Genomic DNA, 55,221 nt, shown 5'->3' on the forward strand with positions numbered 1-55,221 from the left:
TTCCGGCATGCACGTCCTCCACCACCCCCGGGGGCAGCTCGCCCAGGGCGCCGTTCCGGGCGAGCAGCAGTACCGGGAAAAGGCGATTCGCCGTCCCGTACCGGTGGTTGACCGTGCTCGTCGACATGCCGAATGCAACTGCCATCGTCCGCTGACTCCCCGTGCGGTCTGGTGATTCGGTGTGCGGGTTCCGCGATGCTGGTGCGACATTTCCCGATGCCGCACCGGAACACCGGACCGTCGCGGGGGATCTCCCCGGCGGTCCCGGGAGAGGAGTCCGGAACGTGTCCGGAGCCGGTCCAGCCAGGAACGATGGAGCCAGGACCGCCCGCGCCGCACCGGATCGTGGGACAGCGGGCAGTACGTGGCCGGTCACAGTCAGTCTAGGGCGGTCCGATGGTCATTCCATAGGCCCCGGGTCGCCGATTTCCGGCGCCCGGTGCGCTTTGGGTCCACAGGAATGGATTTTCCGCGAGTCCGCGAGCGAAGAGGAAAAAGCACGAAAAACGGGGGAGTGCGGCACGGACAAGACGGGCAGCGCGGTCCGGTTCCCGCCCGTGCGTGGCCCCCGGGCGGCCGGGTGACAGGGCTCCGCGCGGGCCCGCCATGGGGGATCGGAAGACGTCCGCCGCACGTGGGCTCAAGGCGGACTCGAGACCGTGTCGAGCGGCCGTTCCGTTGCCCGCTCCCGCTCCCGCTCCCGCTTCCGCCCCCGCCCCCGTCCCGCACCCGCGGTCACGCGCCGATCCCGGTGCGGTGCGCGGGCGGAACGCTACGCGACGGACCGCCGGTGCCGGACCGGGTTCCCCGGCTCGGCACCATGCGGGACGGTGCGGAGCAGTCTGGGGCAAGACATGCGGAACCGCTCCTCCCGGCGGGGGACCCTAGCGAACTCTGGCGTGTGCCACGGGAAATTGCCAGAACTCCCCTCGACCGAAGGAACGTTGTGTAACGTCTCGATCACCCGAGCGGCCCTGCGGTGCGGCTCAACCGGGCCTATCCGCAAGGGGGTTGCGTGTCCGGCATCGACGAGTGCCTGCTCGAGGCCATGCGGCTGCCCGGCGCACGGGGCGCCGCCCTGGTCGAGTGGGTCAGCGGGCTGGCGCTCGGGGTCGTCGGGGAGGCGCCCGGCGGTGACCACGAGGTGATGGCCGCCGAGGCCGCCGAGTTCGCCCGCGGCGCCGCGGAGATGCCGGTGTTCACCGGCCCCGGGGGGCCCGCCGCCGAACAGGAACCCGCCGATGCCAAGGCGCTGCCCGTCGAGGACGTCATCGTCGTCGCCCGCACCGGTTACCACCTGCTGCGCTTCCTCGAAGCCCCGTACGAGGGCGGGGTGTTCCTCCACCTGTGGCTGGACCGCGGCCAGGCGAACCTCGCCCTGTCACTGATGCGCATGCGCGACCTGGCGGAACGGCTGGTCCTCGAATGAGCCCACACGTGCCCTCGATGCTGGTGCGGCTCGCCGAACGCGGCGCCACCGGAGCCCTGATACGCGACACCGGGGCGCTATACCTGGCCGACGGCGCCGTCGTCCACGCCGAGTCGCCGGCCGCTCCCGGCATCGACGTGCTGCTCACCGCGGACGGGCGGCTGCCGAGCGAGCAGTGGCGCGAGGCGATGGACGCCGCGGGCCCGCACTGCCGCATCGCCCGCTATCTGCTCGACCACGGACGCCTGTCCGGCGCCGAGCTGGAGATCCGCCACCTGAGCGCCCTGTACGACGCCGCGTACTTCGTCCTGGCGCCGGACGGCGGCCCGTCCCGGTTCCGGCACGGAGCCGTGCACTGGTTCGGGCGGGTCCGGCCGGTCGGCGTGGCGGACGTGGAGCGGGAGTCCCGGCGGCGCCGCCGCTATCTGACCGACCTGTGGCCGCACGCCCATCTGGACGCGGTTCCGCCCGTCCGCCGTCGACACGCCGCCCGGCTGCCCCCGGTTCCCCGGCGCCAGCAGGACGTCCTCGACCTCGCCGACGGGCGCCACACGCCCGCGCTGATCGCCGCGAAGCTGGGCCGGCCCGCGTTCCACACCCTGGTCGACATCCGCCGCCTGGCCGCCTCGGGGCACCTGGAGACGCGCACGTCGCCGCCACCGGGCCCGGGCCACGCCGAGGCCGCCGGTCCCGGTGCCGTCGCGGCCGGCGCCCCGCGCGGCGCCGCCGTCCGCCGTCTCCCGTTCCCCTTCCCGGACACCGCGGAAGACGTCGACGTGGTCGTGCTGCGCCGGCTCCGCGACGCATTGGAGGCCCACCTGTGACTCCCCCTGCCGCCGCCACCGCGGCACCCCCCGCGCCGTGATGCGGCGGGGGCTCCGACAACGCGCCGAGAGGAGGAAACTGATGGCGCACGAAGGTGAAGTGCGCGACGAACTGGCCCGGCTGCGGGCCCGCACCGCCGACGTGACCGCGGTCGTCGCCGCGAGCGTGGACGGCCTGGTCCTGGCCGCCGACCCGCCGGTGGAGGACGCGGAAGGAATCGCCGCGCTGACGGCCGCCGCGCTGGGCGTCGGGCTGCGGCTCGCCGACACCACCGGCCGCGGCGCGTTCCGCGAACTGCTCGTCCACGGCGAGAGCGGATACGTCGCCACGTACGCCGCGGGAATCGGCTGCGTCCTGACCGTCCTGGCCGGCCCCCGCGTCAACGTCGGGCGCCTGCACATGGAGGCACGGCGCGCAGGCGCCCGTGTGGCCGAACTTCTCGACGGCGCCGCCGTACGACTGGAGGACAGCTGACGCCATGACCACCCCCCGCTCGCCGAGGGCGCGCGGCACCGCCGCGCACGCGCGGGCCCCCCACCCCGCGCAACCGACCGACCGATCCGACCCGCCGGGCACTCCGGCACCAGCCCAGCAAGGGAGCAAGCGCACCATGGCCAACACCGAAACCGCCCTGAAGGACGCGATGACCTCGATCGAAGGAGTCATCGGCGTCGCACTCGTCGACTACACCAGCGGCATGGCCCTGGGCACCATCGGCGGAGGCAAGGACCTCGACCTCAACGTCGCGGCGGCCGGCAACACCGACGTCGTCCGCGCCAAGGTCCGCACCATGGAGATGCTCGGCCTCAAGGACGAGATCGAGGACATCCTCATCACCCTGGGCACCCAGTACCACCTGATCCGGCTGCTCAGCGGCCGCGGCAAGTCCGGCCTGTTCCTCTACCTCGCCCTCGACAAGAACCGGGCGAACCTGGCGATGGCCCGCCACCAGCTCCGCAGCATCGAGGCCGACCTGGAGGTCTGACCGGCCGGCCGGCGCGCGCCCCCAGCGCGCCGGCCGGCATTCGCGGCGCGGTGCGTCACCACCGCGGGTGACGGGGGATGATCGGCGGGGCGGGCCAGGTGCGCCCGCCAGGACGGAGGCCCTCGTGGTCAGCAGCGGCACCAGCGACGGCAGCGGCGCCACCGGCACCCACCAGGGCGACGGCCCGCCCGGGCCGGGGGCCCGCAACGCGCTGACCGACGTCGCCGGCCTGCGGGTCGGCCATGCCCAGCGCACGGGCGACGGGTGGCTGACCGGCGTCACCGTCGTGCTGGCTCCCGAGGGCGGCGCGGTGACCGCCGTGGACGTGCGCGGCGGCGGCCCTGGCACCCGGGAGACCGACGCCCTCGACCCGCGCAACCTCGTCCAGGAGGTCGAGGCCGTCGTGCTGACCGGTGGCAGCGCCTTCGGACTGGACGCCGCCTCCGGAGTGATGGGCTGGCTGGAGGAGCAGGGCCGCGGGTTCCGGGTCGGTCCGCCGGGACGGGTCGTGCCCGTCGTTCCCGCCGCGGCGCTCTTCGACCTCGGGCGGGGCGGGAGTTGGGGCGCGCGGCCCGACGCCGCGATGGGACGGGCCGCCGTGGCGGCCGCCGCACGCACCGCCGAGGGTGCGGACGTCCCCCAGGGGTGTGTCGGCGCGGGCACCGGAGCGGTCGCGGGTGGCCTCAAGGGTGGTGTGGGTACGGCCAGTTGGGTGCTGACGTCGGGCACGGTGGTGGCCGCCCTGGCCGCGGTGAACGCCGCCGGCTCGGTCGCCGATCCGGAGACGGGCGCGCTGTGGGGCGCCCGCCCCGCGTGGGCCCGGGAGTTCGGCACCGGCGGCGCCGGCCGGCCGCCCGCCGTGCTCGCGCGGGCCCGCGAACGCCTCGCCGCCGTGGCGGCCCGGCCGCTCAACACCACACTCGCGGTGGTCGCCACCGACGCCGCGCTGACCAGGGCCCAGGCGCAGAAGCTCGCCGGCACCGCCCACGACGGCCTGGCCCGCGCCGTGCGGCCCGTGCACCTGATGTCCGACGGCGACACCGTGTTCGCGATGGCCACCGGGACCCGCCCGCTGCTCCCGGCGGACGGGCCCGCTCCCGCCGACCCGGCGTTCGGCACGCACCTGGCCGCGGGCGCGCTCAACGAGATCCTCGCCGCCGGTGCCGACGTCCTCACCCGGGCGGTGCTGCACGCGGTGCTGGCTGCCGACGGCGTCGTGGGCCCGGGCGGCACGTTCCCCTCGTACCGGGAGGTGTACGAGCTCAACCGGCCGGGAAACGGCTGACGCCGGGGAGCGGCACGTCGGACCGCCGCACGACGGCCATGTGCGTGGTGCCCGGCAGCACCGCCGACCCGGCCCGCGGCATGAGCCCGTGGTGGACCGGCAGGCACGGAACTCACCGGCACCCCGCGAGCTCGGTCACGCGCCGGGCGTTCGCGGTGCCCCGCCCCCCATGTGCAAGCCTCTGCTTGCACATGCGCGGATGACGTGCAAGCCTGGACTTGCGCATGGAGGACGTCCACGCGCGCAGGGACGAGAGCAGGACCGCCGAGGAGGCGACCGTCATGGAAGACCGCATCGTTCAGGACATCACCATCGACGCCGGCCTGGAACGCGTCTGGGACCTGGTGACCGAGCCCGGCTGGTGGGTGCCCACGGACCACGAGGTGGTGCCGGACCGCACGCCGGGCCACCAGACCGTGCGGGAGAGCGCCAAGTACGGCCGCTTCCCCGTGGAGGTCGTCAAGCTCGACCCGCGCACCTACGCCGCGTTCCGCTGGGCCAGCCAGTTCCCCGGTGAGGAGCTCGCCCCAGGGCGGACCACCCTCGTCGAGTTCGCCGTCGAGGAGCTGCCCGCGGGAGTGCGCGTCACGGTGACCGAGAGCGGGTTCGCGTCGGTCGAGGCCTCCGACGAGGTCAGGACGCAGGGCTTCAACGCCAACACCGAGGGCTGGAAGCTGGAGCTGGGCTCGCTGCGGACCCGGGCGGAGACGGCATGAGCCCTGCGGGTGCCCCCGCGGCCCCGCCGGAGATCGACGGCGTCTTCGCCGCGCTCGCCGACCCCACCCGCCGTCTGCTGCTCGATCTGCTCGCCGTCCGCCGCCCGTCGAGCGCGACGACGCTGGCCGCGGAGGTCACCGTCTCCCGGCAGGCCGTGGTGCAGCACCTCGCGGTGCTGGAGCGCGCCCGACTCGTCGCCGCGCGGCGGGCGGGACGCGAGGTGCTCTTCAGCGTGCGCCCCGAACCGCTGCTGGCCACCGCCTCCTGGATGACGCACCTCGCCGAGACGTGGGACGAGCGCTTGCGGCTGCTCAAGCAGCGGGCCGAGGCCGCCGAGCGGGCCGAGAACCCCGGCGCCGGTCGCGGCGGGGACGAAGCCGCGGTGCGAGGCACAGGGCGCCACGCGGACGGCGGCGACGTCCGGCCGGGGCAGGGCCCCGGCTAGGGCGTGTCCGCGGAGTCCCGCCCGGCCGGCGTGGCTTGGCACGCGGCAGGGCACCCCGCACCGCCGCGTGCGGGGTGCCCTGCCTCCTGCGCTGCGGCCCGGGGGTCTACAGCGGCTCGGGCAGCGCGGCGCGCGGCACGCCGCCGTGCACCTGGTCGAGGAGCGCGCCGTAGGCCGCGACCATCCGCGTCCGGCTGAACTGCTCGCGGGCGGCCTCGAGCGCCGGTGCGAACAGCGGCGCCCGCACCACCGCCTCGGTCCAGGCCGCGGCGATGGCCTCCGGGTCGAACGGGGTCAGCAGCCCCCGGCCCGCCACCAGTTGCGCGCAGTCGCCGACGTCGGTGGCCACCGGGATCGCGCCGCACATCATGCCCTCGATCAGGCACAGCGGCGCCGCCTCGCCGGACGACGACGTCAGCGACACCACGTCGCTCGCCGCGTACAGCGCCTCCATGTCGCCGCGCACCCCGAGCATCCGCATGCGGTCGGCCAGCCACGGCTCGCCACCGAGCGCCGACGCGATCTCCTCACGCAGCCCCGGGTTGTCCGCCGTCATCCCGGCTCCGCACATCACCACGTACCCGGCCGGGTCGCGGCGCAGGAACTCCCGGGCCGAGGCGAGGAACAGCGGCACGTTCTTCATGGCGGCCCAGCGCGCCGCGAACGTCACGACCGGTGCCCGCGCGGGGATGCCCAGGGCCGCCCGCACGCTCGCGCGGCGGGAGGCGTCCGGCCGGAACCGCAGCAGGTCCACGCCGTTCGGGATGACGTGCAGCAGCTCGGCGGGCACGCCGGCGGCCGCGTACGCGAGCCGGGTGGACTCCGCGCAGCACACGCAGGCCTGCACTCGGCCGGCGGCGACCGCGGCGAGCAGCGCGTCGAGCGCCGGGCCCTGGTTCTCGGGGTCCGAGCGGTGCAGGCACACCACGACCGGGCGCAGCGGCAGGCCCGCCTGGTTGAGCAGCGCCAGCGGCTGCTCCTTGAGCGACAGGACGACGTCGGCCGCCGCGGTGGCCCGCGCGGTCGCCGCCAGCTCGTCCGCGGTGAAGACCGGCGGCGCGTCCGCCGCGTCCGGGGAGCCGGCGGTGCCCGTCTCGCGGCGCAGCGCCGCCACCTGGACGCCGCCGGCGGTCAGCGACCGGTAGCAGGCGTCCTCCTCCATGGGCTGCCGCGTGGCCTCCCGGTACATCTCGCCTTCGATGCTCAGCACCGAATGACGCTGCGCCCCGCCGTGCAGCCCCAGCAGCACATCACTGTGCAGAATGCGGGCTCCGCCGGAAAAGAAACCCTCGTAGATCGACAGCACACGCAGTTCGCTCATGACGCGCACCCATCGGGACGTCCCGCGCTGACGGGAAAATGGACCGGATCCCCCTTGACCAGCGGGTTAGCCGCGATGGGACCAGGTAAAACTTGACGGCATGTGAATTCCGCATTTCCGGCCGGGGTGGGGCGCGTTTCCGTGCGGCTCTGCCCAGGTGGCGACGCTGCGCGGGCGTCCCGCGGCCCGTGCCGGAGACCCCGATCCTTTGCCGAACGAGGACGCGGGGCTTGCCCGTGGAAGGGAGGGCCCGGCCCCGGCGCGGCGGCCGGGGTCCCTCCGGAGGCTGCACCTGACCGGGGGTTTTCGGGTGACCGGCCGCCGGGTCGCGGCGTTGGAGCGGTCGGGCGCGTGTGCAGGGTGGGCGGGGCCGGCGCGGACCGGCGACCGCCGACCCGGCCGTCCCGCCCCTGTCCCGTCCAGCCCCGAACCCCGCCGACAAGGAGACCCCGCCATGACCGACGCCCCGGCCGATGCGGTCCTCGAGGCCGCCGCGCCCCCCGCCGCGGCCGTGTCCGCCGTGCCGGAGCGGGTGTCCCGCGTGCCCCGGACGCTGCCGACCCGTTCGGAGGCCAGGGCCTGGTTCGGGGTCGGCTTCGGCGCCGCGCTCGGCGCCACTCTGGCGTGGCTGCTCGTCCACCTGGTGCTGCGGCTGAGCGAACTGCTGACCCTGCTGCTGCTCGCCGCCTTCATCGCGGTCAGCCTGGAGCCGGTGGTGGCGTGGCTGGGGCGCCGCGGGATGCGCCGAGGCTGGGCCGTGCTGACCGTGGCCCTGGGGCTCGCCGGGCTGCTGGGCGGCTTCGTCGCGCTGGTCATCCCGCCGGTCAGCCGGGCCGTCACGTCCCTGACGGGCGCGGTGCCCCGCTGGCGCCGGCAGCTGCACGACCACCAGTCCCTCCTGGGACGGCTGGAGGACCGGTACCACGTCATCGAGCGTGTGCAGACCCAACTCGGCAGCGGCGGCGGCGCGTCCGAGGTCGCCGGCGGGGTGCTGGGAGCGGGCCGCATGGTCGTCAGCGCCCTGACCTCGCTCGTGGTCGTCGTGACGGTGACCTTGTACGTGATGGCCGCGCTGCCCGCGATCAAGCGGTTCTGCTACCGGTTCGTGCCCGGCACCCGCCGTGCGCGCGCGGAGGCGCTGAGCGAGGAGATCCTCAGCCGCGTCGGCCGGTTCATGCTCGGCAACACCCTCACCTCCGCGGTGGCGGGACTGTCGACGTTCGCCTGGTGCTCGGCGATGGGCGTGCCCTACCCGGCGGCCCTCGGGTTCCTGGTCGGCCTGGTCGACATGGTCCCGGTGGTCGGCTCGACCGTCGGGGGAGTGGTGGTGAGCCTGGTCGCCCTCGCGGTGTCGCTGCCCGTCGCCCTGGCCACCACCGGCTTCTACACCGCGTTCCGGCTCGCCGAGGACTACCTGATCATGCCGCGTGCCATGAAGTTCGCGGTCGACGTGCACCCGGTGGTCACCGTCGTCGCCGTCCTCATCGGCGGATCGCTGCTGGGCATCGTCGGCGGCCTGGTCGCCATCCCGGTCGCCGTCGCCCTCGGCATCATCCTCGACGAGTGCGTGTTCCCGCGGACCGACGCGTCCTGAGGCGTGCCGTGACCGCGGCCCACAACGTCCGGTTGTGCGGCGCGCGGCGCGAGTTGTTTGACCCGTGGTCGCGCTCCTCGGTTGGATCGTCCCGGTCAACGCGCGGTTGTCCGGGCGCACCGGGCACGACGTCGAGGAGGTGCGGCATGGCGGCCGGGCAGCGGTTGGGGCGGGCGTTCGGGTGGCTGTGGGCGGCCTACGCGGTCAGCGCCCTCGGCACGTGGCTGGCGTTCGACGCCTTCCCGCTGATCGCCGTCCGGGTCCTCCACTCCGGTCCCGTCGAGGTGTCGGCGCTGGCCGCCGCGGGCCTCGCCGTCGGTGCGGTGCTGGCCGTACCGCTCGGCCCGTGGATGGAGTTCCGCCGCAAGCGGCCGGTGATGATGGCGATGGACCTGCTGCGCTTCGCCGCGCTGCTGACCGTGCCCGCCGCCTACGGGCTGGGCTGCCTCACCTTCGCCCAACTGCTGGCGGTGTCCGTCGTCGTCGGCGCAGCCGACATCACCTTCAAGGCGGCCAGCGGCGCCTGCCTGAAGGCGCTGGTGCCGCCCGAGCGGCTGCTCGCGGCCAACGGGCGCCTGGAGTCCACCGCGTGGACCACCACCATGCTGGGCCCGCCACTCGGCGGCGCCGCGATCGGCCTGCTCGGACCGGTCGCCACGGTCGTCGCCAACGCGGTCAGCTTCGTGCTGTCGGCCGCGGGGCTCGGGGCCGTCGGCGGCGGCGAGGCGCGCCCCGAACGCCCGGCCGACGCGGGAGCCGGCCGTCCGCGCCCCGGCGACCTGCTCGAAGGCTGGCGGTGCATCCTCGCCTCGCCGGCGCTGCGCCCGCTGTTCTTCAACTCCGTCCTCGTCAACGGCCTGATCATGGCCTCAGGTCCGCTGCTGGCGGTTCTGATGCTCGGCCGCCTCGGGTTCGCGCCGTGGCAGTACGGCCTCGCGTTCGGGCTGCCGTGTCTCGGCGGGCTGGCCGGCGCGCGGCTGGCCGGCAGGCTGGTCACCCGATACGGGCAGTACCGGGTGCTGCACGTCTCCGGGGTGCTGCGCGCCTGCTGGTCCGTCGGCCTGGCGTTCGTCGGCCCGGGTGCCGCGGGGCTGGCCCTGGTCATCGGTGTCGAGTTCGGGCTGATCGCCTGCTGCGGCGTGTTCAACCCGGTGTACGCCACCTACCGGCTGGAGCACGCGCCCGCCGGGCGGGTCGCCCGCACCCTGTCCGCCTGGTCGGTGTCGACCAGCGCGAGTATCGCCGTGATGACGGCGCTGTGGGGCGTGCTGGCGGGCGTGACGGGTCCCAGGACCGCCATCGCGATCGCCGGTCTGCTGCTGCTCGCCACGCCGCTGCTGCTGCCCCGGGAGGTCGCGGCACCGCGACACGAGCCGCAGCCCGTCGCGGGCCGCGCCTGAGGCGGCGCCCGGTCAGCGCCGGCCGCCCTCCCGCGGCAGTCCGGAACCCGCCGTGTCGCCGTCCCGGCCGGGGTCCGCCGCCGGGCGCCCGGCGACGTCCGGCCGGCCGCCCCCGGGCTCGCGCGTGCCGTCGTCGCGGACGAGCAGCACCATCGAGCGGGCCTCGGCCTTGACCCGCTCGCCGGGGCCATACGCAGCCGGGCCGGCCGGGCCCGCCGAGAGGTCGGCGGTGTCCGCCTCGACCTTCCAGCAGTCGCCGAACTCGGGCCCAGGCAGCGTGAACACCACGTGCTCCCAGTGGGAGTTGAGCAGCACCAGGAACGAGTCGTCGCGCACCGGCCGCCCCTGCATGTCGCGTTCGCCGATCCCGTCCCCGTTCAGATGCACCGCGATGGCGTGCGCGTCCGAGCGGCTCCAGTCCTGGCCGCTCATCTCCCGGCCGTCCGGGCGCAGCCAGGTCAGGTCGGCCGGCGCCAGACCGCCCGAGGGGCGACCGCGGAAGAAGCGGCGCATCCGCAGGACCGGGTGCGCCCGGCGCAGGGCGATCATCCGCCGGGTGAAGTCGAGCAGTTGCCGCTGGTCCGCCCCGAGGTCCCAGTCGACCCAGGTCAACTCGCTGTCCTGGCAGTACGCGTTGTTGTTGCCCTGCTGCGTGCGGCCGAGCTCGTCGCCGTGGCAGAGCATCGGCACGCCCTGCGAGATCAGCAGCGTCGCCAGGAAGTTGCGCTGCTGCCGCGCCCGCAGCGCGAGCACGTCCGGGTCGGCCGTCTCGCCCTCGACGCCGCAGTTCCAGGACCGGTTGTGGCTCTCGCCGTCCCGGTTGCCCTCGCCGTTGGCGTCGTTGTGCTTGTCGTTGTACGACACCAGGTCGCGGAGCGTGAAGCCGTCGTGGGCGGTGACGAAGTTGATGCCGGCCCGCGGGCGGCGGTGGTCGACCTCGTACAGGTCGGAGGACCCGGTCAGCCGGGACGCGAACTCCGGCAGGGCGCCCTCCTGGCCGCGCCAGAAGTCCCGCACGCCGTCCCGGTACTTGCCGTTCCACTCGCTCCACAGCTGCGGGAAGTTGCCGACCTGGTAGCCGCCGTCGCCGACGTCCCAGGGCTCGGCGATCAGCTTGACGCGGCTCACCACCGGGTCCTGCTGGACCAGGTCGAAGAACGCCGAGAGGCGGTCGACCTCGTGGAACTGCCGGGCCAGCGTGGCCGCCAGGTCGAAGCGGAAGCCGTCGACGTGCATCTCGGTGACCCAGTACCGCAGGCTGTCCATGATCAGCTGCAGCACGTTCGGGTGCCGCATCAGCAGGCTGTTGCCGGTGCCGGTGGTGTCGAAGTAGTGCGCCTTGTCGTCGTCGACCAGGCGGTAGTACGAGGCGTTGTCGATGCCGCGGAACGACAGGGTCGGGCCCAGGTGGCTGCCCTCGGCGGTGTGGTTGTAGACGACGTCGAGGATCACCTCGATGCCGGCCGCGTGCAGGGCCTTCACCATCGACTTGAACTCGGTCACCTGCCCGCCGCGCCCGCCGGAGGCCGAGTAGGCGTTGTGGGGCGCGAAGAAGCCGATGGTGTTGTAGCCCCAGTAGTTCGTCAGGCCGCGCGACAGCAGATGGCCGTCCTGCACGAACTGGTGGACCGGCATCAGCTCCACCGCCGTGACGCCCAGCCGCGTCAGGTGGTCGACCACCGCCGGGTTGGCCAGGCCCGCGTAGGTGCCGCGCAGTTCCGGCGGCAGGTCCGGGTGCCGGCGGGTCAGACCCCGCACGTGGGCCTCGTACATCACCGACTCGTGGTACGGCCGCTTGATCGGGCGGTCCCCGCCCCAGTCGAACGCGGGGTCGGCGACCACCGACAGCATGGTGTGCGCGCGGCTGTCCTGGAAGTCCGGCCGGTCCGGGTCGTCCGTACGGTAGCCCAGCAGCGCCCGGTGGCCGTCCGCCTGGCCCTCCACCGCCTTCGCGTACGGGTCGAGCAGCAGCTTCGCGGGGTTGCAGCGGTGCCCGCCGTCCGGGTCGTACGGCCCGGACACGCGGTAGCCGTACCGCTGCCCGGGACCGACTCCGGGCAGGTACGCGTGCCAGATGACCCCGTCGACCTCCTCCAGCGCGATGCGCTCCTCGCCACCGTCGTCGTCGAGCAGGCACAGCTCGACGTTCTCGGCCGCCTCGGTGAACAGCGCGAAATTGGTACCGGCGCCGTCGTAGTCGGCTCCGAGCGGGAACGGATGTCCGGCCCACTTCTCCATGCGGCGACCTGGCCTTCTGCGTCAGGGAACTCGTCGGCAAGAGGACTCCCAGTCCACACAGCACCGCCTGTGCAGCGCAACCCCGGCCGGGCAAACAGGTGGCGGAACCCACGCCTCCGGACGTGGGGAGACGCCCGTGGCATACCACCGGGATCAGCGGGTACACGCCTGTCGGTCGAACGGGCGGCCTTGACGGGGGTGCAGGAGATGACATGGCGTACGTGACGGCCGGCCGCGGCCGGGAGGGCTCGCCCCGCTCCGGGCTGCGGGCGGGCGCGGCCTACGACGGAGGCACCGAGTCGATCGCCGACGCCCGGCTGCTGGCCCGTGAGTTCCTGGACCAGGTGCGCGAGTCCGGCATCCGGGTACCGGCCGCCACCGTGTCGGAAGCGCAGCTGGTGGTCAGCGAGCTGGTGACGAACGCGTGCAAGTACGCCCCCGGCCCCAGCGCGCTGAGCCTGGAGGTCCGCGGCACGGTCCTGGAGATCACCCTGTGGGACAGCGAGCCCGTACTGCCGATGGCACGCGCCGCCGAGCCCGGCCGCATCGGCCAGCACGGGCTGGAGATCGTCTTCGCCCTGTGCGAGGGGTTCGACGTGCAGCGCGAGCCGGTCGGCAAGCGCATCACGGTCCGTCTGGCGCTCCACGCGCGCGGCGCCTGGTGACCTCCGGGCACGCCACTGGCTGACCGCCGCTCACGGGACCCTGGCGACTTACGGCCGACGGCCGGCTCCTAGACTTCATGATCGGTTCACGCCGTCCGGCGACCGGTCGCGGCGTGTACCGCCGGCTCCATTCCGCCCGGCCCGGGGAGCGTCCGCCCGCGGGTCCATGCCCAGGGAGGCCCCGCATGCGCTACACCCGACTCGGCTCGACCGGCCTGGAGGTGTCCGCGATCAGCCTCGGCTGCATGAGCTTCGGCGAACCCTCCCGCGGCAACCACCAGTGGACCCTCGACGAGGAGTCCTCGCGTGCGCTCATCCGGCGCTCGCTGGACGCCGGGGTCACGTTCTTCGACACCGCCAACGTGTACTCCGACGGAAGCAGCGAGGAGATCCTGGGCCGGGCGCTGCACGACTTCGCCTCCCGCGACGACGTCGTGATCGCGACCAAGGTGCACGGCCGGATGCGGCCCGGTCCCAACGGCGGCGGCCTGTCCCGCCGGGCGATCCTCAGCGAGATCGACCACAGCCTGCGCCGCCTCGGCGTCGACCACGTCGACCTGTACCAGATCCACCGCTGGGACTACGACACGCCGATCGAGGAGACCCTGGAGGCCCTGCACGACGTGGTGAAGGCCGGCAAGGCCCGGTACATCGGCGCGTCCTCCATGCACGCCTGGCAGTTCGCCAAGGCGCTGTTCACCGCGGACCGGCACGGCTGGACCCGGTTCGTGTCCATGCAGAACCACTACAACCTCCTCTACCGCGAGGAGGAGCGCGAGATGCTGCCGCTGTGCCAGGACCAGGGCGTCGCGGTCATCCCGTGGAGTCCGCTGGCCCGCGGGCGGCTCACCCGACCCTGGGACGCCACCACCGCCCGGACCGAGACCGACGAGTTCGGCCGGACCCTTTACCACGACAGCGACCGGGTCATCGTGGAACGCGTCGCCGAGCTCGCCGAACGGCGCGGCCTGCCGCCCGCCCGGATCGCGCTGGCCTGGCTCGCGGCCAGGCCCGGGGTCACCGCCCCCATCGTCGGCGTCACCAAGGCCCAGCACCTCGACGACGCCGTGGCCGCCCTGGAGGTGGGCCTCGACGACGAGGAGATGGCGTTCCTGGAGGAGCCCTACGCCCCGCACACCGTCGCCGGCTTCCGCTGAGTCACGGGCTCCCGCGGCCGCCGGCCGGCGGTCCCGCCGCCGCGGGACCGCCCGTTCGGCGGCGGTGCGGGGCGCGCCCGACCGTGATCCGGCCGACAATGGCACGAGCAGAGCCATGGGACGACCTCGGCGGGAGCGGCGCATGAGTGCATCGAACGGAGCAGGCGGGACCGGCGGCGACGGACGCGCGGACATCGGCGTCACGGGCCTCGCGGTGATGGGCAGCAACCTGGCCAGGAACTTCGCCCGGCACGGCTACACCGTCGCCGTGCACAACCGGACGAAGGCCAAGACCGACACCCTCCTGGAGGAGCACGGCGAGGAGGGCATGTTCGTCCCCGCGGCTACCGCGGAGGAGCTCGTCGCCGCCCTGGCCACGCCGCGCCGCATCGTCGTCATGGTCAAGGCCGGAGACCCCACCGACGCGGTGATCTCCGAGTTCGCCCCGCTGCTCGAACCGGGCGACATGATCGTCGACGGCGGCAACGCGCACTTCGAGGACACCCGGCGCCGCGAGCACGACCTGCGGCAGAAGGGCGTCCACTTCGTCGGCGCCGGGATCTCCGGCGGCGAGGAGGGCGCGCTCAACGGCCCGTCGATCATGCCGGGCGGCTCCCCGGAGTCCTACACCACGCTCGGCCCGATGCTGGAGACCATCGCCGCCAAGGCCAAGGACGGCGCCCCCTGCACCACCCACATCGGACCCGACGGCGCCGGGCACTTCGTCAAGATGGTGCACAACGGCATCGAGTACGCCGACATGCAGCTCATCGCCGAGGCGTACCACCTGCTGCGGGAGGTCGCCGGGTACGAGCCGCGGCAGATCGCGGAGACCTTCCGCACCTGGAACACCGGGCGCCTGGACTCCTACCTGATCGAGATCACCGCCGAGGTGCTCGCCCACACCGACGCCGCCACCGGCAAGCCCTTCGTCGACGTCGTCGAGGACCAGGCCGAGCAGAAGGGCACCGGCCGCTGGACGGTGCAGATCGCCCTCGACCTCGGCGTGCCCGTCTCCGGCATCGGCGAGGCGGTCTTCGCCCGCTCCCTGTCCGGGCACGCGGACCTGCGGGCCGCCTCCCGCGACCTGCCGGGCCCCGGCGCCGGCACCCCGCTCACCCCGGACGCGGCGGCGGTCTTCGCCGACCAGGTCGAGCAGGCCCTGTACGCGTCGAAGATCGTCTCGTACACCCAGGGCTTCCACATGATCCAGGCCGGCAGCGACATGTACGACTGGGACATCGACCTCGGCAGGATCGCGGCGATCTGGCGCGGCGGCTGCATCATCAGGGCCGCGTTCCTCGACCGGATCACGGCCGCCTACGACAGCCGGCCCGACCTGCCCAGCCTGCTGTCCGACAAGCGCTTCGCCGAGGAGATCGGCACCGCGCAGGACGACTGGCGGTCCGTCGTCGCCGCGGCGGTGCACCACGGCGTGCCCGTGCCCGGCTTCTCCGCCGCGCTGGCCTACTACGACGCGCTGCGCGCCGGCCGGCTCCCCGCCGCGCTCACCCAGGCCCAGCGGGACTTCTTCGGCGCCCACACCTACCGCCGCACCGACCGCGACGGCGTGTTCCACACGCTCTGGAGCGGCGACCGCAGCGAGGTCGCGGTCGGCTGACGGGCCCCGCCGGGGAATTCCCCGGACCCCGACCCGCGAACCCGGTGGATACCGGCGCCGCACCGGGGCAGACGGACAGAGAGGGCACCGGCCGTGCCCGCGGCAGGAGGGCTGAGATGATCCACCCCGCTGATCTCCGCGAGTGGCGTGACTACGCCGTGGTCGACGACGACGGCCACAAGATCGGTGTCCTGGAGGCGGTCTACGTCGACACGGCGACGGACCAGCCCTCCATGGCGACCGTCCGCACCGGACTGCCGACCCGCTACCGGCTCGTGTTCGTGCCGGTGGGCGAGGTGGTCGCGGGCCCGGACTACATACGTGTCCCGTATACCAAGGAGCTGGTCAAGTCGGCCCCCTCGATCGGCACGGACGACGTCCTGCCGATGGAGGAAGAGGAGGCGATCTTCCAGCACTACGGACTGACGTACAAGCCCGGGGCGGACGGCGTCCGCCAGCTCGCCCGCCGCTGAGGCGGCCGGAGCCGGACGGGCGCGCGCACCGCCGGCGCGCCCGCGAAAGGAGTCCGACGCATGACGGTGTTCCTGCTGATGATCATCGTGGCCTTCGTGCTCGGCATCATCGGCGCCGCCGCCAGCGGCCTCGGGTGGGTGCTGGCGATCGCCGTGATCGTCTTCGTCGCCGATCTCGCCTACGGCTACTCGCGGCTGCGCGGGCGCCGCCGACCGGTCAGGTGACGGGAGCCGCCGCCGCATGCACAGCATCACCAACTGGCTCCAGCACGCCTCGCCGCCCATGGTGTACGCCGTCGTGGGCGCCCTGGTCTTCTGCGAGGACGCGCTGTTCTTCGGGTTCGTGCTGCCCGGCGAGACCGCGGTCGTGCTCGGCGGCGTCGTCGCCTCCCAGGGCCACGTCTCGGTGTACTGGCTCTGCCTGGTCGTCGTCGTGGCCGCCGTTCTCGGCGACACCGTCGGGTACGAGGTCGGCGCGCGCCTCGGGCCGCGCATCCTGGAGACCCGGTTCCTCAGGAACCACCGGGAACGGATCAGCAGCGCGCAGGACCTGATCCGCCGGCGCGGGCCCGTGGCGGTCTTCCTCGGCCGCTTCATCGCGTTCTTCCGCGCGCTGATGCCCGCGCTGGCGGGCATGTCCCGCATGCCCTACCGGACCTTCCTGGCCTTCAACGCGGCCGGCGGGCTCGTCTGGGGCGTCGGCTTCACCCTGCTGGGGTACTTCGCCGGCGCCGCCTACAAGCGGGTCGAGCGCACCGCCGGTACGGCGGTCGCCATCGCGATCGCCGCCGTGGTCGTCATCGCGCTGGTGGTCTGGGAGGTCCGCCGGCACCGGAGCGCGAAGGAACGCGAGGACCGCGACGAGCGCGAGCGGCGCGAGTCCGCGCGCGAGCAGGGGGACACGGTGGAGGACGGCGACGCGCCCGAGGAGCGGGAGCCGGGCTCCGGGCGGGGCGGGGCGCACCGGTGGTCGCCGTCGTCCGAGGCGTCGGAGCCGTCCGGTGCCGGCGAGCCGCCCGGGCCTGGCGCGCCCGGGGAGGGCGAGCAGCGGCCGGGCGAGCGCTGAGGGCCGGGCCCCGCGCGCCGGGCGCGCTCCACGGGCGGACGGGTGCGTCGCGCGCTGGAACGAACACCCCCGGCTCGTACGGCGGTTCGAGCCCGCCGGCGCCGAATGTGGGGGATCGGCAACAATAGTGACCGCAGAGGTTCGAAGCGCCTTCCGGGTGAGTAGCCGACAGGTATGGGTACCTCGACGCAACCCGGTTCCGCATCCGCAAGGCGCACGCGGCCGCTGCTCGCCGCCGGTGCCGTGACCCTGCTGGCCGTCGCCGCCACCGCGTGCGGCAACGGCGGCCCGCCGCGGTCCGCTTCGTCCTCGTCGTTGCTGCCGCCCGGCACGTCCGCCTCGGCAGCGGCGTCCCCGTCTCCGTCGTCCCCGGAGAGCGCGACCCCCGCGCCGCCGTCCGCGACCTCGGGCCCGCCGCAGCCAGCGCCGACCGCCGCCGGCTCGGCCTCCGCGCCCGCCGCCCGCGCCTCGGGAACGCCGGGGAGCCGCTGCACCGTCACCGGCCTGCGCATGCGGCTGGGCACCCCCGACCACGGCGCCGGCAGCGTCTACTACCCGTTGCGGTTCACCAACACCGGCAGCCGCACCTGCACTCTCGACGGCTACCCCGGCGTGTCGCTGATCCGCGGTGACGGCAGCACCATCGGCCGCCCCGCGGACCGCACGCCCCCGCACGGCACGACGGTCGAGGTCGCCCCCGGCCAGACCGTCGAGGCCGACCTGCACACCCTCAACCAGGGCATCAAGGGCGGCAGTTGCTGGCGCAGGCCGACTTTCCTCCTGGTGTACCCGCCGGGTTCCACCGCGTCGATGTCCCTGGCAACATCGAGTCCCCTCGTGTGCGGCGGCACCTTCGAGGTCGGCGCCGTCCACTGAGCCGGCCACCGCGCACCGCCACCCACCCACGACCGGGCACCCCCACCAGCACCGCGCACCGCACTCACCACCCGGGCCCGCGCCCGTACGAAAGGAACCGCCCATGACCGTCAGCGGCATCGACGTCGCCTCCTACCAGAGCACCGACTACAGCACCGCGGGCCTGAGCTTCGTAATGGTCAAGGCGACCGAGGGCAGCAGCTACGTCAACCCCCGCCACGCCGCGCAGGTCGCGACGGGCCGCGGCCACGGACTGGTCGTCGGCCACTACCACTTCGCCCGCCCCGGCTCGATGACCGCGCAGGTCACGTACTTCCTGCAGCACGCCGCCCCCGGGACGGGCGACGTGCTCGCGCTGGACTGGGAGGACGCCGGGGTCTCGGGCGCCGAGAAGGACGAGTTCATCAAGCACCTGCAGGCCGCGTCACCCGCGCACCGCGTGGTGCTCTACTGCAACCGCGACTTCTGGCTGAACCGCGACCGGACCAGCTTCTGCGGCGACGGCCTGTGGATCGCCGACCCGAACGCCCCGGCCGGCCACCCCCAGATCACCCACCCGTGGACGTTCCACCAGTACAGCGAGACCGGCGGCGTCGACCACGACGTGGCGAACTTCGCGAGTGCCGCCGCCCTGCGCACCTGGGCGTCCAAGGGCCACGCACCCGCCTACGAGCCGTTCCCCGGCGTGGCCTGGTTCACCGTGGGCCGCCGCTCGCCGATCGTGGCCGCGATGCACGACCGGCTCGTCGCCGTCGGCTGCAACCACTACCAGAGCAGCGCCAACAAGGACGTCATCGGCTCCGGCGACATCGCCTCCTACGAGGCGTGGCAGCGCAAGTACAACGCCGAGCACCACAAGGGCTGGACCGGGGCGGCGCTGAAGTGGCCGCCGGGAAAGGAGACCTGGGACGCGCTCAGGGTGCCGAACGTGTAGCCGGCCCGCCAGGGGGGCGGCACGACGCGAACCCCCCGCCCCGCGCGCGCCGTGTCACGGGCCGCCCGACGGGTGACGCCGGGCGGCCCGGCCGTTAGCCCGGCGCCGATCCGGGAAGAGCCCTCACCATGGAGCCGATCGAGGCACTGGAACGGATCGCGTTCCTGCTGGAACGCGCGGAGGCGCCCACGTACCGCGTCCGGGCGTTCCGCAACGCCGCGGACGTGCTCGCCGCGCTGCCCGCCGAGGAGCGCGAGCGGCGCGCCCGCACCGGACGCTTCACCGACCTCAAGGGCATCGGCGGGACCACCGGTCAGGTGATCGCCGACGCGTACGCGGGCCGCACCCCCACCTACCTGGCGGATCTCGAGGAGGAGGCCCGCACGCCGCTGGCCGAGGGCGGGCAGCAGTTGCGGGAGGCGCTGCGGGGCGACTGCCACGTGCACTCCGACTGGTCGGACGGCGGCAGCCCCGTCATGACGATGGCCCGCGCCGCCCGCGACCTCGGCCACGACTGGGCGGTGCTCACCGACCACAGCCCGCGGCTGAAGGTCGCCCGCGGGCTGACCGCCGAGCGGCTGCTGCGCCAGCTCGACGTGGTCGACGAGGTCAACGCCGAGCTCGCGCCCTTCCGGCTGCTCACCGGCATCGAGTGCGACATCCTGCCCGACGGCTCGCTGGACCAGCGCGACGACCTGCTGGCGCGGCTGGACGTCGTGGTGGCCTCCGCCCACTCCGAACTGCGCATGCCCGCCGAGGCGTTCACCCGCCGGCTGGTCGCCGCCGTCGCCAACCCGCTGGTCGACGTGCTCGGGCACTGCACGGGACGGCTGATCACGCCCCGCGGCCGGCAGGGCAAGGAGCGTCCCGAGTCGACGTTCGACGCGGCCGAGGTGTTCGCCGCCTGCGCGTCCTCCGGCACCGCGGTCGAGCTCAACAGCAGCCCGCACCGCCTCGACCCGCCGCGCCGGCTGCTCGCCCAGGCCCTGGAGGCCGGCACCCTGTTCAGCATCGACAGCGACGCCCACGCGCCGGGCCAGCTCGACTGGCAGATCCTCAGCTGCGCCCGCGCGGAGGAGGCCGGCATCCCCGCCGGGCGGATCGTCACGACCTGGAGCGCCGGCGAGCTGCTGCACTGGGCGGCGACCCGCGAGGTCCCGCGGGGCTGAGCACGCGGTGGCGGGCCCGGCCGGGACGTCCCGGCCGGACCCGCCCGCCGTGCACGGTCCGGTACCGTCAGGTGGTGGTGCAGACCGTGCCGTTCAGGGTGAACACCGTCGGCGGGGGATAGGCCCCGGTGGTGGCGCCGGTGAAGCCGAAGCTCGCGGAGTTGCCGCCGTTCGCGGCGAGCGTGCCGTTCCAGTCGACCGGAGTGGCCACCACGTTCCGGCCCTGCTGGCTGACGTGCGCGTTCCAGAACCCGCTCACCGTCTCGCCGGCCGACGGGAACGTGAACGCCAGCGTCCAGCCGGTGACCGGGTTCGGGCCCGTGTCGGTCACGGTCACGTTCGCGTTGTAGCCGTTGCCCCAGCCCGCCGTGACCTGGAAGGACACCTGGCAGGTGGAGTGGGCGGGCGTCCCCGTGCGGACCGTGACCGGCTGCGAGGGCCGGGACAGCCGCCCGTCCGCGTCACGGGCGAGCACGTTCCACGTGTAGGTCGTGCCCGGGGTCAGGTTGGGCACCGTCGCCGAGGTGCCGGTCGAGTCGGCCAGCAGTTCGCTGGTCGTGCCGTTCTGCCGGTACACCTCGTAGCGCACCGGCGTCCCGCCGGTCGAAGGGGTCCACGCCACCGTCGCGTCGGTGGCGTCCGCGGCCGTCACCCGCGGCGCGCCCGGCGCGGACAGCGTCGACTGGGTGCCGGCCCGCGGGTGCAGGGTGACCGTGGTGATCGAGAAGGGCGGGAGCGTCTGCGCGGTGACGTCGGCGGAGGTGGTGGAGTCGATCGCGGTCGCCTGGTCGCGGTAGGTGTCGACGGTCGCGGACGAGGTGTCCGGGGAGAAGCCCGCGTAGTGCAGGGCCACTTGCTGCGCGTGGTCCGGGTCCTTGTTGATCAGCATGACGCTCAGGTCTCCGTCGGCGCGGTGCACGGCGTGCGCCGACACCAGCGGGCTCGTGGTGCCCGCGCCCACCAACTGGTCGCCGGGACGCCCGAGATGGCTGAGCATCGAGATCGCGTGGTAGGTCGGGAACGGGGTGTTGAGCGGTGGCTCGCACACCGAGCCCGTGCAGGTGCCGCTGGAGAGGATGCCGTAGTCGTTGTAGTCCGTGGCGCCGTCGGGCGCGGTGCTGATCGGCCCCGGCCCGTTGTGGGTGTCCCACCAGTCCACGGTGAACGCCCCGCTCTCCAGGGCGGTGACGTAGGTGTCGGCGCCGAACAGCGCGTCCGGCTGGGTGTCCTCGTCGACGTTGGAGTTCACCTCGGTGAGCGCGATCGGCGTGCCGGCCGCACCGGCGGAGTCCAGCTGGTCGCGCAACTGGGCCAGCTCACCGGTGAGTTGCGCAGGCTCGCCGAGCATCTGAGCGGCGTCGGAGCCACCGGGGTACCAGTGCACGATCACGAAGTCGGCCTTGCCCGCGATCAGCGGGATCACCGTGTGGTTCCAGTCCGCGCTCTCCCCGGCGGCCATCACCCCGTCGGGCCAGTTGCCCGGCAGCGTCAGCACCGCGCCGATCCTCACCGTCGGGTCGACGGCCTTCATGGCCGTCGCGAAGTCGGCGACGTTGTGCGCGTAGGCCGTCGGCGAGGTGTCCGCGTGGTCGTCGTGCTCCCAACCCGAACCGTAATGGCCGTTGCCGTACAGCTCGTTGCCGATCTCCCAGTACTTCGCGCCGTAGTGTTTCGTCACGTTGGCGTAGCGGACCCAGTCGGCCGCTTCCTGCGGCGTGCCCGAACCGTAGTTGGCGATGAGGATCGGCTGCGCGCCGATCTTCTGCACGGTGCCCATGAACGCGTCGAAGTCGGTGCCCGGGGCGACGTAGCCGCCCGGCGCGGTGTTGTCCTGCCAGTGGTAGATGTCGCCGTACGACCCGCCGGGATACCGCAGCATCCCGACGTTGGCGCTCTGCAGCAGGTCCTGCACCTGCGGGACGTTCATCTGGGAGTCCCAGACCGCGCTGTTGAGGCCGTACGCGGTGTCCGGGATGGTGCCCTGGCCCTCGGCGGCGTTGACGGTCACGTCCACCGGGGCGGGTTCGGCGGTGTCGGCGGCGGCCGTGCCGCCGCCCGAGAGCAGGGCGGCGCCGAGGACCGCGGTGGACAGCGCGGCGGCGGCGCGCAGGCGCCACTGTGCCGCGGACAGGGATCGGGGGAGGCGCACGACGGATCTCACCTTCGGGAGGCGGGTGGGGGGCATGCGTGCGGGACGAGATGCCGGGGATGGGGCCCCGTGGGAGCGCTCCCATGTTTGGCCGCGCACCCCACCCCTGTCAATGCCCCTGGGGGTCAATACACCTGGGGTCCGTCGCCGCCGAGGCCCACGAGTTTCCGGGCCTCGTGGAGGTTGTGCTCGACGATGCCCGTCATGAAGTCGCGGTCGGGGAAGTCGCCGTCGAGGAGGCGCAGGGGGCCGGCGACCAGGGACAGGCGCATGGCGAGCAGGTAGAGGGCGAGGCGCCGCGCGTCCAGGCCGCCGGTGCGCAGCGCGGCGTAGTGCGGGCCGAAACGGAGCTCCAGGAAGACGTGCTCCCATTCGATGTCGAAGAACATCAGGCCCTCGATGTCGATGAGGACCGGCCGTCCCCGGTCGTCCACCAGGACGTGGTCCGGGCCGAGTTCGCCGTGGACGAGGCTGTGGTCGGCACGCGGGGACACCGCGTCGAAGGCCTCGTGCAGCGCGTCGTGGAGGGCGGTGCCCGCGGCCGCCGCCCGGGGATCGCGCTGGGACGCCTCGGCGAGGTCCGCCAACGCCCGGTCGAGCACGATCCGTTCGCACGACACTCCGCGCGACGCGCCTCCCTCGTCCAGCAGCGCGACCTTGCCGAACGCCGGGTCGCGGCATTCCCGCATCGCGGCCAGGCCCTCTGCGAGGCGGCCCAGCACCGGCCGGGCCGCCGCCGGATCGGCGCGGATCAGGGTTTCGAGCGTCGGTCCCCGGAGATCCTCGACCACCGCGAAGTCCGCGGTGTGGCGCCGCCGGCTCCCGTCCGACCAGTGCAGGTGCGGGGTGCGCAGGCCGAGGTCCGTCAGCCGGCGGTGCGCGGCCACGAACAGGCCGAGGCCCGACGCGGGGGAGAAGGGGTCGCGGCGGTCGTCGGCGTCGGGCCCCGGACCGGCGGCCGGCTGCCAGAAGTTCTCCGACTCGTCCCACGCGTAGGCGACGGCGGTCGAGCCGTCGTCGAGGACCAGGCGGTACACGCCCTTCTTGCTGCCGCCCCGCAGCCGCACCGCCCCGCGCAGGGTGCGGCGCCCGTCGAAGGCGTCCCGGACGATTCCGCCGAGGTGTTCCCGGACGGGGAAAGCCCGCTCCCTCGCGCGGTCAGCCGGCATCCGCGCCGCTCCTGAGCACGTCGTAGCCGACGAACGTGAACATGCGCTCGCCTGGCGGCAGTTCGGCAGGGTGCCCGGTGAACCGGTGGACGCCCACGCCCTGGGCGCGCTCCGGGTCGTTGACCCAGACGCGGGTGAAGGCGCGCTGCTCGAACCAGTCGCAGATCTGCGGGAAGGCGTCGGGCCGGTGACGGTTGCGCGTCCAGATCACCGTGCCGCCGTGCGCGCACAGCCGCGTGCAGTACTCCGTGACCCGCTCGATGTCGGCGAGCGTGATGTTGCCGAACAGCCCGCACAGCAGCACCAGATCGGCGGGGGCGAGGTCCGCGTAGGCGTCGGTGACGGCGGCGTCGCCGGTCACCGCGTCCAGCCCCGTGAGGCCGAGCGCCGCGGCGGCGCGGCGCGCCGCCGCGGTGTTGCGCGGGTCGAGTTCGACCAGGCGGGCCGTGACGTCGGCGCGGCGCGGGTGGCCGTCCAGCGCGCCGATCAGGTCGCGCCCCTGTCCGGCGCACGCGCTGACGACGCGGAGCGGGCCGGGCGGGCCGGCGTCCAGGGCGAGCGAGATCCGGTGCTGCACGGTGTGCAGGCGCACGGCCAGCGGCGAGTCGGGGGAGTCGTAGGCGCCGTGCCAGGCATGCCAGTCCATGCGGGGCACCCTAGGCAATGCGGGGTGGCCCGCGCACCCCGAATAGTGGCGGATCACCGGCTTCGGCGCGGTCGGCGAGCGCCCCTGGGCGTGTGGGGGTGCCCCTGGGACGGGTTCCGACCCGCGGGCCGGATGCGGCCGAGCGCGCGGCTCCCCGCGCTTTTTCTGGGCTGCGGGAAGTCCGTCGCGCTGGCGGTCAGTCGGCGGGGGGGAGTTCGATGAGGGCGTCGCCGAGGGTGAGTTCGAGGGGACCGCGGGTCTGGAGGCCGCGGTCGAAGAGGACGGCGGTGCGCCGCTGGGAGGCCTCCGAGCGGACGTGCTCCTGGAAGAGGGCCGCGTCGGCGCGGACGGCGTCGGGGGTGGGGAGGGCGACGGCGTTGACCGCGGCCTTCGCGGCGGCCAGGCCCGCGCGGGGGAAGCCGGCCAGGCGCGCGGCGAGGCGGGCCACGAACGCGTCGAGTTCGGCGTCCGGGAGGGCCCGGTTGATCCAGCCGTAGCGTTCCGCGAGATCCGCGTCGAAGTCCGCCGAGGTCAGCAGCACCTCCAGGGCGCGGCCGCGGCCGAGCAGCCGGGTCAGGTGCTGGATCGCCCCGGCGCCGGGCGGGGTTCCGACGCCCACCTCGATCTGGCACAGCACCGCTTTCTCGCGCGACGCGAACCGCATGTCGCAGGCGAGCAGGAACTCACTGCCCGCGCCGCGGGCCCGGCCGCGCAGCAGGCCGATCGTGACCACCGGCAGCAGGCTCAGCTTGCGGAACAGCATGCCGAGGGACGCGTCGCCGGGCCCGCCCGCCTTCGCGGCCTCCGCCGTGTACGCGGCGACCTTCGTCAGGTCGACGTGCGGAAAGAAGAAGTCGCCGTCCGCACTCGTGAAGATCACCACCCGGGGCGCGTCCGGCTGTGACAGGTCGTCGATCAGCGAGACGAGGTCACGGACGACCTCCGGCCCGATCAGGTTCATCGGCGGCGCGTCGAACCTCGCCGTCATGACCTGGCCGTCCACCCTGACGTCGATCGTCTCGTACGAGCGGTTCACCTCGCTCCTCCCGTCGTCGCGCACGCCGAGCCACCGTAGGCAGGCGCGGGACCCCGCCGCAGAACGATTGGGCGGAACGCGTGAACGCCCGCGCCGCCCGCCGCGGCCCCGTCCCCGCCTCCCGAGCGGACCTAGGGATACCCCTACTCCCGATGCGCGGCGCCTGCCGGCCCGGTCGCGGCGCCGCGCACACTCATGCGTCGGCCCGGGCAACCAGAGCGGCACGGTCGGCACCGCGGTGAGCCTCCAGATCCACGCCACCGACCCCGGCGGCCAGTCCCTCACGTACAGCGCCACCGGGCTGCCCGCGGGCCTGTCCGTCAAGGCCGGCTCGGGCCTGATCTCCGGCACCGTGGGACGGGCCCTGGTCGGAGCGGCTGACCTCGACCGAGCGCAGCGTGGTGGCCCGCGTCGCGCAGGGGGCGGGCAACCGCGAGATCGCGGCCGGTCTGGTGGTCAGCGTGAAGACCGTGGAAGCGGCACTGACCCGCGCCTACCGCAAGCTCGGGGCGAGGTCGCGGGTCGAGGTCACCCGCATCGTGATGGCCCGCCCCACGGCCTGACCGTTCACTGGTGGCGGTGCGGGCGGTGCAGGGGACTGCGTCCCGGCGGCTGCTCCGGGGGCTTGGTGTGCGGTGTCTCCGGAACGGGACGTGACGCGGGCCGTCCCTGTGCCAGTGGCACCGACTCCTCGTAGTGCAGGATGTCCAGCGCCGGCCCGTCGGTGAGCGTGTAGGTGGCCGTCTTCGGTGTGATCTCGACGTGCAGCCGCCGCCCGCGGAACATCAGGCGGAACGCGATGCGGCTCAGCGCGTCCGGCAGCCGCGGGGCGAACCGCAACTCCTCGGCGTCGAACAGCCGCATCCCGCCGAACCCGGCGACCAGCGCCATCCACGTCCCGGCGAGCGCGGCGATGTGCAGCCCGTCGCGGGCGTTGTTCTCCAGGTCCTCCAGGTCCATCAGCGCCGACTCGCCCAAGTACTCGTAGGCCAGCGGCAGATGGCCGACCTCTGCGGCGATCACCGCCTGGCAGTAGGCGCTCAGCGACGAGTCGCGGACCGTCAGCGGCTCGTAGTACGCGAAGTTGCGGGTCTTCTGCTCCAGCGTGAACGCGTCGCCGCGCAGGTACATCGCCAGCACCAGATCGGCCTGCTTGACCACCTGCTTGCGGTACAGGTCGAAGTACGGGTAGTTCAGCATCAGCGGGTACTGGTCGGCGCCGGTGCTGTCGAAGTCCCAGCGCTGGTGCCGGGTGTAGCCCTGCGACTGCTGGTGGACGCCCAGCTCGTCGTCGAACGGCACGGTCATCGCGGCGGCCGCGTCCCGCCAGGTCGCCGTCTCCTCGTCGGTGACGCCGAGGCGCGCCGCGTGCCGCGGATGCCGTTCCGCGGCGTCCGCGGCGGCGACGAGGTTCCCCTGCGCCATCAGGTTCGTGTACACGTTGTCGTCGGCGATCGCACTGTACTCGTCGGGGCCCGTCACCCCGTCGATGTGGAAGGCGCCGGCGTGGTCGTGGTGCCCGAGCGAGCGCCACAGCCGGGCGGTCTCCACCAGGATCTTGAGGCCGGTGTCCGCCTCGAACGCCCCGTCGCCGGTGGCCGCCACGTAGCGGACGACCGCGTGCGCGATGTCGGCGTTCACGTGGAAGGCGGCGGTGCCCGCCGGCCAGTAGCTCGACGCCTCCTCGCCGTTGATCGTCCGCCACGGGAACGTGGCCCCCTCCAGGCCGAGTTGGCGGGCGCGCTCCTGTGCGGCCGGCAGCATGTTGCAGCGCCAGCGCAGCACCTCCGCGGCGGCCCGCGGCGCGGTGAACGTCAGCAGCGGGAGCACGAACGTCTCGGCGTCCCAGAAGGTGTGCCCGTCGTACCCCGAACCGGTCAGCCCCTTCGCGGGGATCGCGCGCTCCTCGGCGCGGGCGCCGGTCTGCAGGACGTGGAACAGCGCGAACCGCACGGCCTGCTGGATCTCGGTGTCGCCGTCGACCTCCACGTCCGCCCGGTCCCAGAAGTCGTCCAGGTACGCGCGCTGCTGCTCCAGCAGCCCCTGCCATCCGGTGTCGCGGGCGCCCACCAGCGCCGCGTCGGCCTGGTCGCGCAGCGCCGGCAGCGAGCGCGCCCCCGACCAGCCGTAGGCGACGAACTTCTCCAGCCGCAACTTCTCGCCCTCGCCCACCACCGAGGTGACCGTCAGCCGGGCGACGTCCTCGCTCGACTCGGCCGACAGCTGAGTCGTCGGCGGGCCGCTCACCAGGTGGTCGGCGGCGGTCGCGACCCGCAGCCGGCTTCTGCGCGTGGAGTGGATGAGCCGCAACCTGGTGCCGTGCGCGAAGTGCTCCTCGGGATCGAGCGGCGACTCCAGCGCGGCGGCCCTGCGCGGGTCGCCCGGGGTCGTGGGCAGCTCCTCGTTGGCCGCCAGCTCCGACTGCACCACCACCCGCACCTGCCCGTCCAGCGGTTCCACCTCGTAGGAGAGGGCGGCCACCGCGCGCTGCTGGAAGGACACCATCCGGGTCGAGGTCACGCGCACCGCGCGCCCCGCCGGGGACACCCACTCGCACGTGCGGCGCAGCACCCCCGCCCGCATGTCGAGCTCGCGCACATGGGAGCGGATCGTGCCGTAGCGCAGGTCGAAGGGCTCGTCGTCGACCAGCAGCCGCACCAGCTTGCCGTTGGTGACGTTGATGACGGTCTGCCCCGACTCCGGATAGCCGTAGCCGGCTTCCGCGTACGGCAGCGGGTGCAGCTCGTACAGGCCGTTGAGATACGTGCCCGGCAGGCCGTTCGGCTCACCCTCGTCGAGATTGCCGCGCCAGCCGATGTGCCCGTTGGACAGGGCGAACACCGACTCGCTCTGCGGCAGCAGCTCCAGGTTCAGCTCGCTCTCGCGCAGCGTCCAGGGCGCGACCTCGTACGCCGGATCGGTGATCACGCGCGCCGCCCGAGGAGGTCGGCGAGGTCGGTGACCACGGTGTCCGCCCCGTGCCTGCGCAACTCCTCGGCCTGGCCGACACGGTCCACGCCGACGACGTAGCCGAACTTGCCCTCGCGGCCCGCGTCCATGCCGACCAGCGCGTCCTCGAACACCGCCGACTGATCCGCGGTCACCCCGAGGTCCTTGGCCGCCTCCAGGAAGGTGTCCGGCTTCGGCTTGCCGCGCAGGCCGCGCTCCAGGATCGTCAGGCCGTCCACCCGGACGTCCATCAGGTGCTCGATGCCGGCGGACACCAGCACGTCCCGGCAGTTCGCGCTCGACGAGACCACCGCGGTGCGCAGTCCGGCGGCCCGCACCGCCTCCACGTAGCGGACCGAGCCCGGATACGGCCGCACCCCCTCGGTGCGGATCTTCTCCAGCACCAGCAGGTTCTTGCGGTTGCCGAGCCCGTGCACGGTCGCCGCCTCGGGCGGGTCGTCCTCCTCCCCCTCGGGCAGCTCGATGTCCCGTGAGGCCAGGAAGGTGCGCACCCCGTCGGCCCGCGGCCGGCCGTCGACATAGGCGTCGTAGTCGCCCACGGGGTCGAAGGGGCGGAACCCGTCGCCGTCACGCTCGCGCAGGAAGGCGTCGAACATCTCCTTCCAGGCCGCGGCGTGCACCAGCGCGGTCGGCGTGAGCACGCCGTCGAGGTCGAACAGGCAGGCGCGCACGTCGGCGGGCAGACCGATCTCCGTCATGCCGGTCCTCCTGCCCCTCCCGGGCGCGAGCGATGCACGACGGGGCCGAAGTCCGCCCGACTCGCCGAACGGCCCGCCCGGGGGATTCCCCCCGGGTGAACCACCGGCCTGCCGGATGGGCCGTGCACCGCGAGGCGTCCACCCTGGTGGGAACCGCACCATCCACGCCTCCCTGGGGGAACCACCGTGCAGACACGCCGGGCCGCCGTGCTCTCGGCCGCCGCCGTCGCCCTGTCCGCCCTGTCGAGCCGCGCCGCGTCGGCCGCCGCGCCCGCGCGCGCCTCCGGTTCCGTCCCGGCACCCTCCGGCACGCCGGGACCGGCGGCCGCGGTGTCCGGCGCCCGGGACGGCCTGGTGCGGATGGCGCTGCCCGCGCCGAGCGGGCCGTACGCCGTCGGGACCGTCGCGCTGCGGCTGGTGGACCGCTCGCGGCCCGACCCATGGGTGGCGCGCCCGTACCGCGAGCTGATGGTGTCCGTGCGCTATCCCGCGGGCCGCGCCTCGGGCCACCCGCCGGCCCCGCAGATGCTGCCCGGCGAGGCCGCCGCTTTCGTCGGTCTGAACAGCCTGCAGGGAGTGCCCGCCGAGCGCGTCGACTGGGCGGCGACGCCCACCCACGCGCACCAGGGCGCCGCGGCCGCGGTCGGGCGGTTCCCCGTGGTGCTGTACTCGCCCGGCGCCGGCGACCCGCGGAGTCTGGGCACCACGTTCTGCGACGACCTCGCCTCGCGCGGCCACGTGGTCGTGGCGATCGACCACACCTACGACGCGGCCGGCGTGGAGTTCCCCGGCGGCCGGGTCGAACTCAGCGTGCTGCCCGCCGAGTTCGCGAAAGTCGTGCCCGACCCCGAGCACCCGGACCCGGCGAAGGTCGCGCCGCTGCTGCGCAGGACGGTCGACGTACGGGTGGCCGACACCCGGTTCGTCCTCGACCGGCTGCCGGACGTGCTCGCGCCCCGGCTCCGCGACGCCGTGGACCTCCGGCGCGTCGGCATGTTCGGCCACTCGGCCGGCGGCTTCACGGCGCTCGAGGCGATGTACGAGGACCCGCGGATCGCGGCTGCCGCGAACTTCGACGGTGTGACCGCGTACGTGATGGACGACCCCGACCGCGGCTACCTGTCACCGGTCGCCGCCCACGGCCTGGACCGCCCCTTCCTGCTCGTCGGCAAGGACGGCAACACCCGTCGGACGGTGCCCTCCTGGGACGCGCTGTGGCGGCACAGCAGTGGCCCGCGGCACGGCCTGACGCTGCGCGGCGCCGCACACGCCACATACACCGACGCCGAGGTCCTCGTGCCGCAGATCGCCCGCGCCCTCGACCTGCCGCGGGCCACAGTCACCGGGCTGATCGGCACGATCGCGCCGCGCCGGGCCGTCACCACCGGACGGACCTGCCTGGCCGCGTTCTTCGGCCACTACCTCCGTCCCCCGGTCACCGCCCAGGGCCCGGGCCCGCTGGAGTGGCCGTCGCTCCAGCTGCCCGACCTGCGCCCGTTCGTCTGACGGACGCCTCGCGCCGGCCGGCGTGTCGCCTGCCGTGAACGGCGGCGTGCGACACGCCGGCCGCTGCCGCGAGCGAGCGCCTACAACGCCAGGTCCGCGCGGCCCGGCGGGTCGGCGCCCGTCCGCGTGCAGGTCAGCGCGGCCGCTCGGGCGGCCAGCGTCAGCGCCCCGCCCAGGACCGGTGGGAGGCCACCGCGCCCGGTGGCCTCCCGCAGCCGCGCACGGCTCTCGGGGGCCGGGCCCAGCAGTCCGGCGTCGAGCAGGGCGCTGATCAGGGCGGACGTGAACGCGTCACCCGCGCCGATGGTGTCGGCCACGGTGACCCGGGGCGCCGGCACCTCGAGCGTGCCGCTTCGCCACCAGGCCCGCGCACCCCGCGCGCCGCGCGTCACGACCACCAGCGACGGGCCGCCGCCGGTGGCCCAGTGACGGGCCGTCGCGTCCGGGTCGGCACCGGGGTACAGCCACGCCAGGTCCTCGTCGCTCGCCTTCACGACGTCGCTGGCCGCGACCAGGGCCTCGACCCGCTCCCGTTGCCCTTCGGCCGGGCCCAGCAGGTCCGGCCGCAGGTTGGGGTCGTACGAGACGGTGGCGCGGGGCGCCGCCCACCGCACGGCCGCGAGCACCGTGTCGGCGCCCGGCGGCAGGGCCGCCGCGATCGACCCGGTGTGCAGATGCGCGACCGGACCGGACCGCACGGCCGCCGCCGCCTCGGCCGTCAGCGACCAGGAGATGTCGAAGGTGTAGCCGGCCGCGCCCGACGCGTCGAGCGTCGCCGTCGCGGTGGACGTCGCCTCCCCGGTGACCGAACCGGGGATCAGCAGCACGCCGCCCTCGCGCAGGTGCCGGCGCAGCCGCCCGCCGTGCGCGTCACGACCCACCCGGGTGGCCAGGCGTACGGGATGGCCGAGGCGGCCCAGGCCGAGCGCCACGTTCGCGGGGGAGCCTCCGGGCAGCGCCCGGCCGACCCCGCCCGCCGCGTCCACCACGACGTCGGCGAGCGCCTCGCCGACCACCAGCGCGGGCGCCGCGGTGAACGTCACGGCACCACCTGGATCTTGCGGCCCCGGCCCGCGCTGAACCGCTGGAGGGCCGCGGCGTAGTCCACCAGCGGCAGCCGGTCGCTGATGAACACCTCCGGGTCGAGCACCCCGCCGGCGAACAGTTCGGCGGCCCGTTCGTAGCTGTGCAGCACCGCCATCGACCCGGTGATGGTGATCTCCTGGTTGTAGATGCGGTACGGGTCGATGGTCGCGCGGGTCGCGTAGTCGGCGACGCCGAACTGCAGGAACGTGCCGCCCTTGCCGACGCGCTCCAGGCCGTCCTGGATGGCCGCCGCGTTGCCCGTCGCGTCGATCACGACGTCCCAGCCGCGCGGCCGGTCGATCGCGGCGGCGCTGGTCGCCGTGGCACCGCACCCCAACGCCCGTGCGGTGGCCAGGCGTTCCTCATTGACGTCGACCACGTCGACGCCCGCGGCGCCGGTCCGCTTGGCCAGCTCCAGCATCATCAGGCCCATGGTTCCCGAGCCGTAGATCAGCACGTGCGCCGCCAGCCGGGAGCTCAGCACGTCGTATCCGCGGACCGCGCAGGACAGCGGCTCGATCAGCGCGGCGTCGCGGGTGGCCACGTGCTCCGGCAGTTTGACGCAGTTGGCCGCGGGGGCTGCCGCGAACTCGGCCGCGCCGCCGGGCTTCGTGACGCCGATGGCGTTCCACCGTTCGCACAGGTTGTTGCGGCCGATCCGGCAGTAGTGGCAGGCGTGGCAGTACAGCGACGGATCGACGGCCACCCGGTCCCCGACGGCGAGTCCGGCGACCCCGGAGCCCACGGCGACGATCTCGCCCGCGAACTCGTGGCCCGGCACGATCGGCAGCGTCGGCGCGAACTCGCCCTGCAGGATGTGCAGATCGGTGCCGCACAGCCCGCATGCGGCGACCTGCACCACCACCTCGCCCCGGCCGGGTGCCGGGTCGTCGACGGTCTCGATGCCCACGACACCGGGGGAGCTGATGACGGCTGCCTTCACTTGACGGCTCCAAGGGAGAGGCCCTGGACGAGCTTGTCCTGGGCGGCGAACCCGGCGGCGAGCACCGGGAGGGAGATGCAGACGGCCGCCGCGCACACCTTCGCCAGGAACAGGCCCTGGCTGGTGACGAATCCGGTCAGGAAGACCGGCGCGGTACCGGCCACGACGCCGGTGAGCACGCGGGCGAACAGCAGCTCGTTCCAGCTGAAGATGAACGAGATGAGGGCGGTCGCGGCGATGCCCGGCAGGACCACCGGGGTCACGATGCGGGTGAGGACGGTCGGCAGCCCGGCGCCGTCGATCTGCGCGGCCTCCATGATCGCCACCGGCACGTCGGCCAGGAACGACCGCATCATCCACACCGCGATCGGCAGGTTCATCGAGGTGTAGAGCACGACCAGCAGCCAGATGTCGTCCAGCAGACCGGCGTTCTTCGCGATCAGGTACACCGGCAGCAGCCCGGCGACCGCCGGCAGCATCTTGGTGGACAGGAAGAAGAACATCACGTCCGTCCACTTGCGCACCGGCCGGATCGACAGCGCGTACGCGGCCGGGATCGCCAGCAGCAGCACCAGGGCGGTCGATGCCAGGCTGGCCGTCAGCGAGTTGACCAGCGGCGGCCACGGGCTGACGCCGGTTCCGGAGCCGAAGAACTCGCGGTAGCCGTGCAGCGTCAGCGACGCGCCGACGTGCGGGGGGTTGGCGGCCGCGTCCTGCTCGCTGTGCAGGGAGGTGAGCACCATCCACGCGAAGGGCAGGAAGAACACGATCCCGCAGGCCCAGGCCAGCAGCCCGAGCAGGCCGCGGTGCCGTCGCTCGCGGGCCCGTGCCCGGCCGGACGCGCCGGAGAGGGGCCGCACCCCCGCGGTGGCCAGGGTGGTCGCCATCAGCGGATCTCCTCTCGGAACAGCGACGAGACGGTCCGCAGCGCGAACGTCGCCACGATGATCGACAGGGCGACGACGATCACGCCCTCGGCGGACGCCTGCCCGTAGTCGTGCGCCTGGTAGAAGGTCGTGTAGACGGCGTACGGCAGGTTCGCGGTGCCCAGGCCGCCGGAGGTGAGGGTGAACACCGCGTCGAAGTTCTGCACCACGTACACCGTGCCGAGCAGCGCGGCCAGTTCGAGGTAGCGGCGCAGGTGCGGGAACGTCAGGTAGCGGAAGACCTGCCAGGCCCCGGCGCCGTCCACCCGGGCCGCCTCGACGACGTCGGTGGGACGGCTCTGCAGGCCGGCCAGCAGGATCAGCATCATGAACGGCGTCCACTGCCAGATCAGCGACGCCTCCACCGCCAGCTTCGGCGACTGCGACAGCCAGTCCGGCTGCGGCGCGTCATGGCTGCCGAACAGCCGCCACACCCAGGACAGCGTGCCGTTGATCAGCCCGTACGAGGCGTTGTACAGGGCGTGCTTCCACAGCAGCGCGGATGCCACCGGCACCACCAGGAACGGGGTGATCAGCAGGGTGCGCACGATCCCCCGTCCCGGGAAGCGCCGGTCGAGCAGGAGCGCGAGGCCGAGACCCAGCACCAGGCTGACCAGCACCACCGCCACGGTCAGCACCACCGTGGTGGTCAGCGACGAGCGCAGCTGGGGATCGGTGAACTCGGTGCTGTAGTTGGACAGTCCGGCGAAGCCGCGGTCGCCCGGGTCCAGCGCGTTCCAGCGCATGAAGGAGATCACCAGCGTGCCGACGAACGGCAGTTGGGTCACCACGATCATGAAGACCAGGGCCGGCAGCAGCGGGGCCCTGCGGGACCAGGCTCCGCGCGGCCGGGCGTGCGGCGGGGAGGTGCCGGCGCGCCCGGTCGCGGCACGTGCGGCGGACGACCGCCGGAAGAGCGCCTGGGAACTCATCTCACTGCCCCGCGTACTTGGCCGCGACCTTCTCGGCCAGCGTCTGACCGGTGTGCAGCGCGCTGTCGACGCTCGTGCGGCCCGCGATGGCCGAACTGATCTCCTGGGACACCTTGGTGCCCAGGTCGGTGAACTCGGGGATGTCGACGAACTGGATGCCGGGTGCCGGGCGCGGCTGCACGCCCGGGTCGGCCGGGTCGGCGGCCTGCAGCGCGGTCAGCGTGGGCTTGGCGAAGGTCGAGGAGGCGGCCACGTAGTCGGGGTCGGAGTATGTCGAGGTGCGCTTCCCCGCCGGGACGCGCGACCAGCCGAGCTGCTTGCCGACCAGTTGCTCGTACCCCTTGCCCGACGCCCAGGAGATGAACTTCCAGGCGTCGTCCTGGTGCGTGGACGCCTTCTGCAGGCCCCAGGCCCAGGTGTAGAGCCAGCCCGAGCTCTTGGTCCGGTCGACCGGTGCGGGCGCGTAGCCGATCTTCCCGGCGACCGGTGAGTCGGAGGCCTCCAGCGAGCCGGCGGCGGACGTGGCGTCGTACCACATGGCGGCCTTGCTCTGCTCCAGGTCGTTCAGGCACTCGGTGAACCCGGCCTGCGGGGCGCCGGCTTCGCCGTGCGCGCGCACCAGGCCGACGTAGAAGGACACGGCCTTGGTGAACTCGGGGCTGTCGACCTGGGCCTTCCAGTCCTTGGTGAACCAGGTGCCGCCCATGGTGTTCACCACCGTCGTCAGCGGCGCCATCACCTCACCCCAACCGGGCTGCCCGCGCAGGCAGATGCCCTTCATCCCGGGCTGGGCGCCGTCCGCCTTCGCCGCGAGATCGGCCACCTGCGCCCAGGTGGGTGCCGCGGGCATCGTCAGGCCCTTCGCCGCGAAGACGTCCTTGCGGTACATCAGGAACGAGGACTCGCCGTAGAACGGCTCCGCGTAGATCTGCCCGTTGTACGTCAGCGACTGCGCAATGGCCGGCAGGACGTCGCTCTGCGCGAACGCGGTGTCCGCGGAGGAGTGCGAACTCAGCGACGCCAGCCAGCCGTTCCTGGCGAAGATCGGCGCCTCGTAGTTGGAGATCGAGGCCACGTCGTACTGCCCCGCCTGGCTGGAGAAGTCCTGCGTGATCTTGTCCCGCACGTCGTCCTCGGGCAGCACGGTGAAGTTGACCTTGATTCCCGTGGACTTGGTGAAGTCGGCGGCGGTGAGCCTCTGCAGGTCCACCATCTGCGGGTTGTTGACCATCAGGACGTTGATGGCGTGGGACCCCGACCCGCCGGCGCCGCCGGCACCGGAGCAGGCGGCGGCGAGGAGCGTGCCGCAGACCGCGAGGGCGAGCGGTGGCACGGTACGGCGGGCCGAACGCGAGGTGTGGAGTGTCATGGTGCGTCCCTTTCCTGGCAGGGGGGAGGGTGTGACGCCTGGACGGATGCGCGAAGGAGGGGTCGGGGAGTCAGCAGGGTGAAGAGAGGAAGGAGTGGTGGCAGTGAAGGGATGGGGAAGTGGGGGAAGGGGGACGGGAGGTGCCCGGTGCTGCCCGGAGTTGCCCGCGTCACGGGCGGAGGAAGGGGGCTGAGCGGTGGGTCAGACCCTGATGACCCGTGGACCCAGCAGGGCGTAGCGGTGCGCTTCCGCACTGGACAGACCGGTGTCGGTCACGATCGCCTCGAAGTCGGCGACCTCGGCGAAACGGCAGAAGCTGCTCGCGCCGAACTTGCTGTGGTGGCCCAGGAACACGCGGCGCCGGGACACCTGGAGCGCCTTGGCCTTGACGTCGGCGACCACCGGATCCGGTGTGGTCAGGCCGAGTTCCCTGGAGATGCCGTTGGAGCCCAGGAAGGCCAGGTCGATCACGAAGCCGGACAGCATCTCGCAGGCCCACGAGCCGACGGTGGCCAGGGTCCGGGCCCGGACCCGGCCGCCGAGCAGCAGCACGGTGGTGTTCGGTGAGTCGGCGACCGCCGCGGCGGTGGACAGGGATGCCGTGACCACGGTCAGCGGGCGGTCGCCGGGCAGCAGGGCGGCCAGGATCTGAGGGGTGTACCCCTCGTCGACGAACACGGTCTCGGCCTCGCCCAGCAGGGTGGCCGCCTCCGCGGCGATCCGCCGCTTGTCGGCGACGTGCCGGGTGACGCGCTGGGCCAGGTCCGTCTCGAACCCGGCGCCTTCGACGGGGTAGGCACCGCCGTAGGTGCGGCGGACCAGCCCCCGGCGTTCCAGCACACCCAGATCGCGCCGGATGGTCTCCGGCGCGACCTCCAGATCGGTGGCCATGGCGGTGACCTCGACCTGGCCCTGGTGGCGGGCCAGCGCGAGGATGCGGTGCTGGCGCTCCTGTGCTCGCACGGCCACCTCGCCTCGTCTCCGGTCCGGGCACGGGGTGCCCGGTGCTGCCCGTAGAAGAGTTATACCGCCGTGGACATGCCCGACAGCCGCCCGGAACGGACGACCTTGCGCCCGGTTCCGCCCGTCCCGTGGGTCGCCGACCGCAGGTCGCGGCACGGGTGTCGGGCAGGGCGATCCGATGTGCCCCCGTTGGCGGCCGGACGGCGCCCGGTTCGGGCGCGCTTCCGGTGCCGGGCGTCTACACCTATCGGCGGGCGGTCACGGGCGGGCCGCACGTGGGCCGGACGGGTCCCACCGGGGGAGCGGGACGGGCGGCGTCAGCGGGGGAGCGGCTCGGGGACGCCGCTGCGGGTCTCCTCGACGGCCTTGACGAACGGGGCGAGCTGCGGGTCGGCCGCCGCCAGGTCCAGCGCCTCGCGCAGCGCCGCCGCGTTCGTCGGGCGGGCCGCGGCGAGCAGGTCCAGGCCGGCCTCGCTGACGTCGGTGTAGATGCCGCGCCGGTCGGTGGGGCAGAGGTAGCGGGCGAGCAGGCCGCGCTCCTCGAGGCGGGTGACCAGCCGGGTGGTGGCGGACTGGCTGAGCACCACCGCGTCGGCGACCTGCTTCATCTGCAGGTGACCGCCCTCACCGTCGTGCTGCCTGCTGAGCACGTCGAGCAGCGAGTACTCCCGCACGCTCAGGTCGTGCCCGGCCTGCAGGGCGCGCTCGATGTGCGACTCGATCCGCCCGTGCAGCAGCGACAGGGCGCACCAGCTGTCGGCCAGAGCCGTCAGCGCCGGATCCGTAGCGGTCATGGTCCCTCCTGGGCGGTTCGCGCCCGGGCCCCGCTGCCCGCGGACGCGTTCCCCACTGTAGCGCGTTTGCAAATAACCCGCGCATGCAACTATTGTCGACGCTTGTAAGGAGCTGGCGCTGACAGTGTGCTCGTGACGAGCATCCCACGCACTGGCCCGTACGCCCGCACCACCCACTCGCCACCGGGAAGGTTGTCCCCCATGCCTCTCGCGCTCCTGGCCCTCGCCATCGGGGCCTTCGGGATCGGCACCACCGAGTTCGTCGTCATGGGCCTGCTGCCGCAGGTCTCCGGGGACTTCGGGGTCTCCGTGCCCACCGCAGGACTGCTGGTCACCGGCTACGCACTCGGCGTGGTCGCCGGCGCGCCGCTCATGACGGTCCTCGGGACCAAGATGTCCCGCAAGCGGATGCTGATGCTGCTGATGGGCCTGTTCATCGTCGGCAACCTCGTCTCCGCCGCCGCGCCCGTCTTCGCCGTGCTGCTGATCGGCCGCGTGATCGCCTCCCTCGCGCACGGCGCGTTCTTCGGCATCGGCTCCGTCGTCGCCGCCGACCTCGTGGCGCCGCAGAAGAAGGCCGGTGCCATCGCGATGATGTTCACCGGCCTGACCGTCGCCAACGTCCTCGGCGTACCGCTCGGCACCCTCGTCGGGCAGACCGCCGGCTGGCGCGTCACCTTCCTGCTCGTCGCCGCCCTCGGCGTCCTCGGACTGCTCGGGGTCGCCCGCCTGGTGCCCGAGATGCCCCGGCCCCAGGGGGTGCGCCTCCGGCACGAACTGGCCGTCTTCCGCAACGTCCAGGTGCTCCTGGCGATGGCGATGACCGTGCTCGGCTTCGGCGGCGTGTTCGCCGCCATCACCTACATCGCGCCGATGATGACGGGCGTCACCGGGTACGCCGAGGGGTCCGTCACCTGGCTGCTGGTGCTCTTCGGACTCGGCATGGTCGCGGGGAACCTGGTCGGGGGCAGGTTCGCCGACCGGCGCCTGATGCCCATGCTGTACACCGCGCTGGCGTCGCTGGCCGCCGTGCTCGCCCTGTTCACCGTCACCGCGCACGGCAGGATCACCGCCGCGGTGACCGTCTTCCTCATCGGTGCGCTGGGCTTCGCCACCGTCCCGCCGCTGCAGAAGCGGGTGCTGGACCAGGCGCACGGCGCGCCCACGCTCGCCTCCGCCGTCAACATCGGCGCCTTCAACCTCGGCAACGCGCTGGCGGCCTGGCTCGGCGGCCTGGTGATCTCCGCCGGCTTCGGCTACACGTCCGTCAACTGGGTCGGAGCCGCGCTCGCCACCGCCGCGCTGGTCGTCGCCCTGGTCTCCAGCGCTCTGGAACGCGGGGGACGGCGCTCCGGCCACGTCGTGGCCCGGTTCGCCACGGACGCCGAGGCCGCCTCCGCGCCCTTGTCCGAGCCCGCTCCCACCCGCTGACCACCACCCCTGCTTGTCGCCCGGCGCCCCCCGGCGCCGGTGCCCGAGCCACCCCTCCCGTCTCCCTCCGCACCCCAGCAGAAAGCACCGCACGACGATGAGCACCCCCCAGGACACCCCCACCCGCACCGCCCCCGGCGACCTTCCCGCCCCGGGCCTCCCACCCGTGCCGGCCGTCACCCTGGCCCACGGCACGGCAGGCGGCGCCCGCCCCGTCGCCATGCCGCAGCTCGGCTTCGGCGTCTTCCAGGTGCCCGACGACGAGACCGCCGCCGCGGTCACCGCGGCGCTCGACGCCGGGTACCGCAGCATCGACACCGCCGCGGTGTACGGCAACGAGGCCGGCGTGGGCCGGGCGCTCGCCGCCTCGGGCCTCGCCCGGGACGAACTGTTCGTCACCACCAAGCTGTGGAACGCCGACCAGGGTTACGACAGCACTCTCAGGGCGTTCGACACGTCGCTGGAACGCGTCGGGCTGGACCTCGTCGACCTCTACCTGATCCACTGGCCCGCCCCGGCCGGCGACCGCTACCTCGACACGTGGCGCGCGCTGCGGACGCTGCTCGCCGGCGGCCGCGTCCGCGCCATCGGCGTGTCCAACTTCCAGCCCGCCCACCTGCGTCGCCTCGTCGAAGACGGCGGAGTGGTGCCGGCGGTCAACCAGGTCGAGCTGCACCCCGGGCTGCAGCAGCGCGAACTGCGCGCCGTGCACGCCGAGTTCGGCATCACCACCGAGGCGTGGAGCCCGCTGGCGCAGGGCGCACTGCTCGGCGAGCCGGCCCTCGCCGCGATCGCCCGCCGCCACGGCAGGACCCCCGCCCAGGTCGTCCTGCGCTGGCACCTCCAGCTGGGCACCGTGGTGATCCCCAAGTCGGTCACGCCCGCCCGCGTCCGGGAGAACATCGACGTGTTCGGCTTCGCCCTGGACGACGCGGACATGGCCGCGATCGCCGCGCTGGACCGCGGTCTGCGCACCGGTCCAGACCCGGACGTGTTCAACTGACCGACGCCGTGGCTGATCCGTCGCCAGACCCTGGCCGATGCGCGTCCGACCCGCGGGCCGGTGTGACCGGCGGTCACGGACACGAGGGCCCGGCGGCCCGCCTCCGGGGCGGGCCGCCGGGCCCTCGTCACGGCGCCGCGCTCAGCCGGGCCGCTCGGGGTTCTCCTCCACGCCGAAGCCCATGGCCTGTACCACTGCCTGCACATTGCGGTACTCGTCGCCGCTGGGCAGCTCCGACACCCGGTCCAGCAGACCGTCCGGCGCCATGTTCCGGTGCAGAGAACCGAGCAGCGCCGAGCGGCGTGCCGGGAAGATGCTGGGTTCCAGGTGCCTGGCCAGGTCGCTGCGGACGATGACGTCCTCCGCCGTCATGCCGGAAGGGGCCGCCGGGCTGGGGACCGCCACCTGCCCCGAGACCAGTTCGTAGTCGACCGACTGCGGTTCGAGGGGCTCCTCGGAGCGCACCGCGCGCGAGGCCCGCAGCGCGTCCTGCATCTCCCTCTTGAACTCGTCGTCGCGAACGAATCCGGTCTTGTTGCTTCCCTGGTCGGTCATAGGCCGTGGCCTCCCTCATCACGTGCCGGCCGGCGGGCCCTCCTTCTCACGGACACCGCTGCCTTCGGTCCGGCTCGGGTTTCCGGTCGACTACCCGCCCGATTCGTCCCGAAACAACACTCCCGGCGCGGCGCCGGGAGGGCGGCCGTGCCGGGAGTGCGGCGAACCGGCCGGACCCCAGGCCCGGCCGGTTCGCACGGGGTGACCTTCAGGTCACCGGCTGCGACCTCAGCTGTGGTTCCAGGCCACGCTGAAGTTCTCGCCGCCGGACAGTGCCGACGTCGTGGCCTTGGTGGTGCTGCCCGAGGCCATGTTGATCTTGTCGGGCGAGAAGTTCCCGATCGGCTGGCCGTTCGCGGTCGAGGCGGTGAACGAGGCCGTGCCGAAGTTGGACAGCGGCAGCACGCCGGAGGAGCTGGACGGCGCCTCGGCGATGATCTCGGCCGAGTACTTCTGCGCCGAGCTCGAGCTCTTCTTCGTGGTCTTCGTCCAGCCCTTGGTCGTGTCGCTGAGTGTCAGCGTGAAGCTGGTGCCGCTGACCGACACGGTGGCGGTGAAGTGGTCGCCGGGGCTGACCGTGTTGCTGTAGTTCACCGGGTAGGCCGGGTACATCTCGTACCACGACGAGTAGGACGCGCGGCCGCCCGAGCAGTCGGCCTCGGTGCCGGTCTGCTCCACGGAGTTGCTGCCGTCGCCGTCGATGCCGACCCAGAACGACGAGTACGTGGTGGCGCTGCCGCAGCTCACGGCGGGCTGCACCCAGCTCGCCGAGACGCTGGTGAACGTGCCGCCGGACGCGGCGTATCCGGCCCAGTTGGAGCTGGTGCTGTGGGTGATGCGGCCGCCGGGGCCGACCAGCCGGTGGCTGGCGACGGGCGTGTGCCGGAACGCGGGGCCGGCCGACGCGACCGCTGAGGGCGCGGTCGCGAAGGCGGACAGGGCTGCTGCGGCCACGGCGGATGCGGCGGTGATGCGGATGGTTGCCGACATGCTGCTCCTTCTCGCGGGTCTCGCGGTGCAGGCGCAACGGGCGTAAAGCGGTGAGGTGTACGGGGCGCCCGATGCGTGCTTGTCAGTGTGCAGACAACACTGCGAGGGGTGGCACCAGCGGCTGACAAACGATCGGCAAAGGTCGCGCCAAGTCCCGTGGGGTGCAAGGGCGTCAGTGAAGTAGCCCGCCCGGTAGGGCGGTTGCGGGGTACCGGGTCAGGCCGGGGGAGAGGAGGCCGCCGCGGCCGCGGCCATCACCGGCAGCGCGGCGGCGAGTTCGGTGCGCCAGTCCTTCATCGGCGGCATCCCCGCGCGAGACCAGCCGTCGTGCCCGAGCACGCTGTACGACGGGCGCGGCGCCGGACGCACGAAGTGCTCCGAGGTGGTCGGCCGGACCCGCTCGGGGTCCAGGCCCGACAGGGCGAACGCGGCCCGGGCCAGCCCGTACCAGGTCACCTGGCCGGTCGAGGTCGCGTGGTAGACACCGGCCGGCGCGCGTCCGGCCAGCGCCGCCCCGCCGAGTGCGGACAGCCGCACCGCGAGCGCCCGCGACCAGGTCGGCTGGCCGACCTGGTCGTCCACCACGTCGAGGGTGTCCCGCTGCGCGGCGAGCCCGAGCACGGTGCTCACGAAGTTGCGGCCGTACGCCCCGTACAGCCAGGCCGTGCGAACCACGAAGCCGTAATCCGGCAGCAGTTCGCGCACAGCCAGCTCGCCGGCCAGCTTGCCGCGGCCGTAGGCGTTGACCGGCCCGGTCGGCGCGTCCTCCCGGTAGGGGCGGGTCGCGTCGCCCGGGAAGACGTAATCGGTGGACACCTGGAGCAGGACCGCGCCGTGCCGCGCGCAGGCGGCCGCGAGGCTGCGGGCGCCCTCGCCGTTGACCCGGGTGGCCCCGGCCTCCGCGCGCTCCGCGCCGTCGACGTCGGTCCACGCCGCCGCGTTCACCACCACGTCGTGCCCGGCGACCGCCGTGTCGGCCGCCGCGGCGTCGGTGACGTCCAGCGCGGCCCTGGCCAGTCCGGTCACCGCCACGCCCGGCGTCCCGCTCAGCACCTCCACGACGTCGCGGCCCAGCATCCCGCCCGCGCCGGTCACCAGCCAGCGGCTCATCGCGGCAGTTCCGCCTTCGCCTTCAGCGGCTCCCACCAGGAGCGGTTGTCGCGGTACCAGGCGACGGTCGCGGCCAGACCCTCGTCGAAGTCGACCAGCGGCTGGTAGCCCAGCTCGCCGCGGATCCGGTCGATGTTCAGGGAGTAGCGCAGGTCGTGGCCCTTGCGGTCCTGCACCCGCTCCACCCGGTCCCAGTCCGCGCCGCAAGCCGTCAGCAGCCGCCCGGTCAGCTCCCGGTTGCTCAACTCCGTGCCTCCGCCGATGTGGTAGACCGCGCCGGCCCGGCCCCGGTGCAGCACCAGGTCGATCCCCCGGCAGTGGTCCGCCACGTGCAGCCAGTCCCGCACGTTGCTCCCGTCGCCGTACAGCGGCACCTCGCGCCCGTCCAGGAGGTTGGTGACGAACAGCGGGATCATCTTCTCGGGGAAGTGGTACGGCCCGTAGTTGTTGGAGCAGCGCGTCACCGTCACGTCCAGGCCGTGGGTGCGGTGGCAGGCCAGCACCATCAGGTCGGAGGCCGCCTTCGACGCCGCGTAGGGGGAGTTGGGGGCCAGCGGCGAGGACTCCGTCCAGCTGCCCTCGTCGATCGAGCCGTACACCTCGTCCGTCGAGACGTGCGCGAACCGTCCGACGCGGTGCCGCAGGGCCGCGTCCAGCAGCACCTGCGTGCCCAGCACGTTGGTCGTCACGAACGGCGACGCGTCCACGATCGACCGGTCGACGTGCGACTCGGCGGCGAAGTGCACCACCGCGTCCTGCCCGGCCGTCACCGCGTCGACCACCGAGCGGTCGCGGATGTCGCCGTGCACGAAGGTGAGGTCCGGGTGCCCGGCGACATCGGCGAGATTCGCCTCGTTGCCCGAGTAGGAGAGGTTGTCCAGGACGGTGACACGGGTCCCGGGCCCGGACGGCAGCTCGCCGCGAAGGGTGGCCCGAACGAACTGCGATCCGATGAAGCCGGCCCCGCCGGTGACGAGTATGCGCATGGGACCGCCATCGTAGGGGACACAGGCCGCGCACGGTGATGTTCGGGGAACTTCGCGGTCCAACGATGGGAAACCCCCGCGATCGCTATCATCACCGGCATGCGTGGGATAGTGCTCGCCGGGGGGACGGGGTCGCGCCTGTGGCCGATCACCAAGGCCGTCTCCAAGCAGCTGATGCCGGTCTTCGACAAGCCGATGGTGTACTACCCGCTGACGACCCTGGTGACCGCGGGCGTCCGGGACATCCTGATCATCACCACCCCCGACGACCGGCCGCAGTTCGAGCGGCTGCTCGGTGACGGGTCCCCGTTCGGTCTGCGCTTCCGTTTCGCGGTGCAGGAGAGCCCGGCCGGCATCGCCGAGGCGTTCGTCATCGGCGAGGAGTTCATCGGCGGCGAGCCCGTGGCGCTGGTGCTGGGCGACAACATCTTCCACGGCGACGGGCTCGGCCGGCAGCTGCGCGGCTGGACCCGGCCCGAGGGCGGTGTGATCTTCGCGCACGCCGTGGCCAACCCGGGCGACTACGGCGTCGTGGAGTTCGACGAGAGCGGCCGGGCGCTGTCGATCGAGGAGAAGCCGGCCCGGCCGCGCTCCCGTTACGCCGTGCCCGGCCTGTACTTCTACGACGCCGAGGTGGTGGAGATCGCCCGGAAGCTGATCCCCAGCGCCCGCGGCGAGCTGGAGATCACCCACGTCAACCAGGAGTACCTCAACCGCGGGCGGCTCACCGTCTCGGTACTGGACCGCGGCACGGTCTGGCTCGACACCGGCACCTTCCAGTCGCTCGTCCAGGCGTCGGAGTACGTCCGCGTGGTCGAGGAGCGGCAGGGGTTCAAGATCGGCTGCATCGAGGAGGCGGCCTGGCTGGCCGGCTTCATCGACGACACGCGACTCGCCGAGCTCGCCGAGCCGCTGCTGAAGAGCGGCTACGGCGCCTACCTGCTGGAACTGCTGAGGCAGCGCCGCCACGACACCGGGTTCGGTCACCGCACGGGGCTGTGGGACCGCGGCCGGGGCCCGGCCTGAGGGCGGGGCCCCGCCCGCCGCGTCCCCGTCCGTCAGTCCCGCCCCGCGCCCTGCGCGCGGTACAGCGCCAGGCAGTCCTCGTACGACGGCAGCATTCCCCGCTCGCGCGCCTGCGCGAGGGTCGGCGCCTGCGCGTCCTTGTCCGACAGCAGCCGCCGCGCGCCCGCGGGCCACGGCAGGTCCAGCGCCGGGTCCAGCGGGTCGATCGCGTGCTCCCGCTCGGGCGCGTAACCCTCCGAGCACAGGTACACCACCGTCGCGTCGTCGGTCAGCGCCATGAACGCGTGGCCCAGCCCCTCGGAGACGAACAGGGCGGAGTGATCGACGTCGTCCAGCCGTACCGCCTCCCACGTGCCGAACGTGGGGGAGCCGACCCGGACGTCGACGACCACGTCCAGTACGGCGCCGCGTACGCACGTGACGTACTTCGCCTGGCCCGGAGGTACGTCGGCGAAGTGGACGCCGCGCACGGTCCCGCGTACGGACACCGAGTGGTTCGCCTGCGCCAGACGCAGGTCGCGACCCGTCGCCGCGGCGAACTCGCCCCCGCGGAACCACTCGTGGAAACCGCCCCGGGCGTCGGTGAAGACCTTCGGTTCGTGCACCCAGGTCCCCGCAATGCCGAGCTGCCTCATCCCCATCACGCCTTCGGTGTCGTGAGCGTCCCGCCCGGCCCTCGCCGGCAACGCCCCATTGTGTCCACCCGGCGGCGCCGCCACGCGCGGATCACCCGGCTGCCCGCGATCGCCCTCGCGCCCGCCCGGAACGCCCCTATGCTCACGCCACGGACTGGGGAGTCCGGGGGTGTTCTGGGGAGGCGGCGGCATGCCGACACGTATTCAGCCCACCGCGCAGGTGGACGGCACGGCGGAACTGGGCGACGGCACGACGGTCTGGGACCTGGCGCAGATCCGCGAACAGGCCAGACTCGGCCGCGAATGCATCATCGGGCGCGGCGCCTACGTGGGGCCGGGCGTGCGCATCGGCGACCACGTGAAGCTGCAGAACCACGCGCTGGTCTACGAGCCGGCCGAGCTGGCCGACGGTGTCTTCGTCGGGCCCGCCGCGGTGCTGACCAACGACTACTTCCCGCGCTCGGTCGACCCCGAGGGGCGGCTCAAACGCGGCGGCGACTGGGTGGCCGTCGCGGTGCGGGTCGGCGAGGGCGCCTCGCTGGGCGCGCGCTCGGTGTGCGTGGCGCCGGTCGCCGTCGGCCGCTGGGCGCTGGTCGCCGCCGGTGCCGTCGTCACCCGTGACGTGCCGGACTTCGCCCTGGTGGCGGGCGTCCCGGCGCGCCGGATCGGCTGGGTGGGCCGGGCCGGGGAGCGGCTCGCCGAGGTCGAAGGGGAACCCGGGGTGTGGCGCTGCCCGCGCACCGGAGCCCTGCACGACGAGAAGGACGGAACGCTGTTCGAGCGCGGCTGACCGGACCGCGCCGCACGGCGGGGCGGGCGCCCGGACGCCACGGAACGGAATCCGGACCGCGGCCGCACCGGCAGCTTCCGGTGTTTTTCCGAAAAGCCTGAATCGGCGGACATCGCTCGGCATATCGTGTTCCTCACGTTGCGGGCCGGACGCGGTGAACTGCCGTGTCCGGTGGGGGGTTTCAGTGATCGGTGACGGCAACGGCGAACTGCGGGACGCGGCGGAGGCACCGCCGCGCGGCGCGGCCGCCGGCGCCGTACCCGTGTCCGGTGTGGGGCCGGACCGCCGCGAGTCCGATCGCGAAGCGACCAGGGGGCTGGTGTGCCGTATCCGCAGGGCCTGGCGTGTCGACCGCACGCCGCAGGACCGCCCGCCGCCGACCGGCACCGCGCGCAGGGCTGACCGCGGTGCGGGGCGCGGCAGAGCACGCACGCGGCACCGCCTGCCCATGATCATTGTGAGGGGACGATGACCACGACACGTCTCGCCGCGCTCGCCGGCGAGGATCCACCGCTCCACGAGCTGGCGGAACGGCTCCTGTCCGTCGCCGAGTCGGGCCTGCCGGCGATGTACCTGGCGGACCGGGACACCTTCGTCTTCACCCGGGCCGCCCGCGAGCCCGCAGGCCGGCCCCCGTCCCACGGGGCGGACCCCGCCTGGCGGTTGGAGAACCGCGGCACCAGCCTGCGGTACTCGGCCATCACCGCGCTCGGCGCCCGCCTGCTGCCCGAAGCCCGGCAGCGGGCCGTGCTCGGCGGGCACACCGCCGAGGAGTTCACCGGACTGCTCGTCCAGCAGCTGCCGGGCACCACGAACCTCGGGGACGCCGCACTCGTCGCCTGGGCCGCCGCGGAGACCGGCCACCCCAAGCTCGCCGACGCCCTCGACCGGGTCGCCGCGCTCGACACCGGCGACGGCCCCCGGTACACCGTGGAGGCCGCCTGGGTGCTGTCCGCGCTCGCCGCGGCACGCGCGACCGCCGACGTGGAGCCGCGGCTGGCCGCCGCCCGCGACCGGCTGCTGCGCTCCCGTGCCGCGGGCAGTCCGCTGTTCCCGCACGCGACGGCCCCCGGGCTCGTCCCGCGCTACCGGGCCCACGTCAGCTGCTTCGCCGACCAGGTCTACCCGCTGCAGGCCCTGGCCCGGCTGCACGCGAGCGGACGCGACGCGGAGGCACTGGCCGCCGCCGACGCCTGCGCGGCCCGCATCTGCGACCTGCAGGGCGACGCGGGCCAGTGGTGGTGGCACTACGACGCCAGGACCGGCGCCGTCATCGAGGGCTATCCGGTCTACAGCGTGCACCAGCACGCGATGGCGCCCACCGCGCTGTTCGACCTCACGGACGCCGGCGGCGCCGACCACGGCGCCGCGGTCCGCCGCGGCCTGGCCTGGATGGCCGGGCCGCCCGAACTGGCCGGGACCGGCCGGAGCGAGCCGATGATCCTGGACGAGGACGGCGTCACCTGGCGCAAGGTGCACCGGGGCGACCCGGCCAAGGCGGTCCGCGCCGCCCGCGGCCTGGCGACCCGCCCGCTGCCCGGAGCCCGCCTCGGCGTCCTCGACCGCGTGTACCGGCCCACGGCCGTGGACCGCGAGTGCCGCCCCTACGAGTTCGGCTGGATGCTGTACGCCTGGCTCGCCCCGCAGCGCACCGGTGGCGCACAGGACCCGGAGCCGCGGGCCGCCGCCGAGCCACCGGCCGTCCCCGGGCCACCGACCGTCCCCGAGCCCCGGACGGCCGTCGAACCCCGGACCGCAGCCGAGCCGGAGGCCCGCGGATGACCCCCCGAAGAACCCTGTTCGGGGTCGGGATCGACCCCCTCACCATGGACCAGACCGTGGAGCGGTGCCTGGACGCCGTGCGCGCGCGGCGCCCGCTGGAGGTCGGCGTCGTCAACGCCGCCAAGCTCGTCACCATGCGCCGCGACCCGCGGCTGCGCGACGCCGTCGCCGGCTGCGACCTGGTGGTCGCCGACGGCCAGGCCGTGGTGTGGGCGGCGCGGCTGCTGCGCGCCCCGCTGCCCGAACGTGTCGCCGGCATCGACCTGTTCATGCGTCTGCTGGCCGCCGCCGAGCAGGAGGGCTTCGCCGTCTACTTCCTGGGCGCCACCGAAGAGGTGCTGGAGAAGATGAACCGCGAAGTCGCCTCCCGCTTCCCGGCGTTGAAGGTCGCCGGGTCCCGCAACGGCTACTTCGGCGACGACGAGCAGCCGCGGATCGCGGACGCCGTCCATGCCAGCGGCGCCCAGCTGCTGTTCCTGGGCATGACGTCGCCGAAGAAGGAGATCTTCACCGCCGCCTACGGCAAGCGCACCGGAGTCCACGTGGTGCACGGCGTCGGCGGCTCGTTCGACATCCTGGCCGGCGTCACCCGCCGCGCCCCGCTGGCCTGGCAGCGGCTCGGCCTGGAGTGGCTCTACCGGCTGCTGCAGGAACCGCGCAGGCTCGCCCGCCGCTACGTCACCACCAACGCGGCGTTCCTGGCGATGACGGCCCGCGAACTCGTCCGCCGCACCCCGGCAGCCCCCACCGCGAACAGGAGTTACTGATGCGTGTCGTCGTGGTCGGACAAGGCTATGTAGGGCTGCCCCTGGCGATCCGGGCGGCCGAGGTGGGACACGAGGTCGTCGGCTACGACGTGGACTCCCGCCGTATCAAGAGCCTGGCGGCAGGCGTCTCCTTCGTCGAGGACGTCTCCTCCGAGCGGATCGTCGCCGCGCTGGACAACGGCAGTTACCGTGCCAGCGACGCGGCCCGCGACTGCGGCGGCTTCGACGTCGCCGTGGTCACCGTGCCCACCCCGCTGCACGAGGGCGTCCCCGACCTGCGCTACATCGAGGAGTCCGCGCGGACCCTGGCCCGCTACCTGCGGCCCGGGGCGACGGTGGTGCTGGAGTCCACCACCTATCCCGGCACCACGCAGGAGCTGTTCGCGCCGCTGCTGGAGGACGGCTCGGGGCTGACCGCCGGCGCCGACTTCCACCTCGGCTACAGCCCCGAGCGCATCGACCCGGGCAACAAGGTGTGGGGCTTCCAGCAGACCCCGAAGGTGGTGTCCGGGGTCGACGCGGCCTCGCTGAAGGCCGTCCAGGACTTCTACGGCGGCCTGGTCGACACCACCGTGCCGGTCGGCTCCCCGAAGGAGGCCGAACTCGCCAAACTGCTGGAGAACACCTTCCGGCACGTCAACATCGCCCTCGTCAACGAGATCGCGATGTTCGCCCGCCACCTCGACATCGACGTGTGGCAGGCCATCGACGCCGCCGCCAGCAAGCCGTTCGGGTTCATGAAGTTCACCCCCGGGCCCGGCGTGGGCGGCCACTGCCTGCCCATCGACCCGTCGTACCTGTCGTGGCGGGTGCAGCGCGAACTCGGCCAGAGCTTCCGCTTCGTGGAGCTGGCCAACGACATCAACGGGCACATGCCGGAGTACGTCACCCGGCGGATCATCGACGCCTTCAACCGGCGCCGCCGCTCGGTCAACGGCTCCAAGGTGCTGCTGCTGGGCCTGGCCTACAAGAAGAACACCGGCGACGCCCGCGAGTCGCCCTCGATGCGCATCTCCCAGCTCCTCCTCGACATGGGCGCCAAGGTGCGGGCCGCCGACCCGCACGTGGTGGAGACCGCCGCCGTCGACCCGCGGCTGGTGCGGGTCGAGCTGACCCGCAAGGAGATCGCCCAGGCCGACGTGGTGGTGCTGCTGACCGACCACGACGCCTTCGACTACGACCTGGTGACCGAGCACGCCTCCTTCGTCCTGGACTGCCGCAGACGGCTGGCGGGACCCGCGGTGGAGGTGCTCTGACCCATGGCGGCGACCATGAACAGCGGTACCGCGGGCAGCGGGCCGAGGAGCGGCGGCGCGGCACGGATCGTGTGCGTGGCGGGCGCGCGCCCCAACTACATGAAGATCAAACCGGTGATGGACGCCCTGGAGCGGCGCGGCGCCGAGGTCGTGCTGGTCCACACCGGGCAGCACTACGACGAGTCGATGAACGGCGTCTTCTTCCGCGACCTCGGCATCAGGCCGCCCGACCGCTTCCTCGGGGTCGGTTCGGGCACCCACGCCGAGCAGACCGGGCGGGTCATGGCCGCCTTCGAGCCGCTGCTCGCCGAGACCGCCCCGGACGCCGTGGTCGTCGTCGGCGACATCAACTCCACGGTGGCCTGCGCACTGGTGACGGCCAAGGCCGGCCCCCTGCTGGCGCACGTGGAGGCCGGACTGCGCAGCCGCGACTGGACGATGCCGGAGGAGGTCAACCGCGTCGTCACCGACCGGGTCAGCGACTACCTCCTCGCACCCTCGCCGGACGCCGCCGCCAACCTGCGCGCCGAGGGCTACCGCGAGGACCAGATCCACGTCGTCGGCAACGTCATGATCGACAGCCTGCTCGCCAACCTGGACCGTGCCCGGCGCGGCGGCGCACTGGAGCAACTGGGCCTGACGCCGGGGGAGTACGGCCTGGTGACGCTGCACCGGCCGGCCAACGTCGACGACCCGGAGGTGCTCACCGGCCTGCTCAAGGCCCTCGGCGAGGTCGCCTCCCGCTGCCCGCTGGTGCTTCCCGTGCACCCGCGCGCCGCGGACCGGCTCGCCGACCTCGGCGTCCCCGGCGGTCTCCGGCTCGTCCCCCCCGCCGGTTACCTCGACTTCATCGCGCTGCAGGACTCGGCCAGGATCGTCCTCACCGACTCCGGCGGCGTGCAGGAGGAGACCACCGCCTTGGGCGTGCCGTGCGTGACGCTGCGGGACAACACGGAGCGGCCCGTCACCGTGGAGCAGGGCACCAACGTGCTCGCCGGGCGCGACCCGGAGCGGATCGTGGCCACCGCGCACGCGGTGCTGGACGACCCGCCCGCACCGCGCCGCCCCGAACTGTGGGACGGCAGGGCGGGGGAGCGGATCGCCGAGGTCCTGCTCGACCGGGATGCCGCCACCGGCCGCCCGCGGCCCACCGACCTGCCGGTGCCCGCCACGTGAGGGGCCCGCTGAGCAGGGCCGTCGCGACGGCTGAAACAGCCCTCGTCCGGGCATCGCACACCATATGCTGATCGCGCGTCACGGGGACGCGAGGGGGGTTGTGAATGGATCTCGCGGAGATCGCCCGCGTCATGCGCCGGCGATGGTATGTCCTGCTGCCCGGGCTGCTGTTGACGGTGGCGCTCACCGCCGGCGCCTACCTCAAGGTGCCGGTGACGTACACGTCGCAGAGCACGGTGGTGCTGCTCAACTCGCAGAAGGCGACGGTGGCGTTCGGCGGGAACCCGTTCCTCAGCTCGCAGATCGCGCTCAACGGCATGGCCGACAGCCTCGCCCGCAGCCTCAACTCCGACGCCGCCGTGGCCCATCTCAAGGCCGAGGGGTCCACCGCCACGACCTCGGCCAAGCTGGCCGACAACGCGGTGGGACCGCTGCTGTGGCTGACGGCCAGCGGCACCGACAAGAAGGCCGTGCTGGCCGCGGACAAGCTCTTCACCACGTACGCGGCCGAGCAGCTCGACCAGTTCCAGTCCCAGCAGTCCGTCGTGCCGCAGGCCCTGATACGCATGGCCACCATCGTGCCGCCGCAGAACCCGGTCGCCCAGACCAAGACCCGCTACGAGTACCTGGCCCTGGCCGCGGTGCTGGGCGTCGTGCTGAGCATGGTCGCCACGTTCTACGTGGAGGCCCGGCGCAGGGGACCAGTGGCGGGCCCGGCCGGGCAAGCGGCCGGAGGCCAGCAGCCGGACGCGCCCGCACGGGCCGAGACGCCGCAGGCCGCCGAGGACCCGGCGGCCGGGCAGCGTTTCGCGCCCCCGCGCGCGGAACGGCCGGAGCCCGCCGCGGCCCGCAAAACCCCCAGCTGGTCGGTGCCCGGCGCGCTGGACCGCGACGCGCTGGAGGTGGGCGCGCTGGAGGCCGACCCGTCGGCGGCGCCCTCCGACCCCGGCGCCACCGGGGCGGCGGACCCGTCGGGAATGGCCGACGTGACCGGCCTGCACGGCGGCGACGCGGCCGGCAACGACACCCACCGGTTCGTGTAACACCCCGCCTCCCGCACGCCGCAGGGCAAGGAGACGTCCCATGACCACGGCGCGCGCCGCAGACGACCCGGCGCCCCGGGCCCCCGGCCCCGAGGCGGCCGTCCCGCGCCCGGTGCGCAGGATCCCGTCCTGGGCGATCCGGGACGAGGACGACCTCGACCCGCTTCCCACGGGCCCCGCGACGGCCGGCCCTGGAACGGCCGACCGGGCGACGGCTGACCCCGCGACGGCCGACCCCGCGACGGCCGGTCCCGGAACGACGTCTCCCGACGTGGTGACCGTGGTGACCGTCGCGCCCGGCCTCGGCCGCAAGGTCCGGTCCGCCGCCCGGTGGAGCCTGATCAACACGGTCGTCATGCGGCTCGGCAACTTCGTCACCGGCATCCTGCTCGCCCGCTTCGCCCTCGGCCCGGCCGCCTGGGGCGTCTACGGCATCGCCCAGACGGTGCTGCTGGTCCTGCTCGCCGCCAACGAACTCGGCGTGGGCCTGGCGATCATCCGCTGGGACGGCGACGCCCGCCGCTTCTCCCCGACCGTCCTGACCCTCAGCACCGCGTCCAGCACCCTCGTGTACGCGGCGCTGTTCGCCGCCGCCCCCGCCGTGGCCCGCACCGTCGGCTCGCCCGAGGCGACCGGGGTGCTGCGGGTGATGTGCCTGTGCGTGGTGCTCGACGGCATCGCCCAGGTGCCCGCCGGCTTCCTCACCCGGGAGTTCGCGCAGGGCAGGCGCATGGTCATCGACGCGGCCAACTTCACCATCAGTACGACCGTCACCCTGCTCCTCGCGTTCGGCGGCATGGGCGCGATGAGCTTCGCCTGGGGCTCGGTCGCGGGCAACACCGCCGCCCTGACCGGGTTCTGCCTGGCCGCGCCCGGCACGCTGAAATTCGGCTGGAACCCCGAGCAGGCGCGCGCCCTGCTGCGTTTCGGGGTACCGCTGGCGGGCGCCAGCCTCCTCGCCCTGTGCGTGGTCAACCTGGACACCCTGGTCGTCGGCGCCACCCTCGGCAAGGTGTCCCTCGGCTTCTACGTTCTGGCGTTCAACATCTCCGGCTGGCCGGTACGCATCATCTCCGAGGCCGCACGGCGGGTGTCCTTCGCCGGGTTCTCCCGGCTGGCCGGCTCCCCGCAGGGACTCGCCGAGGGCTTCAGCCGGGCCCTGGCCGTCCTCGTCACCGGGACCGTCCCGCTGTGCGTGCTGCTCGGCGCGCTGGCCGCCCCGGTCGTCGACGTCGTCTACGGCAGCACCTGGGTGCCTGCCGCCAAGGCCCTGCCCTGGCTGATGGCCCTCGGCCTGATCCGCATCGGCTGCGAACTCGCCTACGACTGCCTGGTGGCGGTGGGCCGGCGCAGGGCCCTGATCGGAGTGCAGGCGCTCTGGCTGGCCGCCCTGTTCCCCGTCCTGGTGGCGGCCGCACACCTGCACGGCATCGTCGGCGTCGCCCAGGGCCATGTCCTGGTGGCGGGCGGGATCGTTGTCCCGGTGTTCGTGCTCGCCCTGAGCCGGGCGGGCATCAGCGCCCGCTGGATCGCCAGGGCCTGCTCCTGGCCCTTCCTGGGCGGCGCCGTGATGGCCGCGACCGCCCTGCTCCTCGAACGGAGGTTCGGCGACAGCCGGCCCGCGCTCGCCGCGACCGGCCTGGTCGCCCTGGCCGCGTACACGCTGTGTGTGCTGCCCAGCCGTCAGTTCCTGCGCGGTACCGCGCCCACCGACACCCTCACGAGGTAACCTCCCATGCCCGCACCACGACCAGCGGCACCGGCCCCGGGCCCCGGCCACGCGCAGCGCGGCTCCCGCGTCCCGCGCCGCGGCCTGCTGGCGCTGATCGCCGCCGGCGCCGTCCTGGCCGCCGTCCTGTCCGTGCTGGTGGCCACCCGTTCCGGCGCCGGCGACTCCACCGCGGGACGCTGTCCCGTCCAGGCCCTCACCTGTTCGCCCGGCCAGACCGACCCCGCCGACTCCGCCTCGCCCAAGGGACGTTCGGCGGCCGGTGCGGGCGAGGGCGCCCGCACCGCCGGCATCGAGCGCACCAGCCCGGCGGGCCACGCCGCCCCGGGCGCGGACCCCGCGCCGGGTGGCACGGCCTCACCCGGCGGCCGGTGCGCCACCTACTCCGCCTGCGGCTACCCCGACGCGCACACCACCGGCCCGCGGCTGTCCCTGACGCCGCACCGGACCGGCGCCATGACCGTCCGGACGGACGGGACGGTCATCAGCCGCTGGGACATCACCGGGTCCCTGGACATCTACGCCAACGACGTCACCGTCATCGACAGCCGCATCACCTCCGACAACTGGTGGGGCATCAACCTGCGTTCGGGCTACAAGGGCCTGCGCATCCTGCACACCGCCATCACCGCCGTGCCCGGCAAGGGACCCGACAACGGCGGCGTCGACTACGCGGTGTCCAACATGGGCACCAGCTCGATCGAGATCGGCTGGTGCGACGTCTCGGTGTTCGGCGACGCCCTGTCCATGGGCCAGGGCGACCTGCACGACAACTACGTCCACGACGTCACGCCGTTCAGGAACCTCGGCGGCGAGTGGCAGCACACCAACGCGGTCATCAGCAACGGCGGCGGGGCCGGCGGGCTGACGATCCGGCACAACACCCTCCTCAACCCGACGCCCGTCGACAAGGGCGCCTCCGGCAGCGTCGGCCTGTTCGCCGACACCGGGCCCGTCGTCAACGTCACGGTGCAGGACAACTGGCTGGCCGGCGGCGCCTACGCGCTGTACGCCGGCGGCACGGGCGCCACCGGCATCAAGGTCACCGGCAACACCTTCTCCACCGAGTACCACCCGGGCTCCGGCGGCTACGGCCCCGTCGCCGCATGGAACGCGGGCGGTTCAGGCAACGTCTGGAGTGACAACCACATGTCCGACGGAAGACCGGTCACCCCCGGGGCGACCTCGTGACCGCCGCGGAGGCGCGGCCCTCCGGCCGTGTCCGCCCGCTGCGGACCCTGGCCCGGCTGCCCTGGACGGTGCTCAAGGGGATGTTCGGCTGGATCGTGCTGTTCGAGCTGCGCAACAAGGTGCTGCTCGCGCCCTCCGGCCTACGGCTGCGGCGGCTGGTCAACGCCGAGATCGCGCGGATCAGGACCACCCTGCCCGACCTGCCCGAGCCCCTCGTCGTCACCGCGATCCCCACCTACCGGCGCCCCGAGGAACTGCTCGTCGCGGTCCGCTCGGCGCTCGCGCAGACCGTCCGCGACCAGCTCGTCGTGGTCGTCGACGACGGCTCCGGCTCGCTGCCCGCGGCCGGACTGCCCGACGACCC

52 protein-coding genes and 2 pseudogenes (2 of these 54 only partly in view) are annotated in these 55,221 nt (G+C 73.6%); 33 read left to right on the forward strand and 21 right to left on the reverse strand.

Annotation, left to right across the window (positions count from 1 at the left end; all coding sequences use genetic code 11):
• Positions 1-145, reverse strand: partial view of a helix-turn-helix transcriptional regulator gene (locus BMW99_RS40115; protein WP_143080545.1) — the 5' portion only. It extends 1,259 nt beyond the left edge of the window; 145 of the gene's 1,404 nt are visible here — the first part of the coding sequence; the start codon lies at positions 143-145; the stop codon falls past the left edge of the window.
• An 870-nt stretch (positions 146-1,015) separates the two neighbouring features.
• Here BMW99_RS40115 and BMW99_RS17545 point away from each other — a divergent pair.
• From BMW99_RS17545 to BMW99_RS17575, 7 genes are all read left to right on the forward strand, one after another.
• A complete protein-coding gene (locus BMW99_RS17545) occupies positions 1,016-1,429 on the forward strand; it encodes a hypothetical protein (RefSeq protein WP_069467676.1) in 414 nt (137 codons plus the stop codon).
• Complete coding sequence (locus BMW99_RS17550) at positions 1,426-2,253, forward strand: hypothetical protein (RefSeq protein ID WP_069467677.1); 828 nt, start codon at positions 1,426-1,428, stop codon at positions 2,251-2,253. The genes BMW99_RS17545 and BMW99_RS17550 overlap by 4 nt, the downstream gene beginning before the upstream one ends.
• Before the next feature lie 40 nt (positions 2,254-2,293).
• Positions 2,294-2,728, forward strand: a complete 435-nt coding sequence (locus tag BMW99_RS17555; protein ID WP_075017107.1) for a roadblock/LC7 domain-containing protein — start codon at positions 2,294-2,296, stop codon at positions 2,726-2,728.
• Positions 2,729-2,864: 136 nt separating this feature from the next.
• Positions 2,865-3,239 (forward strand): hypothetical protein, encoded by a 375-nt coding sequence (locus BMW99_RS17560; RefSeq protein WP_069467453.1) that lies wholly within the window; start codon positions 2,865-2,867, stop codon positions 3,237-3,239.
• A 211-nt stretch (positions 3,240-3,450) separates the two neighbouring features.
• Positions 3,451-4,524: a P1 family peptidase gene (locus BMW99_RS17565; protein ID WP_075017130.1), complete on the forward strand. Its 1,074-nt coding sequence runs from the start codon at positions 3,451-3,453 to the stop codon at positions 4,522-4,524.
• A gap of 224 nt (positions 4,525-4,748) precedes the next feature.
• A complete protein-coding gene (locus BMW99_RS17570; RefSeq protein WP_079139096.1) occupies positions 4,749-5,240 on the forward strand; it encodes an SRPBCC domain-containing protein in 492 nt (163 codons plus the stop codon).
• On the forward strand, positions 5,237-5,686 hold the full coding sequence (locus BMW99_RS17575; RefSeq protein WP_069467457.1) for an ArsR/SmtB family transcription factor: 450 nt from the start codon (positions 5,237-5,239) through the stop codon (positions 5,684-5,686). Before BMW99_RS17570 ends, BMW99_RS17575 begins: the two co-directional genes overlap by 4 nt.
• Positions 5,687-5,792: 106 nt before the next feature.
• Here the strand turns inward: BMW99_RS17575 and BMW99_RS17580 are convergent, their stop codons facing one another.
• Positions 5,793-7,007: a glycosyltransferase gene (locus tag BMW99_RS17580; protein WP_322900206.1), complete on the reverse strand. Its 1,215-nt coding sequence runs from the start codon at positions 7,005-7,007 to the stop codon at positions 5,793-5,795.
• A gap of 454 nt (positions 7,008-7,461) precedes the next feature.
• Here BMW99_RS17580 and BMW99_RS17585 point away from each other — a divergent pair, with 454 nt between their 5' ends.
• Positions 7,462-8,601: an AI-2E family transporter gene (locus BMW99_RS17585; RefSeq protein ID WP_075017108.1), complete on the forward strand. Its 1,140-nt coding sequence runs from the start codon at positions 7,462-7,464 to the stop codon at positions 8,599-8,601.
• A 146-nt stretch (positions 8,602-8,747) separates the two neighbouring features.
• Positions 8,748-10,001, forward strand: coding sequence for an MFS transporter (locus tag BMW99_RS17590; protein WP_075017109.1), 1,254 nt, complete (start codon positions 8,748-8,750; stop codon positions 9,999-10,001).
• 12 nt (positions 10,002-10,013) lie between these two features.
• On the opposite strand, the gene glgX is transcribed toward BMW99_RS17590, so the two are convergent.
• Complete coding sequence (glgX, locus tag BMW99_RS17595) at positions 10,014-12,239, reverse strand: glycogen debranching protein GlgX (RefSeq protein WP_079138160.1); 2,226 nt, start codon at positions 12,237-12,239, stop codon at positions 10,014-10,016.
• A 212-nt stretch (positions 12,240-12,451) separates the two neighbouring features.
• Here glgX and BMW99_RS17600 point away from each other — a divergent pair, with 212 nt between their 5' ends.
• The 9 genes from BMW99_RS17600 (at position 12,452) to BMW99_RS17635 (ending at position 20,200) form a co-directional block, all read left to right on the forward strand.
• Positions 12,452-12,904, forward strand: coding sequence for an ATP-binding protein (locus tag BMW99_RS17600; protein ID WP_069461807.1), 453 nt, complete (start codon positions 12,452-12,454; stop codon positions 12,902-12,904).
• 185 nt (positions 12,905-13,089) lie between these two features.
• Complete coding sequence (locus BMW99_RS17605) at positions 13,090-14,061, forward strand: aldo/keto reductase (RefSeq protein WP_069461808.1); 972 nt, start codon at positions 13,090-13,092, stop codon at positions 14,059-14,061.
• A 142-nt stretch (positions 14,062-14,203) separates the two neighbouring features.
• Positions 14,204-15,682 (forward strand): NADP-dependent phosphogluconate dehydrogenase, encoded by a 1,479-nt coding sequence (gene gndA, locus BMW99_RS17610; RefSeq protein ID WP_069461809.1) that lies wholly within the window; start codon positions 14,204-14,206, stop codon positions 15,680-15,682.
• A gap of 116 nt (positions 15,683-15,798) precedes the next feature.
• Complete coding sequence (locus tag BMW99_RS17615; RefSeq protein WP_069461810.1) at positions 15,799-16,155, forward strand: PRC-barrel domain-containing protein; 357 nt, start codon at positions 15,799-15,801, stop codon at positions 16,153-16,155.
• Between the two features lie 60 nt (positions 16,156-16,215).
• The gene (locus BMW99_RS41350; RefSeq protein ID WP_176735369.1) at positions 16,216-16,380 is read left to right on the forward strand and encodes a hypothetical protein; all 165 of its coding nucleotides are present in this window, start codon (positions 16,216-16,218) and stop codon (positions 16,378-16,380) included.
• A gap of 16 nt (positions 16,381-16,396) precedes the next feature.
• The gene (locus BMW99_RS17620) at positions 16,397-17,221 is read left to right on the forward strand and encodes a DedA family protein (protein WP_079176096.1); all 825 of its coding nucleotides are present in this window, start codon (positions 16,397-16,399) and stop codon (positions 17,219-17,221) included.
• Between the two features lie 174 nt (positions 17,222-17,395).
• Positions 17,396-18,097, forward strand: coding sequence for a DUF4232 domain-containing protein (locus BMW99_RS17625; RefSeq protein WP_079138763.1), 702 nt, complete (start codon positions 17,396-17,398; stop codon positions 18,095-18,097).
• Positions 18,098-18,200: 103 nt separating this feature from the next.
• The gene (locus tag BMW99_RS17630) at positions 18,201-19,031 is read left to right on the forward strand and encodes a GH25 family lysozyme (protein ID WP_069465670.1); all 831 of its coding nucleotides are present in this window, start codon (positions 18,201-18,203) and stop codon (positions 19,029-19,031) included.
• 128 nt (positions 19,032-19,159) lie between these two features.
• Positions 19,160-20,200 (forward strand): PHP domain-containing protein, encoded by a 1,041-nt coding sequence (locus BMW99_RS17635; RefSeq protein WP_069465671.1) that lies wholly within the window; start codon positions 19,160-19,162, stop codon positions 20,198-20,200.
• 67 nt (positions 20,201-20,267) lie between these two features.
• Here BMW99_RS17635 and BMW99_RS17640 read toward each other — a convergent pair whose 3' ends face one another.
• The 4 genes from BMW99_RS17640 to BMW99_RS17655 all read right to left on the reverse strand — a co-directional run bounded on the left by BMW99_RS17640 (position 20,268) and on the right by BMW99_RS17655 (position 25,224).
• Positions 20,268-22,349, reverse strand: coding sequence for a cellulose binding domain-containing protein (locus tag BMW99_RS17640; RefSeq protein WP_245791506.1), 2,082 nt, complete (start codon positions 22,347-22,349; stop codon positions 20,268-20,270).
• Positions 22,350-22,474: 125 nt separating this feature from the next.
• Positions 22,475-23,518: a phosphotransferase family protein gene (locus BMW99_RS17645; RefSeq protein ID WP_075017111.1), complete on the reverse strand. Its 1,044-nt coding sequence runs from the start codon at positions 23,516-23,518 to the stop codon at positions 22,475-22,477.
• Positions 23,508-24,164: a methyltransferase gene (locus BMW99_RS17650; protein WP_069465351.1), complete on the reverse strand. Its 657-nt coding sequence runs from the start codon at positions 24,162-24,164 to the stop codon at positions 23,508-23,510. The genes BMW99_RS17645 and BMW99_RS17650 overlap by 11 nt, the downstream gene beginning before the upstream one ends.
• A gap of 196 nt (positions 24,165-24,360) precedes the next feature.
• On the reverse strand, positions 24,361-25,224 hold the full coding sequence (locus tag BMW99_RS17655; RefSeq protein WP_176735588.1) for an enoyl-CoA hydratase/isomerase family protein: 864 nt from the start codon (positions 25,222-25,224) through the stop codon (positions 24,361-24,363).
• Between the two features lie 178 nt (positions 25,225-25,402).
• Between BMW99_RS17655 and BMW99_RS43325 the strand changes: the two are divergent.
• Together BMW99_RS43325 and BMW99_RS17660 are read left to right on the forward strand one after the other, a co-directional pair.
• A pseudogene (locus tag BMW99_RS43325) lies at positions 25,403-25,552 on the forward strand (putative Ig domain-containing protein); the annotation flags it as partial.
• 7 nt (positions 25,553-25,559) lie between these two features.
• A pseudogene (locus tag BMW99_RS17660) lies at positions 25,560-25,763 on the forward strand (helix-turn-helix domain-containing protein); the annotation flags it as partial.
• A 4-nt stretch (positions 25,764-25,767) separates the two neighbouring features.
• Here BMW99_RS17660 and BMW99_RS17665 read toward each other — a convergent pair.
• Positions 25,768-28,128 carry a glycoside hydrolase family 65 protein gene (locus tag BMW99_RS17665; protein WP_069465352.1) on the reverse strand — a complete coding sequence of 787 codons (2,361 nt, stop codon included), beginning with the start codon at positions 28,126-28,128 and terminating at the stop codon, positions 25,768-25,770.
• Positions 28,125-28,868, reverse strand: coding sequence for an HAD family hydrolase (locus tag BMW99_RS17670; RefSeq protein WP_069465353.1), 744 nt, complete (start codon positions 28,866-28,868; stop codon positions 28,125-28,127). The genes BMW99_RS17665 and BMW99_RS17670 overlap by 4 nt, the downstream gene beginning before the upstream one ends.
• A gap of 186 nt (positions 28,869-29,054) precedes the next feature.
• On the opposite strand from BMW99_RS17670, the gene BMW99_RS17675 reads away from it, so the two are divergent.
• A complete protein-coding gene (locus BMW99_RS17675; protein ID WP_075017112.1) occupies positions 29,055-30,374 on the forward strand; it encodes an alpha/beta hydrolase family protein in 1,320 nt (439 codons plus the stop codon).
• Positions 30,375-30,454: 80 nt separating this feature from the next.
• Here BMW99_RS17675 and BMW99_RS17680 read toward each other — a convergent pair whose 3' ends face one another.
• The 7 genes from BMW99_RS17680 to BMW99_RS17710 all read right to left on the reverse strand — a co-directional run bounded on the left by BMW99_RS17680 (position 30,455) and on the right by BMW99_RS17710 (position 37,387).
• Complete coding sequence (locus BMW99_RS17680; RefSeq protein ID WP_245791507.1) at positions 30,455-31,417, reverse strand: carbohydrate kinase family protein; 963 nt, start codon at positions 31,415-31,417, stop codon at positions 30,455-30,457.
• The gene (locus BMW99_RS17685; RefSeq protein WP_069466916.1) at positions 31,414-32,403 is read right to left on the reverse strand and encodes a zinc-dependent alcohol dehydrogenase family protein; all 990 of its coding nucleotides are present in this window, start codon (positions 32,401-32,403) and stop codon (positions 31,414-31,416) included. The genes BMW99_RS17680 and BMW99_RS17685 overlap by 4 nt, the downstream gene beginning before the upstream one ends.
• Positions 32,400-33,290 (reverse strand): carbohydrate ABC transporter permease, encoded by an 891-nt coding sequence (locus BMW99_RS17690; RefSeq protein ID WP_069466915.1) that lies wholly within the window; start codon positions 33,288-33,290, stop codon positions 32,400-32,402. Before BMW99_RS17690 ends, BMW99_RS17685 begins: the two co-directional genes overlap by 4 nt.
• Positions 33,290-34,261: a carbohydrate ABC transporter permease gene (locus BMW99_RS17695; protein ID WP_069466914.1), complete on the reverse strand. Its 972-nt coding sequence runs from the start codon at positions 34,259-34,261 to the stop codon at positions 33,290-33,292. The genes BMW99_RS17690 and BMW99_RS17695 overlap by 1 nt, the downstream gene beginning before the upstream one ends.
• Position 34,262: 1 nt before the next feature.
• Positions 34,263-35,630, reverse strand: coding sequence for an ABC transporter substrate-binding protein (locus BMW99_RS17700; RefSeq protein ID WP_069466913.1), 1,368 nt, complete (start codon positions 35,628-35,630; stop codon positions 34,263-34,265).
• A gap of 201 nt (positions 35,631-35,831) precedes the next feature.
• Entirely contained in the window at positions 35,832-36,593 is a 762-nt protein-coding gene (locus BMW99_RS17705) for a DeoR/GlpR family DNA-binding transcription regulator (protein WP_075017133.1), read from the reverse strand.
• Between the two features lie 317 nt (positions 36,594-36,910).
• Positions 36,911-37,387, reverse strand: coding sequence for a MarR family winged helix-turn-helix transcriptional regulator (locus BMW99_RS17710; RefSeq protein WP_075017113.1), 477 nt, complete (start codon positions 37,385-37,387; stop codon positions 36,911-36,913).
• A 201-nt stretch (positions 37,388-37,588) separates the two neighbouring features.
• On the opposite strand from BMW99_RS17710, the gene BMW99_RS17715 reads away from it, so the two are divergent.
• Both BMW99_RS17715 and BMW99_RS17720 read left to right on the forward strand, forming a co-directional pair.
• Complete coding sequence (locus BMW99_RS17715; protein WP_075017114.1) at positions 37,589-38,818, forward strand: MFS transporter; 1,230 nt, start codon at positions 37,589-37,591, stop codon at positions 38,816-38,818.
• A 220-nt stretch (positions 38,819-39,038) separates the two neighbouring features.
• Complete coding sequence (locus BMW99_RS17720; protein WP_107485379.1) at positions 39,039-39,821, forward strand: aldo/keto reductase; 783 nt, start codon at positions 39,039-39,041, stop codon at positions 39,819-39,821.
• 141 nt (positions 39,822-39,962) lie between these two features.
• Here the strand turns inward: BMW99_RS17720 and BMW99_RS17725 are convergent, their stop codons facing one another.
• The 4 genes from BMW99_RS17725 to rfbB form a co-directional block, all read right to left on the reverse strand.
• Positions 39,963-40,376 (reverse strand): DUF2795 domain-containing protein, encoded by a 414-nt coding sequence (locus tag BMW99_RS17725; protein WP_069463906.1) that lies wholly within the window; start codon positions 40,374-40,376, stop codon positions 39,963-39,965.
• Positions 40,377-40,604: 228 nt separating this feature from the next.
• A complete protein-coding gene (locus BMW99_RS17730) occupies positions 40,605-41,366 on the reverse strand; it encodes a G1 family glutamic endopeptidase (protein WP_069463905.1) in 762 nt (253 codons plus the stop codon).
• 216 nt (positions 41,367-41,582) lie between these two features.
• Positions 41,583-42,476, reverse strand: a complete 894-nt coding sequence (rfbD, locus tag BMW99_RS17735; protein ID WP_069463904.1) for a dTDP-4-dehydrorhamnose reductase — start codon at positions 42,474-42,476, stop codon at positions 41,583-41,585.
• The gene (gene rfbB, locus BMW99_RS17740) at positions 42,473-43,462 is read right to left on the reverse strand and encodes a dTDP-glucose 4,6-dehydratase (RefSeq protein ID WP_069463903.1); all 990 of its coding nucleotides are present in this window, start codon (positions 43,460-43,462) and stop codon (positions 42,473-42,475) included. Before rfbB ends, rfbD begins: the two co-directional genes overlap by 4 nt.
• 99 nt (positions 43,463-43,561) lie before the next feature.
• Between rfbB and rfbA the strand changes: the two genes are divergently transcribed.
• Positions 43,562-44,488, forward strand: a complete 927-nt coding sequence (gene rfbA / locus BMW99_RS17745) for a glucose-1-phosphate thymidylyltransferase RfbA (RefSeq protein ID WP_069463902.1) — start codon at positions 43,562-43,564, stop codon at positions 44,486-44,488.
• A 32-nt stretch (positions 44,489-44,520) separates the two neighbouring features.
• Here the strand turns inward: rfbA and rfbC are convergent, their stop codons facing one another.
• Positions 44,521-45,123: a dTDP-4-dehydrorhamnose 3,5-epimerase gene (rfbC, locus tag BMW99_RS17750; protein WP_069463908.1), complete on the reverse strand. Its 603-nt coding sequence runs from the start codon at positions 45,121-45,123 to the stop codon at positions 44,521-44,523.
• A 190-nt stretch (positions 45,124-45,313) separates the two neighbouring features.
• Between rfbC and BMW99_RS17755 the strand changes: the two genes are divergently transcribed.
• The 9 genes from BMW99_RS17755 to BMW99_RS17795 form a co-directional block, all read left to right on the forward strand.
• Positions 45,314-45,913 carry an acyltransferase gene (locus BMW99_RS17755; RefSeq protein WP_075017136.1) on the forward strand — a complete coding sequence of 200 codons (600 nt, stop codon included), beginning with the start codon at positions 45,314-45,316 and terminating at the stop codon, positions 45,911-45,913.
• A 468-nt stretch (positions 45,914-46,381) separates the two neighbouring features.
• On the forward strand, positions 46,382-47,695 hold the full coding sequence (locus BMW99_RS17760) for a hypothetical protein (RefSeq protein ID WP_245791508.1): 1,314 nt from the start codon (positions 46,382-46,384) through the stop codon (positions 47,693-47,695).
• Complete coding sequence (locus BMW99_RS17765) at positions 47,692-48,462, forward strand: WecB/TagA/CpsF family glycosyltransferase (RefSeq protein ID WP_069462439.1); 771 nt, start codon at positions 47,692-47,694, stop codon at positions 48,460-48,462. Before BMW99_RS17760 ends, BMW99_RS17765 begins: the two co-directional genes overlap by 4 nt.
• Positions 48,462-49,718 (forward strand): nucleotide sugar dehydrogenase, encoded by a 1,257-nt coding sequence (locus BMW99_RS17770; protein ID WP_069462440.1) that lies wholly within the window; start codon positions 48,462-48,464, stop codon positions 49,716-49,718. The genes BMW99_RS17765 and BMW99_RS17770 overlap by 1 nt, the downstream gene beginning before the upstream one ends.
• A gap of 3 nt (positions 49,719-49,721) precedes the next feature.
• Complete coding sequence (wecB, locus tag BMW99_RS17775; protein WP_245791509.1) at positions 49,722-50,894, forward strand: non-hydrolyzing UDP-N-acetylglucosamine 2-epimerase; 1,173 nt, start codon at positions 49,722-49,724, stop codon at positions 50,892-50,894.
• Between the two features lie 104 nt (positions 50,895-50,998).
• Positions 50,999-51,937 (forward strand): YveK family protein, encoded by a 939-nt coding sequence (locus BMW99_RS42665; protein WP_075017115.1) that lies wholly within the window; start codon positions 50,999-51,001, stop codon positions 51,935-51,937.
• Between the two features lie 40 nt (positions 51,938-51,977).
• Complete coding sequence (locus BMW99_RS17785; protein WP_079139004.1) at positions 51,978-53,666, forward strand: oligosaccharide flippase family protein; 1,689 nt, start codon at positions 51,978-51,980, stop codon at positions 53,664-53,666.
• 6 nt (positions 53,667-53,672) lie between these two features.
• Positions 53,673-54,857 (forward strand): right-handed parallel beta-helix repeat-containing protein, encoded by a 1,185-nt coding sequence (locus BMW99_RS17790; protein WP_245791510.1) that lies wholly within the window; start codon positions 53,673-53,675, stop codon positions 54,855-54,857.
• Positions 54,854-55,221 carry the 5' end (the start) of a glycosyltransferase family 2 protein gene (locus BMW99_RS17795; RefSeq protein WP_245791511.1) on the forward strand. It continues 469 nt past the right edge of the window, so only the first 368 of its 837 coding nucleotides appear in the window; its start codon is at positions 54,854-54,856; the stop codon falls past the right edge of the window. Before BMW99_RS17790 ends, BMW99_RS17795 begins: the two co-directional genes overlap by 4 nt.

The organism is Actinacidiphila rubida (assembly GCF_900110255.1).
Classification (GTDB): Bacteria; Actinomycetota; Actinomycetes; order Streptomycetales; family Streptomycetaceae; genus Actinacidiphila; species Actinacidiphila rubida.

What these genes read in the sequence shown, in the direction of transcription:
- BMW99_RS17785 (WP_079139004.1), top strand. Translation starts at nt 51,978, where the DNA reads ATGACCACGGCGCGCGCCGCAGACGACCCGGCGCCCCGGGCCCCCGGC.
- wecB (WP_245791509.1), top strand. Translation starts at nt 49,722, where the DNA reads ATGGCGGCGACCATGAACAGCGGTACCGCGGGCAGCGGGCCGAGGAGC.
- BMW99_RS17620 (WP_079176096.1), top strand. Translation starts at nt 16,397, where the DNA reads ATGCACAGCATCACCAACTGGCTCCAGCACGCCTCGCCGCCCATGGTG.
- rfbD (WP_069463904.1), bottom strand. Translation starts at nt 42,476, where the DNA reads ATGAGCCGCTGGCTGGTGACCGGCGCGGGCGGGATGCTGGGCCGCGAC.
- BMW99_RS17555 (WP_075017107.1), top strand. Translation starts at nt 2,294, where the DNA reads ATGCGGCGGGGGCTCCGACAACGCGCCGAGAGGAGGAAACTGATGGCG.
- BMW99_RS17590 (WP_075017109.1), top strand. Translation starts at nt 8,748, where the DNA reads ATGGCGGCCGGGCAGCGGTTGGGGCGGGCGTTCGGGTGGCTGTGGGCG.
- BMW99_RS17710 (WP_075017113.1), bottom strand. Translation starts at nt 37,387, where the DNA reads ATGACCGCTACGGATCCGGCGCTGACGGCTCTGGCCGACAGCTGGTGC.
- BMW99_RS17650 (WP_069465351.1), bottom strand. Translation starts at nt 24,164, where the DNA reads ATGGACTGGCATGCCTGGCACGGCGCCTACGACTCCCCCGACTCGCCG.
- BMW99_RS17690 (WP_069466915.1), bottom strand. Translation starts at nt 33,290, where the DNA reads ATGGCGACCACCCTGGCCACCGCGGGGGTGCGGCCCCTCTCCGGCGCG.
- BMW99_RS17550 (WP_069467677.1), top strand. Translation starts at nt 1,426, where the DNA reads ATGAGCCCACACGTGCCCTCGATGCTGGTGCGGCTCGCCGAACGCGGC.
- BMW99_RS17580 (WP_322900206.1), bottom strand. Translation starts at nt 7,007, where the DNA reads ATGAGCGAACTGCGTGTGCTGTCGATCTACGAGGGTTTCTTTTCCGGC.
- BMW99_RS17720 (WP_107485379.1), top strand. Translation starts at nt 39,039, where the DNA reads ATGCCGCAGCTCGGCTTCGGCGTCTTCCAGGTGCCCGACGACGAGACC.
- BMW99_RS17755 (WP_075017136.1), top strand. Translation starts at nt 45,314, where the DNA reads ATGCCGACACGTATTCAGCCCACCGCGCAGGTGGACGGCACGGCGGAA.
- rfbA (WP_069463902.1), top strand. Translation starts at nt 43,562, where the DNA reads ATGCGTGGGATAGTGCTCGCCGGGGGGACGGGGTCGCGCCTGTGGCCG.
- BMW99_RS17635 (WP_069465671.1), top strand. Translation starts at nt 19,160, where the DNA reads ATGGAGCCGATCGAGGCACTGGAACGGATCGCGTTCCTGCTGGAACGC.
- BMW99_RS17695 (WP_069466914.1), bottom strand. Translation starts at nt 34,261, where the DNA reads ATGAGTTCCCAGGCGCTCTTCCGGCGGTCGTCCGCCGCACGTGCCGCG.
- BMW99_RS17570 (WP_079139096.1), top strand. Translation starts at nt 4,749, where the DNA reads ATGGAGGACGTCCACGCGCGCAGGGACGAGAGCAGGACCGCCGAGGAG.
- BMW99_RS17560 (WP_069467453.1), top strand. Translation starts at nt 2,865, where the DNA reads ATGGCCAACACCGAAACCGCCCTGAAGGACGCGATGACCTCGATCGAA.
- BMW99_RS17715 (WP_075017114.1), top strand. Translation starts at nt 37,589, where the DNA reads ATGCCTCTCGCGCTCCTGGCCCTCGCCATCGGGGCCTTCGGGATCGGC.
- BMW99_RS17725 (WP_069463906.1), bottom strand. Translation starts at nt 40,376, where the DNA reads ATGACCGACCAGGGAAGCAACAAGACCGGATTCGTTCGCGACGACGAG.
- BMW99_RS17600 (WP_069461807.1), top strand. Translation starts at nt 12,452, where the DNA reads ATGGCGTACGTGACGGCCGGCCGCGGCCGGGAGGGCTCGCCCCGCTCC.
- BMW99_RS17575 (WP_069467457.1), top strand. Translation starts at nt 5,237, where the DNA reads ATGAGCCCTGCGGGTGCCCCCGCGGCCCCGCCGGAGATCGACGGCGTC.
- BMW99_RS17765 (WP_069462439.1), top strand. Translation starts at nt 47,692, where the DNA reads ATGACCCCCCGAAGAACCCTGTTCGGGGTCGGGATCGACCCCCTCACC.
- BMW99_RS17625 (WP_079138763.1), top strand. Translation starts at nt 17,396, where the DNA reads ATGGGTACCTCGACGCAACCCGGTTCCGCATCCGCAAGGCGCACGCGG.
- BMW99_RS17605 (WP_069461808.1), top strand. Translation starts at nt 13,090, where the DNA reads ATGCGCTACACCCGACTCGGCTCGACCGGCCTGGAGGTGTCCGCGATC.
- glgX (WP_079138160.1), bottom strand. Translation starts at nt 12,239, where the DNA reads ATGGAGAAGTGGGCCGGACATCCGTTCCCGCTCGGAGCCGACTACGAC.
- BMW99_RS17585 (WP_075017108.1), top strand. Translation starts at nt 7,462, where the DNA reads ATGACCGACGCCCCGGCCGATGCGGTCCTCGAGGCCGCCGCGCCCCCC.
- BMW99_RS17645 (WP_075017111.1), bottom strand. Translation starts at nt 23,518, where the DNA reads ATGCCGGCTGACCGCGCGAGGGAGCGGGCTTTCCCCGTCCGGGAACAC.
- BMW99_RS17730 (WP_069463905.1), bottom strand. Translation starts at nt 41,366, where the DNA reads ATGTCGGCAACCATCCGCATCACCGCCGCATCCGCCGTGGCCGCAGCA.
- BMW99_RS17700 (WP_069466913.1), bottom strand. Translation starts at nt 35,630, where the DNA reads ATGACACTCCACACCTCGCGTTCGGCCCGCCGTACCGTGCCACCGCTC.
- BMW99_RS17630 (WP_069465670.1), top strand. Translation starts at nt 18,201, where the DNA reads ATGACCGTCAGCGGCATCGACGTCGCCTCCTACCAGAGCACCGACTAC.
- gndA (WP_069461809.1), top strand. Translation starts at nt 14,204, where the DNA reads ATGAGTGCATCGAACGGAGCAGGCGGGACCGGCGGCGACGGACGCGCG.
- BMW99_RS17670 (WP_069465353.1), bottom strand. Translation starts at nt 28,868, where the DNA reads ATGACGGAGATCGGTCTGCCCGCCGACGTGCGCGCCTGCCTGTTCGAC.
- BMW99_RS41350 (WP_176735369.1), top strand. Translation starts at nt 16,216, where the DNA reads ATGACGGTGTTCCTGCTGATGATCATCGTGGCCTTCGTGCTCGGCATC.
- rfbC (WP_069463908.1), bottom strand. Translation starts at nt 45,123, where the DNA reads ATGAGGCAGCTCGGCATTGCGGGGACCTGGGTGCACGAACCGAAGGTC.
- BMW99_RS17760 (WP_245791508.1), top strand. Translation starts at nt 46,382, where the DNA reads ATGACCACGACACGTCTCGCCGCGCTCGCCGGCGAGGATCCACCGCTC.
- rfbB (WP_069463903.1), bottom strand. Translation starts at nt 43,462, where the DNA reads ATGCGCATACTCGTCACCGGCGGGGCCGGCTTCATCGGATCGCAGTTC.
- BMW99_RS17615 (WP_069461810.1), top strand. Translation starts at nt 15,799, where the DNA reads ATGATCCACCCCGCTGATCTCCGCGAGTGGCGTGACTACGCCGTGGTC.
- BMW99_RS42665 (WP_075017115.1), top strand. Translation starts at nt 50,999, where the DNA reads ATGGATCTCGCGGAGATCGCCCGCGTCATGCGCCGGCGATGGTATGTC.
- BMW99_RS17770 (WP_069462440.1), top strand. Translation starts at nt 48,462, where the DNA reads ATGCGTGTCGTCGTGGTCGGACAAGGCTATGTAGGGCTGCCCCTGGCG.
- BMW99_RS17790 (WP_245791510.1), top strand. Translation starts at nt 53,673, where the DNA reads ATGCCCGCACCACGACCAGCGGCACCGGCCCCGGGCCCCGGCCACGCG.